The 55,465-nt window shown below is 75.3% G+C and carries 53 protein-coding genes and 1 pseudogene (2 of these 54 only partly in view); 27 read left to right on the top strand and 27 right to left on the bottom strand.

Annotated features, from left to right (window positions below):
* From ACZ6O2_RS02150 to ACZ6O2_RS02140, 3 genes are all read left to right on the top strand, one after another.
* Positions 1–103, top strand: partial view of a M36 family metallopeptidase gene (locus ACZ6O2_RS02150; protein WP_466021694.1) — the 3' portion only. The gene continues 2,825 nt to the left of window position 1, outside the view; 103 of the gene's 2,928 nt are visible here — the last part of the coding sequence; the start codon falls outside the window, past its left edge; its stop codon occupies positions 101–103.
* Between the two features lie 88 nt (positions 104–191).
* A complete protein-coding gene (locus ACZ6O2_RS02145) occupies positions 192–860 on the top strand; it encodes a class I SAM-dependent methyltransferase (RefSeq protein ID WP_350711686.1) in 669 nt (222 codons plus the stop codon).
* A 9-nt stretch (positions 861–869) separates the two neighbouring features.
* A complete protein-coding gene (locus ACZ6O2_RS02140; protein WP_466021693.1) occupies positions 870–2,033 on the top strand; it encodes a cytochrome P450 in 1,164 nt (387 codons plus the stop codon).
* Between the two features lie 84 nt (positions 2,034–2,117).
* Here ACZ6O2_RS02140 and ACZ6O2_RS02135 read toward each other — a convergent pair whose 3' ends face one another.
* From ACZ6O2_RS02135 to ACZ6O2_RS02120, 4 genes are all read right to left on the bottom strand, one after another.
* On the bottom strand, positions 2,118–2,795 hold the full coding sequence (locus ACZ6O2_RS02135; protein WP_350711683.1) for a response regulator transcription factor: 678 nt from the start codon (positions 2,793–2,795) through the stop codon (positions 2,118–2,120).
* The gene (locus ACZ6O2_RS02130; protein WP_466021692.1) at positions 2,792–4,399 is read right to left on the bottom strand and encodes a sensor histidine kinase; all 1,608 of its coding nucleotides are present in this window, start codon (positions 4,397–4,399) and stop codon (positions 2,792–2,794) included. Before ACZ6O2_RS02130 ends, ACZ6O2_RS02135 begins: the two co-directional genes overlap by 4 nt.
* 54 nt (positions 4,400–4,453) lie before the next feature.
* Complete coding sequence (bioD, locus tag ACZ6O2_RS02125; RefSeq protein WP_350711717.1) at positions 4,454–5,158, bottom strand: dethiobiotin synthase; 705 nt, start codon at positions 5,156–5,158, stop codon at positions 4,454–4,456.
* A 79-nt stretch (positions 5,159–5,237) separates the two neighbouring features.
* Complete coding sequence (locus tag ACZ6O2_RS02120; protein WP_350711679.1) at positions 5,238–6,374, bottom strand: 8-amino-7-oxononanoate synthase; 1,137 nt, start codon at positions 6,372–6,374, stop codon at positions 5,238–5,240.
* 155 nt (positions 6,375–6,529) lie between these two features.
* On the opposite strand from ACZ6O2_RS02120, the gene bioB reads away from it, so the two are divergent.
* From bioB to ACZ6O2_RS02105, 3 genes are read left to right on the top strand one after another with little or no spacing between them, the layout of a single operon-like run.
* Positions 6,530–7,525, top strand: coding sequence for a biotin synthase BioB (bioB, locus tag ACZ6O2_RS02115; RefSeq protein ID WP_350711677.1), 996 nt, complete (start codon positions 6,530–6,532; stop codon positions 7,523–7,525).
* Between the two features lie 55 nt (positions 7,526–7,580).
* On the top strand, positions 7,581–7,820 hold the full coding sequence (bsaP, locus tag ACZ6O2_RS02110) for a biotin synthase auxiliary protein BsaP (protein WP_466021713.1): 240 nt from the start codon (positions 7,581–7,583) through the stop codon (positions 7,818–7,820).
* A 5-nt stretch (positions 7,821–7,825) separates the two neighbouring features.
* Positions 7,826–8,332, top strand: a complete 507-nt coding sequence (locus tag ACZ6O2_RS02105; protein WP_350711675.1) for a GNAT family N-acetyltransferase — start codon at positions 7,826–7,828, stop codon at positions 8,330–8,332.
* On the opposite strand, the gene ACZ6O2_RS02100 is transcribed toward ACZ6O2_RS02105, so the two are convergent.
* The 3 genes from ACZ6O2_RS02100 to ACZ6O2_RS02090 all read right to left on the bottom strand — a co-directional run bounded on the left by ACZ6O2_RS02100 (position 8,322) and on the right by ACZ6O2_RS02090 (position 10,846).
* Positions 8,322–9,740, bottom strand: a complete 1,419-nt coding sequence (locus tag ACZ6O2_RS02100; RefSeq protein ID WP_350711674.1) for a WD40 repeat domain-containing protein — start codon at positions 9,738–9,740, stop codon at positions 8,322–8,324. The genes ACZ6O2_RS02105 and ACZ6O2_RS02100 overlap by 11 nt on opposite strands.
* Entirely contained in the window at positions 9,740–10,255 is a 516-nt protein-coding gene (locus ACZ6O2_RS02095; RefSeq protein WP_350711672.1) for a SigE family RNA polymerase sigma factor, read from the bottom strand. The genes ACZ6O2_RS02100 and ACZ6O2_RS02095 overlap by 1 nt, the downstream gene beginning before the upstream one ends.
* 66 nt (positions 10,256–10,321) lie before the next feature.
* Positions 10,322–10,846: a DUF488 domain-containing protein gene (locus ACZ6O2_RS02090; RefSeq protein WP_350711671.1), complete on the bottom strand. Its 525-nt coding sequence runs from the start codon at positions 10,844–10,846 to the stop codon at positions 10,322–10,324.
* 126 nt (positions 10,847–10,972) lie between these two features.
* On the opposite strand from ACZ6O2_RS02090, the gene ACZ6O2_RS02085 reads away from it, so the two are divergent.
* The 3 genes from ACZ6O2_RS02085 (at position 10,973) to ACZ6O2_RS02075 (ending at position 15,090) form a co-directional block, all read left to right on the top strand.
* Complete coding sequence (locus ACZ6O2_RS02085; protein ID WP_466021691.1) at positions 10,973–11,932, top strand: hypothetical protein; 960 nt, start codon at positions 10,973–10,975, stop codon at positions 11,930–11,932.
* Positions 11,933–12,304: 372 nt separating this feature from the next.
* On the top strand, positions 12,305–13,099 hold the full coding sequence (locus tag ACZ6O2_RS02080; RefSeq protein WP_466021690.1) for an LPXTG cell wall anchor domain-containing protein: 795 nt from the start codon (positions 12,305–12,307) through the stop codon (positions 13,097–13,099).
* A 425-nt stretch (positions 13,100–13,524) separates the two neighbouring features.
* On the top strand, positions 13,525–15,090 hold the full coding sequence (locus ACZ6O2_RS02075) for an aldehyde dehydrogenase family protein (protein ID WP_350711666.1): 1,566 nt from the start codon (positions 13,525–13,527) through the stop codon (positions 15,088–15,090).
* Between the two features lie 58 nt (positions 15,091–15,148).
* Here ACZ6O2_RS02075 and ACZ6O2_RS02070 read toward each other — a convergent pair whose 3' ends face one another.
* Positions 15,149–16,210 carry a GNAT family N-acetyltransferase gene (locus tag ACZ6O2_RS02070; RefSeq protein WP_466021689.1) on the bottom strand — a complete coding sequence of 354 codons (1,062 nt, stop codon included), beginning with the start codon at positions 16,208–16,210 and terminating at the stop codon, positions 15,149–15,151.
* 119 nt (positions 16,211–16,329) lie between these two features.
* Positions 16,330–17,034, bottom strand: coding sequence for an ACT domain-containing protein (locus ACZ6O2_RS02065; protein WP_466021688.1), 705 nt, complete (start codon positions 17,032–17,034; stop codon positions 16,330–16,332).
* Between the two features lie 150 nt (positions 17,035–17,184).
* Here ACZ6O2_RS02065 and ACZ6O2_RS02060 point away from each other — a divergent pair, with 150 nt between their 5' ends.
* Entirely contained in the window at positions 17,185–18,273 is a 1,089-nt protein-coding gene (locus ACZ6O2_RS02060) for a phosphotransferase family protein (RefSeq protein ID WP_466021687.1), read from the top strand.
* A complete protein-coding gene (locus tag ACZ6O2_RS02055) occupies positions 18,273–19,490 on the top strand; it encodes an acyl-CoA dehydrogenase family protein (RefSeq protein ID WP_466021686.1) in 1,218 nt (405 codons plus the stop codon). The genes ACZ6O2_RS02060 and ACZ6O2_RS02055 overlap by 1 nt, the downstream gene beginning before the upstream one ends.
* A gap of 131 nt (positions 19,491–19,621) precedes the next feature.
* Here ACZ6O2_RS02055 and ACZ6O2_RS02050 read toward each other — a convergent pair whose 3' ends face one another.
* The 6 genes from ACZ6O2_RS02050 to ACZ6O2_RS02025 all read right to left on the bottom strand — a co-directional run bounded on the left by ACZ6O2_RS02050 (position 19,622) and on the right by ACZ6O2_RS02025 (position 26,351).
* The gene (locus ACZ6O2_RS02050; protein ID WP_350711657.1) at positions 19,622–20,668 is read right to left on the bottom strand and encodes a LacI family DNA-binding transcriptional regulator; all 1,047 of its coding nucleotides are present in this window, start codon (positions 20,666–20,668) and stop codon (positions 19,622–19,624) included.
* 84 nt (positions 20,669–20,752) lie between these two features.
* Positions 20,753–22,186, bottom strand: a complete 1,434-nt coding sequence (locus tag ACZ6O2_RS02045) for a GH1 family beta-glucosidase (RefSeq protein ID WP_466021685.1) — start codon at positions 22,184–22,186, stop codon at positions 20,753–20,755.
* Complete coding sequence (locus tag ACZ6O2_RS02040; RefSeq protein ID WP_466021684.1) at positions 22,183–23,025, bottom strand: carbohydrate ABC transporter permease; 843 nt, start codon at positions 23,023–23,025, stop codon at positions 22,183–22,185. The genes ACZ6O2_RS02045 and ACZ6O2_RS02040 overlap by 4 nt, the downstream gene beginning before the upstream one ends.
* An 11-nt stretch (positions 23,026–23,036) precedes the next feature.
* On the bottom strand, positions 23,037–24,008 hold the full coding sequence (locus ACZ6O2_RS02035) for a carbohydrate ABC transporter permease (RefSeq protein WP_466021683.1): 972 nt from the start codon (positions 24,006–24,008) through the stop codon (positions 23,037–23,039).
* A 155-nt stretch (positions 24,009–24,163) separates the two neighbouring features.
* The gene (locus ACZ6O2_RS02030; protein WP_466021682.1) at positions 24,164–25,456 is read right to left on the bottom strand and encodes an ABC transporter substrate-binding protein; all 1,293 of its coding nucleotides are present in this window, start codon (positions 25,454–25,456) and stop codon (positions 24,164–24,166) included.
* 349 nt (positions 25,457–25,805) lie between these two features.
* Positions 25,806–26,351: a plasmid pRiA4b ORF-3 family protein gene (locus ACZ6O2_RS02025; protein ID WP_466021681.1), complete on the bottom strand. Its 546-nt coding sequence runs from the start codon at positions 26,349–26,351 to the stop codon at positions 25,806–25,808.
* A 150-nt stretch (positions 26,352–26,501) separates the two neighbouring features.
* Between ACZ6O2_RS02025 and ACZ6O2_RS02020 the strand changes: the two genes are divergently transcribed.
* From ACZ6O2_RS02020 to ACZ6O2_RS01985, 8 genes are all read left to right on the top strand, one after another.
* Entirely contained in the window at positions 26,502–27,248 is a 747-nt protein-coding gene (locus ACZ6O2_RS02020) for a pyrimidine reductase family protein (protein WP_466021680.1), read from the top strand.
* Positions 27,249–27,391: 143 nt separating this feature from the next.
* On the top strand, positions 27,392–29,146 hold the full coding sequence (locus tag ACZ6O2_RS02015) for an ATP-binding protein (RefSeq protein WP_350711645.1): 1,755 nt from the start codon (positions 27,392–27,394) through the stop codon (positions 29,144–29,146).
* Positions 29,147–29,156: 10 nt separating this feature from the next.
* Positions 29,157–30,338 (top strand): exonuclease SbcCD subunit D, encoded by a 1,182-nt coding sequence (locus tag ACZ6O2_RS02010; protein WP_466021679.1) that lies wholly within the window; start codon positions 29,157–29,159, stop codon positions 30,336–30,338.
* Positions 30,335–31,771: an RNA-guided endonuclease TnpB family protein gene (locus ACZ6O2_RS02005; protein ID WP_466021678.1), complete on the top strand. Its 1,437-nt coding sequence runs from the start codon at positions 30,335–30,337 to the stop codon at positions 31,769–31,771. The genes ACZ6O2_RS02010 and ACZ6O2_RS02005 overlap by 4 nt, the downstream gene beginning before the upstream one ends.
* Positions 31,771–34,245, top strand: a complete 2,475-nt coding sequence (locus ACZ6O2_RS02000) for an AAA family ATPase (protein ID WP_466021677.1) — start codon at positions 31,771–31,773, stop codon at positions 34,243–34,245. Before ACZ6O2_RS02005 ends, ACZ6O2_RS02000 begins: the two co-directional genes overlap by 1 nt.
* 49 nt (positions 34,246–34,294) lie before the next feature.
* Positions 34,295–35,254, top strand: a complete 960-nt coding sequence (locus tag ACZ6O2_RS01995; protein ID WP_350711640.1) for a hypothetical protein — start codon at positions 34,295–34,297, stop codon at positions 35,252–35,254.
* Positions 35,254–36,111 (top strand): spermidine synthase, encoded by an 858-nt coding sequence (locus tag ACZ6O2_RS01990; protein WP_466021676.1) that lies wholly within the window; start codon positions 35,254–35,256, stop codon positions 36,109–36,111. Before ACZ6O2_RS01995 ends, ACZ6O2_RS01990 begins: the two co-directional genes overlap by 1 nt.
* A 115-nt stretch (positions 36,112–36,226) precedes the next feature.
* Positions 36,227–37,147, top strand: a complete 921-nt coding sequence (locus tag ACZ6O2_RS01985; protein WP_466021675.1) for a DNA-3-methyladenine glycosylase family protein — start codon at positions 36,227–36,229, stop codon at positions 37,145–37,147.
* 122 nt (positions 37,148–37,269) lie between these two features.
* Here ACZ6O2_RS01985 and ACZ6O2_RS01980 read toward each other — a convergent pair whose 3' ends face one another.
* Positions 37,270–37,803, bottom strand: a complete 534-nt coding sequence (locus ACZ6O2_RS01980; RefSeq protein ID WP_350711635.1) for a DUF1990 family protein — start codon at positions 37,801–37,803, stop codon at positions 37,270–37,272.
* 47 nt (positions 37,804–37,850) lie between these two features.
* Between ACZ6O2_RS01980 and ACZ6O2_RS01975 the strand changes: the two genes are divergently transcribed.
* A complete protein-coding gene (locus ACZ6O2_RS01975) occupies positions 37,851–38,342 on the top strand; it encodes a GNAT family N-acetyltransferase (RefSeq protein WP_466021674.1) in 492 nt (163 codons plus the stop codon).
* Here the strand turns inward: ACZ6O2_RS01975 and ACZ6O2_RS01970 are convergent.
* Both ACZ6O2_RS01970 and ACZ6O2_RS01965 read right to left on the bottom strand, forming a co-directional pair.
* Positions 38,317–38,739, bottom strand: coding sequence for an SRPBCC family protein (locus tag ACZ6O2_RS01970; RefSeq protein WP_466021673.1), 423 nt, complete (start codon positions 38,737–38,739; stop codon positions 38,317–38,319). The genes ACZ6O2_RS01975 and ACZ6O2_RS01970 overlap by 26 nt on opposite strands.
* Before the next feature lie 105 nt (positions 38,740–38,844).
* Entirely contained in the window at positions 38,845–39,057 is a 213-nt protein-coding gene (locus ACZ6O2_RS01965; RefSeq protein ID WP_350711629.1) for a hypothetical protein, read from the bottom strand.
* Positions 39,058–39,193: 136 nt separating this feature from the next.
* Between ACZ6O2_RS01965 and ACZ6O2_RS01960 the strand changes: the two genes are divergently transcribed.
* Both ACZ6O2_RS01960 and ACZ6O2_RS01955 read left to right on the top strand, forming a co-directional pair.
* Complete coding sequence (locus tag ACZ6O2_RS01960; RefSeq protein WP_350711627.1) at positions 39,194–40,306, top strand: ATP-dependent DNA ligase; 1,113 nt, start codon at positions 39,194–39,196, stop codon at positions 40,304–40,306.
* A 34-nt stretch (positions 40,307–40,340) separates the two neighbouring features.
* Complete coding sequence (locus tag ACZ6O2_RS01955) at positions 40,341–41,924, top strand: alpha/beta hydrolase (protein WP_466021672.1); 1,584 nt, start codon at positions 40,341–40,343, stop codon at positions 41,922–41,924.
* Here the strand turns inward: ACZ6O2_RS01955 and ACZ6O2_RS01950 are convergent.
* Positions 41,851–42,363 carry a potassium channel family protein gene (locus ACZ6O2_RS01950; protein WP_466021671.1) on the bottom strand — a complete coding sequence of 171 codons (513 nt, stop codon included), beginning with the start codon at positions 42,361–42,363 and terminating at the stop codon, positions 41,851–41,853. The genes ACZ6O2_RS01955 and ACZ6O2_RS01950 overlap by 74 nt on opposite strands.
* 73 nt (positions 42,364–42,436) lie before the next feature.
* On the opposite strand from ACZ6O2_RS01950, the gene ACZ6O2_RS01945 reads away from it, so the two are divergent.
* Positions 42,437–42,889, top strand: a complete 453-nt coding sequence (locus ACZ6O2_RS01945) for a GNAT family N-acetyltransferase (protein WP_466021670.1) — start codon at positions 42,437–42,439, stop codon at positions 42,887–42,889.
* 163 nt (positions 42,890–43,052) lie between these two features.
* Positions 43,053–43,589, top strand: a complete 537-nt coding sequence (locus ACZ6O2_RS01940) for a hypothetical protein (RefSeq protein ID WP_466021669.1) — start codon at positions 43,053–43,055, stop codon at positions 43,587–43,589.
* A 102-nt stretch (positions 43,590–43,691) separates the two neighbouring features.
* Here the strand turns inward: ACZ6O2_RS01940 and ACZ6O2_RS01935 are convergent, their stop codons facing one another.
* The 4 genes from ACZ6O2_RS01935 to ACZ6O2_RS01920 form a co-directional block, all read right to left on the bottom strand.
* Complete coding sequence (locus ACZ6O2_RS01935) at positions 43,692–44,510, bottom strand: ABC transporter ATP-binding protein (protein ID WP_466021668.1); 819 nt, start codon at positions 44,508–44,510, stop codon at positions 43,692–43,694.
* Positions 44,511–44,580: 70 nt separating this feature from the next.
* On the bottom strand, positions 44,581–45,579 hold the full coding sequence (locus tag ACZ6O2_RS01930) for an ABC transporter ATP-binding protein (protein ID WP_350711066.1): 999 nt from the start codon (positions 45,577–45,579) through the stop codon (positions 44,581–44,583).
* A 1-nt stretch (position 45,580) separates the two neighbouring features.
* Positions 45,581–48,331, bottom strand: a complete 2,751-nt coding sequence (locus ACZ6O2_RS01925) for an ABC transporter permease (protein ID WP_466021667.1) — start codon at positions 48,329–48,331, stop codon at positions 45,581–45,583.
* Positions 48,332–48,335: 4 nt separating this feature from the next.
* Positions 48,336–51,530, bottom strand: coding sequence for an FtsX-like permease family protein (locus ACZ6O2_RS01920; RefSeq protein WP_466021666.1), 3,195 nt, complete (start codon positions 51,528–51,530; stop codon positions 48,336–48,338).
* Between the two features lie 160 nt (positions 51,531–51,690).
* On the opposite strand from ACZ6O2_RS01920, the gene ACZ6O2_RS01915 reads away from it, so the two are divergent.
* Positions 51,691–51,954 (top strand): hypothetical protein, encoded by a 264-nt coding sequence (locus ACZ6O2_RS01915; RefSeq protein ID WP_466021665.1) that lies wholly within the window; start codon positions 51,691–51,693, stop codon positions 51,952–51,954.
* A gap of 75 nt (positions 51,955–52,029) precedes the next feature.
* On the opposite strand, the gene ligD is transcribed toward ACZ6O2_RS01915, so the two are convergent.
* On the bottom strand, positions 52,030–53,055 hold the full coding sequence (ligD, locus tag ACZ6O2_RS01910; protein ID WP_466021664.1) for a non-homologous end-joining DNA ligase: 1,026 nt from the start codon (positions 53,053–53,055) through the stop codon (positions 52,030–52,032).
* A gap of 47 nt (positions 53,056–53,102) precedes the next feature.
* Here ligD and msrB point away from each other — a divergent pair, with 47 nt between their 5' ends.
* Positions 53,103–53,516 carry a peptide-methionine (R)-S-oxide reductase MsrB gene (msrB, locus tag ACZ6O2_RS01905; RefSeq protein WP_350711057.1) on the top strand — a complete coding sequence of 138 codons (414 nt, stop codon included), beginning with the start codon at positions 53,103–53,105 and terminating at the stop codon, positions 53,514–53,516.
* A 55-nt stretch (positions 53,517–53,571) separates the two neighbouring features.
* Here msrB and ACZ6O2_RS01900 read toward each other — a convergent pair whose 3' ends face one another.
* From ACZ6O2_RS01900 to ACZ6O2_RS01890, 3 genes and pseudogenes are all read right to left on the bottom strand, one after another.
* The gene (locus ACZ6O2_RS01900; RefSeq protein ID WP_466021663.1) at positions 53,572–54,135 is read right to left on the bottom strand and encodes a DUF305 domain-containing protein; all 564 of its coding nucleotides are present in this window, start codon (positions 54,133–54,135) and stop codon (positions 53,572–53,574) included.
* A 66-nt stretch (positions 54,136–54,201) separates the two neighbouring features.
* On the bottom strand, positions 54,202–54,948 hold the full coding sequence (locus ACZ6O2_RS01895; protein WP_357453882.1) for a lytic polysaccharide monooxygenase: 747 nt from the start codon (positions 54,946–54,948) through the stop codon (positions 54,202–54,204).
* Between the two features lie 117 nt (positions 54,949–55,065).
* A pseudogene (locus ACZ6O2_RS01890) lies at positions 55,066–55,209 on the bottom strand (early set domain-containing protein); the annotation flags it as partial.
* A gap of 127 nt (positions 55,210–55,336) precedes the next feature.
* Between ACZ6O2_RS01890 and ACZ6O2_RS01885 the strand changes: the two are divergent.
* Positions 55,337–55,465, top strand: partial view of a Prokaryotic metallothionein gene (locus tag ACZ6O2_RS01885; protein ID WP_466021662.1) — the 5' portion only. 132 nt of this gene lie beyond the right edge of the window; only the first 129 of its 261 coding nucleotides appear in the window; it begins with the start codon at positions 55,337–55,339; its stop codon lies off the right edge, out of view.

Here is a 55,465-nt window from a genome sequence, read left to right as displayed (position 1 = left end):
GGGCGAGCAGGACGACGACCCGGCGACCACCACCGACTGCGCGACCGCCAGCCCGGCGCGTACGCAGGTGCGGATCGCGGAGTTCCAGGCGTTCTCGAAGTGACCGTCCGTCGGGGCCGGTCGGCGCGCCGGCCGGCCCCGACGGAAGCCCCGCGGCCCGACGGGCGGGGCGGCGGGAGACAATCGGCGGCGTGTCCGACCTTTCCACCGCCTTCGTCCGGCTGCACGCCCGCCTCGCCCCGGTCGCCTTCGTCCCCGAGGTGCGGCTGCACCAGGCGGACGACGCCATCGGGCTGTGGGAGCTGACCGAGGGCGAGTTCCGCAGCGCGCAGCCGCCGCCGTTCTGGGCCTTCGCCTGGGCCGGCGGGCAGGCGCTGGCCCGGTACGTCAGCGACCATCCCGAGCTGGTCGCCGGCCGCCGGGTGCTCGACCTCGCCGCCGGCTCCGGCCTGGTCGCCATCGCCGCCGCGCGGGCCGGCGCCGCCGCCGTCCGCGCCGTGGAGATCGACGAGCTGGCCGTCGCGGCCGTGGCGGTCAACGCCGACGCCAACGGGGTACGCGTCGACGCGGAGCTCGGCGACATCCTCGACGGCGACGCCGGCGGGGCCGAGGTGGTGTTCGCCGGGGACGTGTTCTACAGCGAGGCGATGGCCAACCGGGTGCTGCGCTTCCTGCTCCGGGCCGCCCGCGCCGGGGCGGACGTGCTGGTCGGCGATCCCGGCCGGGCGTTCCTGCCCCGCGACCGCTTCGACGAGCTGGCCGCCTACGACGTGCCGGTGCCCGAGACGCTGGAGAGCGTACGGGTGAAGCGCACCACGGTGTGGCAGTTGCGGGCCGGGCTGCCGGGAGCCGCCCGATAGCGTGTCGACGTGCTGTTCCGGAGCTGGGCGCAGACCACCGACGCGCACTGGCCGGACGTGGCCCGGGTGGCCGACCACGTGGGTGTCGAACACCTGGTGGTGACCCGGCACGCGCTGGTGCGGGAGGTGCTGACCGACCCGGTCACGTACCGGCCGGACAACGCCCTGGACGCGGTGACCCCGATCCCGGTGGCCGCCCTGCGGGTGCTGGCCGGGCACCGGTTCCGGCTGCCGCCGACCCTGGCGAACAACGGCGGCGCCAGCCACCCGCAGATCCGGGCTATCGTCGCCGAGGCCCTGCACCCGACCCGGGTCGCCGCGCAGCGGCCCTGGCTGACCGGACTGGTCCGGGAGCGCCTCACCGCGATCGGCGCCGTCCTGGACGCGGGCACGCCGGTCGACCTCTACGCCGAACTCGCCGCCGACCTGCCGCTGCTGGTGCTGGCCCGGCTGGTCGAGCTGCCCGACGCGCCGGTCGGGGCCGTGAAGGAGTTCGCCCGCGCGGCGCTGGAGCTGTTCTGGGCGCCGCTGGACGCCGACCGCCAGGCGGCGCTCGCGGCCGAGGTGGGCCGGTTCCACCGGGTGCTGCGGGAGTTCGCCGAGACCGGGGGCGGGCTCGCGGGGTCGCTGCGGGCCGCCGGGCACCCGCCCGACGTGGTGGTCGGTGCGCTGTTCTTCCTGCTCGTCGCCGGTCAGGAGACCACGTCGCAGTTCCTCACCCTGCTGCTGCACCGGCTTGCCGGCGAGCCGGCCGTGCTGGCCGGCCTGCGGGCCGGCACCGTCGCGGTCGCCGACGTGGTCGAGGAGGGGCTCCGGCTGGAGCCGCCGATCGTCACCTGGCGACGGGTGGCCGCCGTGGACGCCACGCTGGGCGGGACGGCGGTGCCGGCGGGCACCAGCATCGTGCTGTGGTTGGCCCGCGCCGGCCGGGACCCGGCCACCGTGGAGGCGCCCGACGAGTTCCGGCCCGGGCAGCGCGGATCCCGCCGGCACCTGGCCTTCGGGGCAGGCGCGCACCGCTGCGTCGGTGACCAGCTCGCCCGGATGGAGGCGGCGGTGGTGGTCGGTGAGACGGCGCCGCTGCTGGACGGGGTCGCCGTCGTCCGCGCGCCGTGGTGCCCCGACAACCTCACGTTCCGGATGCCCGACGCCTTCGTCGTCCGACGCCGCTGAGCCGCCGGCGTGGCGGCCTGGCCGCGGATGGTCGGGTGCCGCGCCCGGTGGCGCCGCCCCGGGCGCGTGCGGGCCCGGGGCGGGTCAGCCGCTGGGCTCGACCAGCCCCGCCTCGTACGCGAGGATCGCCGCCTGCACCCGGTTGCGCACCTCCAGCCGGGTGAAGATGCTGGTCAGGTAGCTCTTCACGGTCCCCTCGACCAGGTACAGCCGGCGGGCGATCTCGGCGTTCGACAGTCCCGCCCCGACCAGCGCGAGCACCTCCCGCTCCCGCTCGGTCAGCCCGGCGAGCCGGTCCCGCGCCACCGGCCGGCGGGCCACCCGGTCCCCGCCCAGCTCGATCACCCGACGGGCCACCCGCGGCGACAGGTACGCGCCGCCGTCGGCGACGGCGTGCACCCCGGCGATCAGCTCGCGCGGGTCGCCGGCCTTGAGCAGGAACCCGCTCGCCCCGTGCCCGAGCGCCCGGGCCACGTGGTCGTCCTCGCCGAAGGTGGTCAGCATGACCGTCGCCGTCTCCGGCACGAGGCGGCGGATCTCGGCGGCCGCGCTGAGCCCGTCCAGCCTCGGCATCCGGATGTCCAGCAGCGCCACCCGGGGCCGGTGTGCCCGGACGAGGTCCACGGCGGCCCGGCCGTCGGCGGCCTCGCCGATCACCTCGATCCCGGGGTCGGTGGCCAGGATGGCCCGGACACCGGCCCGGATCATCGCCTCGTCGTCGGCGAGCACGACCCGCACCGGGCCGCCCGTGTCGGCGTTCATCCGTCGATCCGCTCCTTGCTGACCAGCCGGCCGTCGGTGAAGCAGAGCCGCCAGGTCGGCTCGGCCAGGGGGAAGTTCCCGTCGGTGTAGTACTCACAGCCGGGCCGCGCCGGCCCGGCGGGCGGGTCGAGCTGGCGCCGGGGCAGCCCGGTCAGCGCGGCGCGCTCCGCGCCGAGGGGCATCCGGGCGAAGGCCTCCGCGCGAAGCACCGTACCGGCGGTGGCCACCGGGTAGTAAACCAGCGACAGGACCAGGGCGAGGCCCACCGGGGCGCCGAGCGCCGTCAGCAGGCTACGCCGGACCCGCCGGCGGGCGACGCGCAGCCGCCGCTCGGCCTCGGCCGGCCGAGGGCCGCCGGCGAAGCCTGGGCCGCTGGCGGGACCTGGAGCGTCGCCGGGACCTGGGGCGTCGCCGGGCGAAAGGACGGCGTCGGCGCCGGGAATGCCGCCCAGCGGCAGCCGGGCGCGGACGGCGAAGCCGCCACCGCCCAGGGGACCGGCCGTCAGGGCACCGCCGGCGAGGCGGACCCGCTCGGCGAGGGCGAGCAGGCCGGAACCGCTGGACGGCGGGCCGGGCAGCGGCCCGGCCGGCGGCGGCGCGTTGACGACCGACACCTCGACCCGGTCGCCGTCGCCGACCAGGGCGACGGTGACCACCGCGCCGGGCGCGTACCGGGCGGCGTTGGTGAGCGCCTCCCGGACCACCCGGTGCAGGGTGCGCGCGATGGCCGCCGGCAGGTCCGGCAGCCCGCCCGGCGGGTCCACGTCGACCGCCATGCCGGCCTCCCGGGCCCCGTCGACCAGGTCCGCGACGGTCTCGTCGGCCGGCCGGGTGGTGGCCGTTGCGCCCTCGTCCCGGAGCACCCCGATGATCCCGTGCAGCCGCTCGGTGGCGGCCGCGACGCTGGCCCGCAGTTCGCCGGCGGCGGCCCGGTGCGCCGGGGCGAGGTCGTCGGTGACCTCCAGGGTGGCCGCGCGCAGGGCGATCAGGCTCAGGTCGTGCCCGAGCGAGTCGTGCATCTCCTGCGCGATGCGGGCCCGTTCCCGCAGCCGGATCCGCTCCGCGGCGCCCCGCTGCTCACGGTCCCGGGCCTCGGCGTGCCACCGGCCGGCGTCGGCCAGGGCGGCCTGCTGACGCCGGTACCGCCCGACGAGCCACGGAAACACCCCGGCGAAGAGCAGCACCGAGGCGAGCAGGAACCAGGTGGCCGCGCCGGTGCCGAGCAGCCCCAGGTTGAGCGCGGTGCCGCCGGCCGCGATCGCGGCGAAGGCGAGAGCAGCCGGCACGGCGGTGGCGCTGCGGCGGCCGGCCAGGTAACTGAACACCGGGATCGCGAAGAGGAAGTTGCCGTCCAGCAACGAACCGAGCACCGCCGCCACCAGGGCGGCCACCGGCCACCGCCGGCTCACCGCCACCGCCGCGGTGAGCAGCAGCAACGCGCCGACCGTCAAGGCGACGGCCCGCCCGGAGTGCGGCGGCGTGACGCCCGCGTACCCGATCGGGGCGGCGGTCACCAGCCACAGGAGCAGGTCAGCGGTCCACCGCCGGACGCCCGCCCGGGCCACCCGTCCGCCGCCCGCGAGCCCGGCCCACCAGCTCTCCACGGCGGCCAGGCTACCCACGCCCGACCTGGGCGGGCACCGACGAAAGTCAGGTTCTCAGCTGATCTCCTCGGCCCAGGCACGCCAGTCGTCGAGCACCCCGTAGAGGGCCGGGGTGAGCCAGCCGGGCGCGGACCGCCGGAACACCCCCGGGTCCATCGCGCCGGCCCCCGCCGGCAGGGCGCCCAGCAGATGCGGCACCAGCTCGGTGAGGTTGGCCCAGTGCACCAGCTCCGGGTCTGCCGGCCACGCGCCGATCACCACGCCGGCCGGCACCGCCCGGCGTTCCAGTGCCTCCAGGGTGAGCGCCGTGTGGTTCAGGGTGCCCAGCCCGGCCCGGGCCACCACCACGGCCGGGGAACCCAGCGAGACCGCCAGGTCGGCCACCGTCCAGGGCTCGCCCGACGGCCGCAGCCCCATCGGTACGAGCAGCCCACCGGCGCCCTCCACCAGCACCAGGTCGTGCTTCTCGGCCTCCTCGCGGACCGCGTCGACGGCGGTGTAGAGCTCCAGCGGCTCCAGCTCGGCGACCCGGGCCGCGGCCAGCGGGGCGAGCGGGTCCGGGAAGCTGGCCAGGGTCCGGCCGGTCAGCGGGGCGGCCAGCCGGGTGACGGAGTCGACGTCGCCGGGCTCGCCGGTGGCCGTACCCGTCTGGCCGGGCTTGACCACCGCGACGCGCAGGCCGGCGGCCTGCGCCGCGGCCGCGATCGCGGCGGTCACCACGGTCTTGCCGACCTCGGTGTCGGTGCCGGTCACCAGCACCGGCCCCCGCCACGGCACCGTCACCGTGTCACCTCGGTCCGCGACCGCGGGGCTCGCAACACCGGCTCACTCCTCGCGCTCACGGTGCACACTCCACGATGACCTCCAGGGCCCGCTCGAAGTCCCGCCGGGGCACCCCCGCGCTGATGGTGAGCCGCAGCCGGGACCGGCTGTCCGGGGTGGACGGGGGACGGAAGCAGCCGACAGCCACCCCCCGGTCACGGCAGTCGGCCGCCCACGCGCTCGCCGCCTCGGGCCCCGGTGCGGTGACCGAGACGACCGCGCCGTCGGGGTCGGAGACGGCCAGGCCGGCGGCGGCCAGCCGGCGTACCACGAGGGCGGCCCGCTCGGCCAGCTCCGCGCGCAGGTCGTCGCCGGCGCGGGCCAGCCCGACGGCGGCGTGGACGCCGGCGGCGACCGCCGGGGGCAGCGCGGTGTCGAAGATGAACGTCCGCCCGGTCTCGACCACGTGCCGGACGAGCGCGGCCGGCCCGGCGACCACGCCGCCCGCGCCGCCGAGCGCCTTGGACAGGGTCGCGGTGACCACCACGTCGGGCTGGCCGGCGAGACCGGCGGCGGCGACGCCCCCGGCGCCCGCCGGGCCGGTCACCCCGAGGGCGTGCGCGTCGTCGACGAGCAGTATCGCGCCGTGCTCCCGGGCGACGGCGTGCAGCCGGGCCAACGGGGCGAGGTCGCCGTCGACGGAGAAGACCGACTCGGTGACGACCACCGCCGGCCGGCCCGGCGCGGCGGCGAGCGCGGCGGCCACCGCCGCCACGTCGGCGTGCGGCGTCACCACGGTCTCCGCGCCGGAGATCCGGCAACCGTCGATCAGCGACGCGTGGTTGTGGGCATCGGAGACCAGGAGCGTACGCGACCGCACGAGCGCCCGGACCGCCCCGAGGTTGGCCAGGTAGCCGGACGAGAAGACCAGCGCCCGGTCGGTGCCGAGCCAGTCGGCGAGGGCGTCCTCGAGCGCGTGATGGGCGTCGGTGGAGCCACGCACCAGCCGCGACCCGGTGGCCCCCAGCCCGTACGCGGACAGCGCCCGCGCCGCCGCGGCGGCGACCTCGGGGTGGGTGGCCAGGCCGAGGTAGTCGTTGCCGGCCAGGTCGACCACGGCGTCGCCGGCGGCCCGGGGCAGCAGCGTGCGGGTCAGCCCCGCCTTCGCGCGCAGCTCGGCGCGGCGGTCGAGCGCCGCCAGCCAGTCCGCCACCGTCACCCCCACGCCGCCCGGGCCGCTCGTCGTCGGCCGCTTCCGCCGGGCGAAATTACCACCCGCCGGACCTGGCCCGGCGCGTCCACCCCGGCGCCGCCGGCCCGGCACGCTGGCCGTTTCTCCCGGCCGGGCGGCCTTGTAGGGTACGAGCCATGCCAGAGATCCTCGACCAGGCCCGAACCCAGGTGCTGGAGAACGGCGTCGGTCTCGACGAGGCCGGCGTCCTCGCCGTGCTGAACCTGCCCGACGAGCACCTGCCCGCCGCGCTCCAGCTCGCCCACGAGGTGCGGATGCGCTGGTGCGGCCCCGAGGTGGAGGTCGAGGGGATCGTCTCGCTGAAGACCGGCGGCTGCCCGGAGGACTGCCACTTCTGCTCGCAGTCCGGCCTGTTCACCTCGCCGGTGCGCTCGGTCTGGCTGGACATCCCGTCGCTGGTCGAGGCGGCCAGGCAGACGGCCGCGACCGGGGCGACGGAGTTCTGCATCGTGGCCGCCGTGCGCGGCCCGGACGCCCGGCTGATGAAGCAGATGCGCGAGGGCGTCGCCGCGATCAAGGCCGAGGTCGACATCCAGGTGGCCGCGTCCCTGGGCATGCTCAGCCAGGAGCAGGTCGACGAGCTGGTCGACATGGGCGTGCACCGCTACAACCACAACCTGGAGACGTGCCGCTCCTACTTCCCGAACGTGGTCACCACGCACTCCTGGGAGGAGCGCTGGGAGACGCTGCGGATGGTCCGCGAGTCCGGCATGGAGGTCTGCTGCGGCGGCATCCTCGGCCTCGGCGAGACGGTGGAGCAGCGGGCCGAGTTCGCCGCGCAGCTCGCCGAGCTGGACCCGCACGAGGTCCCACTGAACTTCCTCAACCCCCGGCCCGGCACCCCGCTCGGCGACCGGCCGGTGGTGGAGGGCAAGGACGCGCTGCGCGCCATCGCCGCCTTCCGGCTCGCGATGCCGCGCACCATCCTGCGGTACGCGGGCGGCCGCGAGATCACCCTCGGTGACCTGGGCACGCGCGACGGCCTGCTGGGCGGCATCAACGCGGTGATCGTCGGCAACTACCTGACCACCCTGGGCCGGCCGGCGACCGCGGATCTCGAGCTGCTCGACGACCTGAAGATGCCGGTCAAGGCGCTCTCCGCGACGCTGTGAGCGCCCGGTGACGACGAGCGACGCGGTGAGCGCCCCGGTGACGACGGGCGAGGCGGTGAGCGCCCCGGTGACCACGGGCGACGCCGTGCCGGCGGCGGGCGGCGGGGTGGCCGGCGACCCGTGGTGCGACCGGTGCGGCGAGCCGGCCGGCGCCGGTGCCCACACGGCCTGCCGGGCGGCGCGCGAGCTGGAGCCGCCGCGGTACTGCGCGCGCTGCCGCCGCCGGATGAAGGTGCAGGTGCTGCCGGTCGGCTGGGCGGCGTTCTGCGTCGAGCACGGCGAGATCCGGGGCTGAGGGGGATGCTGCGGGGCAAGGCGGTCACGCTGCGTCCGGCCACCGCGGCCGACGTGCCGGCGCTCGCCGCGATCCGCGCCACCCCGCAGGTCCGGCGCTGGTGGCGCGGCGGCGACGACCTCGCCGCGGCCGTGCGGGCCGACCTGGCCGACGACGACCTGTCGGTGTACGCGATCGAGCACGACGGCCGGGTGGTCGGCGCCATCCAGTGGTACGCCGAGGACGACCCGGACTACCGGCACGCCAGCCTGGACGTCTTCCTCGACCCGTCGGTGCACGGCCGGGGGCTCGGGCCGGACGCGATCCGCACCCTGGTCCGGCACCTGGTCGAGGCGCACGGGCACCACCGGTTCACCATCGACCCGGCGGCGGCGAACACCCCGGCCGTGCGCAGCTACGCCCGGGTCGGCTTCCGTCCCGTGGGCGTGCTGCGCCGCTACGAGCGCGGCGAGGACGGCCGCTGGCACGACGGGCTGCTGATGGACCTGCTCGCCGACGAGCTCACCGACTGACCGCCCGGCGCCGACGCCACCGCCACCACAGCACCGCCCCGGCGACCCCGCCGCCGACCACCAGCAGCACCGGCACGGCCGGCAGCAGAACGAGCGGCCGGGCCGGGAACGGACGCGGGTCGGGGGCGGTGGCGCCGAACCGGCCTGCCTCCATCAGGTGGCGCGCCACGTCCATCGCCCGCACGCCGTCGGGCGGGTCCAGCAGCACCTGGACGCGCCCGTCGGGGCGCAGCGACACCAGCTGGACGTGGCCGGTCTCCCAGTAGCCAGTGTCGTCCCAGTCGTCGGTCTCCCCCATGGTCACGCCGGGCTCCGGAACGTACCTGAGCGCGACCAGGGCGCGGCCGTTGCGCCAGCCCAGCGCGCGCAGGGCCTGCCCCTCGGCCGGGGGCAGGGCGGGGCCGCTGCCGTCCCGGCCGGTCGCCGCGTCGACGTAGCCGGTCCGCCACGTGCGGGCGGCCCGCTGGTCGGCGTCGCACCCGCTCCGGCAGCCGTCGAGACGGAAGACGGCCACCGCCGAGCCGTCGGGGGTGAACGCGCCGACCCCGGCGAGCCGCTCGTCCGGCCCCAGCTCGCGGGACCAGGCGACCGCGCCGGAGCGGTCCAGCATGGTCAGCTCGCCGCCGGCGTCGACGGCGATCCGGGTGCCGTCCGGGGAGAACGCGGCCAGCGACCCGGTACGCAGATCCCACCGGTCGCCGAGTTCGCCCCCCAGCCGGCGGGCGGCGCCGGTGGCCAGGTCCAGCAGGAGCAGCCGGCTGGGGTACACCCCGTCGCCGTCCGCGTCGGCGTCGGCGTGGTACAGCACGAGCAGGGCGTCGCCGCCCGGGGCCCAGGCGACCGGGGTGGTGCAGCAGGTGCTGTCCGCCCCGCCGGCGAAGTCCCGCCGCTCGCCGGTGGTGAGGTCGGTGACGTGGATCCACCCGTCGGCGGAACCGTCCGCGACGTACCGGCTGTCCGGAGAGAGCAGCACGTCGATCCCGGCGCTGCGCTCTGCGTCGCCGTAGAGCAGCATGCGGTACTTCCCGCCCATGCCGAGCACCGCCACCTTGCCCTCGTGGTCGATCGGGTCGATGCCACGCAGGCCGAGGTGGTCGCCGCCGCTGAACAGCAGCGACGCCCGGCCGGGCGGATCCTGCTCGACGGTCGCCTGCCACATGTACGGCAGCCCGATCCGGTGCGGCACGGCGGCGGGCACGGCGCCCGTCATCGACCGCTGCTCGACGGCGCCGAGCGTCACCGGCACGCCGAGGGCGCAGGCCAGCACCACCACCAGCGACACCAGGGCGGTACGCCGGCGCGCCCGCGACCGTAGCCGCCGTCCCGCCGTCCACGGGTCGTCGCCCAGCCGGACCGGTGGCATCCGCTCGCCCAGATCCCGCAGCACGTTCCGCAGCTCCTCGCCCATCACGCCTCCCCCGCCGTCGCGCCGACCAGCTCGGCCAGTTCGGGAGCGTGCGTACGCAGCCGCGCCAGCGCGTCCCGGGTCTGGCTCTTGACGGTGGAGACCGAGCAGCCGAGCGTCTGGGCCGTCTCCACCTCGGTGAGGTCCTCGTAGAAGCGCAGCACCAGCACGGCCCGCTGCCGGGGCGCCAGCCGGGCCAGCGCGGCCCGCACCACCAGGGCGCGGGCGACGTCGGCGCTGCCGTCCGGCAGGGCCCGCTCCGGCGGCTCGGCCCGCAGGTCCACGCCCCGCCACCGGCGCCGCCACAGCGACACGTGCTGGCTGTACATGGTGCGCCGCACGTACGGGTCGGGGTCGCCGGCCGCGCTGACACGCTCCCAGTGCCGGGCGACCCGCACCAGGGTGAGCTGGACGAGGTCCTCGGCCTGGTGGCGGTCGCCGGTCAGCAGCCACGCCGCGCGGGACAGCGCCGCGATGCGCCCCGACACGTACGCGCGGAACGACTCCTCAGGGTCCACACCCCACCTCCCGACCGGGACCACGCGCGGCGACGCCCCGACGGGTGGGTCCGGTGGGAGATTTTCTCAGCCGTCCCAGACAAGGTCCCCGCCGTCGAGCCGGCGGGCCCCGACGGCGGGCCGGTGCGGGGTGAGCCGTCCGTCGGGCATCAGGTGGACCGCCGGCACGCCGCGCCCCAGCGCGGCCACGTCGGCGATCAGCCGCCGGTGGCAGCGCCACCAGACGCTCTCGCTGCACATCACCGCCGTGGTCCGGGCCGCCGCGTCCGCGAGCACCGCGTCCAGCGCCGCCCGGAAGTCGGCGGTACGGGTGTACGCCGCGTACGCCCGGAAGGCGGCGACGGTCCACCAGCTGTCCGGCTCGGCGGTGCCGGCCGGGGTGTGCCGCCGCCCGCCGAGGCGCTGCTCCCAGCGGTAGTCGATCCCGGCCGCCGGCAGCCAGCGCGCCAGCTCCTCCCTGCGGACGTCGGGGTTGGTGCGGCTCGCGGGGAACCGCCGCACGTCCACGACGAGGGCGATCCCGGCGCCGGCGAGCAGCTCGCCCAGCCGCGTCCGGTCCGCCGCCCCGTGCCCCACCGTCACCAGCTCCACGTGGAGGGGATGCCCCGAATCCTGGACAGTTACCGTCCTCGGGAAACGGAAGCTGTCCAAGATCTGTGGGCCGGGCGGTCGGGGATCCGGCGGCGCGGGGCCGGGCGGGCGGCGATGGTGGGACGGATGTGGCCCATCCTTCCCGCCGACGAGGCCGACGCGTTCGACTGGCTGGCGTTCGACCAGGCCGGCGTCGTCACCACCGCCCAGGCGGCCCGGCTGCTGACCGAGGGCACCGTACGCGGACACGTCCGCTCCGGGCGCTGGCGCTCGATCTGCCGGGGCGTCCTGCTCACCGGCAACGGCCGGCTGACCCGGGACCAGCAGTTGTGGGTGGCCGTGCTCGCCACGGGTCCCGGGGCCGTGCTGGCCGGCGCGACGGCTGCCGCCGAGGCGGGCGTACGCGGGCTGCGGCGGGATCCTCTGCACGTGCTCGTGCCGGCACACCGGCGGGCGGGCCGCACCGTGCTGGGCCGGCTGCCGATCGACATGCCGGCGATCGTCGTGCACCGCACGTCGGTGCTGCCGGCGGCGCATCTCCAGCGCGCCCGTCCGCCGCGGACCTGCACCGCCCGGGCACTGGTGGACGCGGCCGGCTGGGCCCGTACGGTCGATCAGGCGCAGGCGACGCTGGCGGCGGGCTGTCAGCAGCGCCGGGTCACGCCGGAGGAATTGTCGGCCGTGGTGGAGGCGCTGCCCCGAGCCCGTCGGCGGGCTTTGATCCGGCAGACCGTGGCCGACATCTCCGGCGGCGCGGAGGCGCTCTCGGAACTCGACTTCGTCCGGCTCTGCCGCCGCCACGGCCTGCCCGCGCCCGGTCTCCAGCAGCGGCGCGCCGACGCCTCCGGGCGCACCCGGTGGCTCGACGCGTACTGGCGGGAGTGGGGGCTGCATGTGGAGATCGACGGGGCGCACCACATGGACGTCCGGCACTGGGCGGCCGACATGAAGCGTCAGAACGACGTCTGGACCTCCGGGGACCGCATCCTCCGCTTCCCGGCGTGGCTGGTCCGCGCCCGCCCCGACGAGGTCGCCGAGTCCGTCCGCCGTGCCCTCGTCGCCGCCGGCTGGCGACCCGCGAAGTAAATCTTGGACAGTTTCCGCACCTCGCGAACGGGTACTGTCCAAGATCCGCGTGACCGGCGAGTTCATGGGGACGGCGGGCCGGGGCCGCGGCCGGTGTGGGTGTCGTGTGGGTGTCGTGTGCGAGCCCCGGCGGGCCGGGGCTCGGGGCGGTGTGGGTGCCGTGACGGGCGGCCAGGAGGGACCGATCTCGGGGTGGAGCGTCCGCGGGGCCGATCGCGTTACATCGACACGCCTGCGAAGAGTGAGGAATTCGAACGCCGAGCCGCTCATCTTGCCGCGTCGCCGCTGCTCAGGCCGATCGACCGATGTCCACGACCGTCACGCATTGTGCGATCATGTGCTGTCCCCTCGATCAACTCCAGAGGAGTCCTCATGGCACACCGTCGGCGCGTGGTGCGCGCTGCCGTTTCCACCGTCGCCACCACGGCCTGTCTCGCGCTCGCCACCCCCGCCTGGGCGTCCAGCACCATCCCTCTGCACAAGCCCCATGAGGGCAAGACGGCGAAGTTTCAGGAGGAGTGCGACGACCCCAAGTTCAAGGACCGGCCGGCCGATCACGACGGCTGGCATTTCGTCCTCGACGGTGGCAGGAAGACCGCGGGTGACTTCGAGAACCTGACCCTCACCTTCAAGGACCTGACCGGCGCCACGGTGACGGTGAAGATCCCTGACCCCACCGACGCCTACCCCGACTTCCTCTCGGCCAACGGCAACGAGGGCCAGGTCAAGCACGCCTACGTGTTCACCCCGGCGGGGTGGACGCTGGCCGGCGGCAGCGCCACGATCACGGGCGTGGCCGACAGCTTCAAGCTGAGCCACACCTGCGCCGGCACCGCCCCGACGCAGTCGCCGTCCCCCAGCCCGTCGGTGCCGACCTCCCCGTCGCCGTCCACCTCGGTGTCGCCCTCGACGTCGGTGTCCCCGTCGGAGTCCACCTCCCCGAGCGGGTCCGTCTCGCCGTCGGAGTCGGTCTCCCCGTCGGGCTCCGTCACGCCGTCGGAGAGCACCGGCGGCAGCGGTGGCGGCAACGACGACGAGAACGAGGGCGGCCTGCCGCTGACCGGCGTGGCGACGACCAGCATCGCGCTGGGCGGCCTCGTCCTGATCGGCGGCGGCGCGCTGCTGATGCTGCGCCGCCGGCGCGACAACATCACCTTCACCAGCTGATCCCACCCAGCACCCGACCGGCCGCCGGACACCTCGTCCGGCGGCCGGTCGCCGTTTCGGTCCGGCCAGCCGCCGTTGCACCCGTCGGCCGGCGCCACTTCCGGCTCGACGGCCGGCGCGTCGAGCCGCCGGAACCGCTCGCGCCCGGCCTGGCGCCGGCCGGCTCCGAGCACTGACGGCAGGCCCGGTGGGCGCCGCCCGGACGTTCATCACATCATCTAAGCCTATGGATGCATAGTCCGCGTACACCCTGCTCAGGGGCGTGGTCGGCGGACGGGAAGTCGCGTTGCGGCCGGCCGGGCGCGGGCCGGGCGTTCCGGCATACGAACGTACGGTTGCCGCGCCGCTTTCCGGCGCGCGACAGTACGCGACACCAGCGGTGCCATCGACGCCGCCGCTCCCCCGGCCAACCCTGAGGAGATGCGATGGCTCTACGACTTGCCGACGGCACCGCCTGGCCCGACACCCTCGCCCGCGCGGTGGCCGCCGCGCCGGAGGCGTTCGGCGCCCCGGTCGACGGCGTCACCACGCTGCACAACCTCGTGCGCGGCGACTGGCACGCGGTGGGCACGCCCAGCCCGGTCCGCACCCCGGTCGACAACACCGTGCTGGTCAACCTGCCCCGCCTCGACGCGGAGACCGCCCGCGCGGCGGTGGCGCACGCCGCCGCCGCGCACCGCGCCTGGGCCGACACCCCGCTCGCCGAGCGCAAGGCCCGGGTCACCGACGCGTTGGACGCCCTCACCGCCCACCGCGACCTGCTCGCCCTGCTGCTGGTCTGGGAGATCGGCAAGCCGTGGCGGCTGGCCTGCGCCGATGTGGACCGGGCGCTGGACGGCGTCCGCTGGTACGTCGGCGAGATCGACCGGATGCTCGCCGACGGCCGGGAGCCGCTGCCCGGGCCGGTCAGCAACATCGCGTCGTGGAACTACCCGATGAGCGTGCTCGTGCACGCCGAGCTGGTGCAGCTCCTCGCCGGCAACGCGGTGATCGCCAAGACCCCGTCGCAGGGCGGCGCGGTCTGCCTCACCGTCGCGCACGCGCTGATGCGCCGGGCCGGGCTGCCCGCCACGCTGGTGTCCGGCGGCGGCGAGGAACTTTCCGAGGTGCTCGTCCGGGCCCCGGAGGTCGGCGCGGTGGCGTTCGTCGGCGGCCGTTCCAACGGCGGCAAGGTGGCCGCCGCGCTGCTCGACTCCGACAAGCGGCACTTCATCGAGCAGGAGGGCCTCAACGCCTGGGGCATCTGGGACTTCTCGCAGTGGGACCTGCTCGCCGGGCACCTCAAGAAGGGCTTCGAGTACGGCAAGCAGCGCTGCACCGCGTACCCGCGCTTCGTGGTCCAGCGGGACCTCGTCGACGAGTTCCTCGACATGTACCTGCCGGTGGTGCGCTCGGTCCGGTTCGGACACCCGCTCGCCGTCGGCGACGACTGGACCGCCGGGGACCCGCTGCCCGAGCTGGACTTCGGCCCGCTGATCAGCGCCGCCAAGGCCGACGAGCTGCGCCGCAAGGTCGACGAGGCGGTACGCGGCGGCGCGGTGCCGCTGCACCGGGGCAAGCTCGCCGGCGCGCCGTTCCTGGACGGGCAGGACACCTCCGCGTACGTGGCGCCGTCGGTGCTGCTGGCCCCGCCCGGCCGGTCCCGGCTGATGCACGCCGAGCCGTTCGGCCCGGTCGACACCATCGTGGTGGTGGACACCACCGACGAGCTGCTGGCCGCGATGAACGCCTCCAACGGCGCGCTGGTCGCCTCGCTGGCCTGCGACGACGAGGAGCTGGCCGGGAAACTGGCGGTCGACCTCCAGGCGTTCAAGGTGGGCATCAACAAGCCGCGTTCCCGGGGCGACCGGGACGAGCCGTTCGGCGGCCGGGGCGCGTCCTGGAAGGGTGCCTTCGTGGGCGGCGACCTGCTGGTGCAGGCGGTGACCGTGGGCGGCGGCGGTCGCCTCTACGGCAACTTCCCCGACTACAGCAGCTACCCGACCACCTGAGGTGCGGGGAAGGGCCCCCTGTCGACGCCTGGCAGGGGGCCTTCCTGCACCGAAGGGGTCAACACGGTGCCCTTCCCGCCACGGGGGCGCCGGCGGTGAGCGGGACGGTCACGGCCACCAGGCCGCCGTCCCGCTCGGTCGGGGTGGGCCGGCCGAGCCGCCGCACGGTGCGTAGCATCGGGGCGTTCTCCGCGTGGACGTGCAGCACCAGGGCCGCGTACCCGGCCTGCTCGGCGTGCCGGACCAGCCGGCGCAGCAGGGCCGAGCCGAGCCCCCGCCGCTGCCAGTCGTCGCGGACCAGCAGCGCCACCTCCGCCTCGTCGCCCTCGGCGAGCAGGTTCGCCATCGCCAGCACCGTCTCCGCCTCCCCGGCGTCGCCGCCGGCCGTGGCGAGCAGGGTCAGGCCCCGGGCCGGCTCCAGCAGCCGGCGCAGCCGGGCCGCCGAGGGCGCCGCCGCGCCGCCCAGGTAGCGGCGGTACCGGCTGCGCGCCGAGCACGCCTCGTGCAGCTCGACCACGCCCGCCAGGTCGTCGGCACCCGCCGGGCGTACGGCCGCCTCGGTCCCGTCGGGCAGGACCAGGGTGACCTGCTCGGCGGCCCGACGTGCGGCCGTGGCCGACAGCTCCAGCAGGGCCTGCGCCCGGGCGTACTCGGCCGGGGTGAAGTCCGGGGCGACGCGGCGCAGGGTGAACGCGCCGCCGCCCGGGTCGGCCAGCAGCATGGTGGTGCCGGTGATCCCGGCCCCGGCGCCGGCCGGCGTGGGCCGCCAGGTGACCGTGTCCGCGCCGAGCAGGGCACGCAGCGCCTCCCCGGCCGCGTCCGGGTCCCGCACGAGCCGGTTGGCCAGGCCGAGCACCCGGGTGGGCTGGTCGGCCAGCCCGCGCGCCTCGCTGCGCGCGACCCAGCAGTCCCGGCCCCGCCCCCGTTCCACGGCGGCGACGAGGTCGGCCTCGTCGAGCGCGTCCGGCGCGTCGACCAGGAAGTCGTCGACCGCGCCCCGCTCGGTGGTGTGCACCTGCACGGCGAGGATGTTGACCCCGCGCAACGCCAGGCTGGCCGTGAGCACCGACAGGTAGCCCGGCCGGTCGTCCACGGTCGCCCGGATCCGCCACAACGTCATGGTTGCCTCCCTTCCCCGTACGACCCTCGCCGCCGGCTGTTGCGGGCCGGTTGCCCCGGAGTGACGGCCCGGATCGGCCGCCGCGACCTGCGCCACCGTGACCGTCGGGCGGGCCGGGCTCAGGGGTTCGCCACCGCCGGCGGAGCCCCGACCAGGTCGAGCCGGTCGCCGAGGATCACCGCGCCGGCCCGGACGAGCTGCGCCAGCCGGTCCACCTCGGTGGCGTGGAACGCCGCCGCGGCCGGCGTCCCGGTGCGCTCGCGGGCCACCACCAGCACCAGGCCGGCCCGGCCGAACGGCGCGACCGCGAAGTGTCCACCGTCGGGCGCGGTCATCGCCCGGGCGCGCAGCGGGGTCACCTCGGGCAACCGCGCCGGTACGGGTGCGCGCCAGCTCGCGTAGCCGACGGTCGCCTCCCCCGTGGTGCCGGTCCGCGCGGCCCAGTCCACAGGCACCACCGCGGCCACGGCCCAGTCGGCGGCGAGCAGCCCGGGCACGGCGTCGACCAGGGTGGCCACCCCCTCGGCGGGGTTCGCCGCGACCTGGGCCAGCAGTTCGGCGTCCTGCCCGGTGGTGGTGGGCGCGCCGATCGCCCGCCACACCCCGTCCACCCGGACCCCGGGGATCGCGGCCAGGCCGGCCAGCAGCCGTTCCACCCGCGCCGCGCCCGGCCAGACCACGGTGAAGTCGTCCACCGCCCGACCGCCGAGCCGCTCCAGGACGACCACCTGGACGATGTCCGCGCCGGACACGCCCATCGTGCGCGCCACCTGGCCGAGCGTGCCCGGACGGTCCGGCAGGGTGACCCGAACTCGCAGCAACATGTCTGAACCCTCCGCTCGGCGGGCCGGCACCGCTGGCCGGCAGGCTGGGCACCAGCCTGACCCCTGGCCGTTTCGCCCCTGTTGCAGCGGCATGTCCCGAGGGTCAAATCCGACCTTGACAACCTGACGGAGCTGCCATCAACTAGTCGGATGACCGAGCCGGCCGTCGACGCGTACGGGCCGGGAAGCGGCCCCGCCCCCGCCACCTCGCCCCGAGGGCTAAATCTCGACCGGCTCGCCGGCCACCTGGCGCGGCACCGGCCCGAGCTGGCCGACGGTCCGCTGCGGGCCCGGCTGATCGCCGGCGGCAAGTCCAACCTGACCTACCTGCTGCACGCCGGCGGGCAGGAGGTCGTGCTGCGCCGCCCGCCGCTCGGGCACGTGCTGGCCACCGCGCACGACATGGCCCGCGAGCACCGGGTGATCTCCGCGCTGGCGCCGACCGACGTGCCGGTGCCGCGGGCGCTGCTGCTGTGCGAGGACCCCGAGGTGATCGGCGCGCCGTTCTACCTGATGGAGCGGGTGCGCGGCGAGGTGTTCCGCACCCGCGCCCAGACCGACCCGCTCACCGCCGGCCAGCGGCGGGAGCTGGCGATGGCGATGATGGACACCCTCGCCGCCCTGCACGCCGTCGAGCCGGCGTCGGTGGGGCTGGGCGACTTCGGCCGGCCGGAGGGCTACCTCGCCCGGCAGGTCCGCCGCTGGTCCGGCCAGCTCGACCGCTCCCGCAGCCGGCCGCTGCCCGGCATCGAGGAGCTGCGTGACCTGCTCGCCGCCACCGCGCCTGAGGGCGCCAACGCGGGCCGGATCGTGCACGGCGACTACCGGCTGGACAACCTCCTCGCCACCGTCGACCCGGTGGCCGTCCGGGCGGTGCTCGACTGGGAGATGGCCACCCTCGGCGACCCGCTGGCCGACCTCGGGCTGCTGCTGACCTACTGGGACGTGCTCGGCGGCAGCGACGCGGCGGCCGGCAACCCGGTCGCCGACGGGCTCGGCCCGCGCGCCGGCTTCCCCGCCGGGTCGGAGCTGATCGAGCGGTACGCCGGGCGCGGCGACGTCGACGTCGGGCCGCTGCACTGGCACGTCGCGCTCGGCTGCTTCAAGCTCGCGGTGATCTGCGAGGGCATCCACTACCGGCACACGCTCGGGCAGACGCTCGGCGAGGGCTTCGACCGGATCGGCGACATGGTGGCACCGCTGGTCGAGCACGGGCTGACCGCCGCCGGGGAGCGGTGATGGACTTCGCGTACGACGCCCGCACGGAAGCGCTGCGGGCCGAACTGACCGACTTCCTGGAGCAGCACGTCCATCCCGCCGAGCCGGTGCACGCCGCGCAGGTCGCCGCCGCCGGTGACCCGTGGGCGCGGCCGCCGGTGCTGGCGGAGCTGAAGGCCGAGGCGCGCAGGCGCGGCCTGTGGAACCTCTTCCTCCCCGACCCGCGCCACGGCGCCGGGCTGACCAACCTCCAGTACGCCCCGCTGGCCGAGCTGACCGGGCGCAGCCCGCACCTCGCGCCGGAGGCGGTCAACTGCGCCGCCCCGGACACGGGCAACATGGAGCTGCTCGCCGAGTTCGGCTCGCCGGAGCAGCAGGAGCGCTGGCTGTTGCCGCTGCTGGAGGGCGAGATCCGTTCGGCGTTCTGCATGACCGAGCCGGAGGTCGCCTCCTCGGACGCGACCAACATCGCCACCCGGATCACCCGGGACGGCGACCACTACGTGGTCAACGGGCGCAAGTGGTGGTCGTCGGGGGCGATGGACCCGGCCTGCGAGATCTTCGTCGTGATGGGCAAGACCGACCCGGGAGCCGACCGGCACCGCCAGCAGAGCATGATCCTGGTGCCGCGGGACACCCCCGGCGTCACGGTGCACCGGGGCATGACCGTGTTCGGCTACAGCGACGCCCCGCACGGCGGGCACGCCGAGATCGACTTCACCGACGTCCGGGTGCCGGCGGAGAACCTGGTCGGGGCGGAGGGCTCCGGCTTCGCGATCGCCCAGGCCCGGCTCGGCCCCGGCCGGATCCACCACTGCATGCGGCTGGTCGGCATGGCGGAGCGGGCCCTCGAGCTGCTCTGCCGGCGGGTCACCGAGCGGGTCGCGTTCGGCCGGCCCCTCGCCGAGCAGGGCGTCGTGCGCGAGTGGATCGCCGAGTCGCGGGTGCGCATCGAGCAGGCCCGCCTGCTGGTGCTCAAGACCGCCTGGCTGATGGACACCGTGGGCAACAAGGGCGCACACACCGAGATCCAAGCCATCAAGATCGCCACGCCGGCGATGGCCGAGTGGGTGATCGACAAGGCCATCCAGGCGTACGGCGGCGCCGGCGTCAGCCAGGACACCCCGCTGGCCGCCCTCTGGGCCCAGGCCCGCACCCTGCGCCTGGCCGACGGCCCGGACGAGGTCCACCGCGCGTCCCTCGCCAAGCGCGAACTCCGCCGCTACCCCCTCCCCTAACCTGACCCACCCCACCCCACCCCACCGCGCTCCCCACCCCTGCTCGCCTCGTTGATCATGAAGTTGCCGCGACACGCGATGCCATCGCCGACAGCTTCATGATCAACGGCACGGGCCGGGGGGGGTGGGGGTTAGGAGGTGGCGCGTTGGATGAGGGTGGTGTTCAGGAGGAGGTGGGGGGACGGGGGCTTCTCGTCGCGGATGCGGGAGATCAGCAGGCGGGCCATCTGCCGGCCCATCTCCTCCACCGGCTGGAAGACCGTGGTCAGCGGCGGGTCGGACTGCCGGGCGATCGGGGCGTCGTCGAAGCCGACCACCGCCACGTCCTCCGGCACCCGCCGGCCCGCCTCGCGCAGCGCCCGCAGCGCGCCGAACGCCATCAGGTCGGAGGCGACGAAGACGGCGTCGAGGTCGGGGCAGACCTCCAGCAGCCGGCGCATCCCGGCCGCCCCGCTGTCCTCGCTGAAGTCCCCGTACGCGATCAGGTCGGGGTCGACCCTGCCCCCGGCGGCCTGGACCGCCTCCTTGTAGCCGGTCAGGCGGCCCAGGCCGGCGCCCATGTCCTGCGGGCCGGCGATCGTGGCGATGCGCCGCCGCCCCCGGCCGGCCAGGTGTTCCACCGCCTGGCGGGCGCCGCCGACGTTGTCCACGTCGACGTAGTACGCGGGCTGCGCGCCGGGCTGGAGCATCCCGGCCGGCCGCCCGCCCAGCACGGTGGGCAGGCCGCGCTCCTCGAGCAGGGTGGGCAGCGGGTCGGAGTCGTGCAGCGACAGCAGCAGGACCCCGTCGACGTGCTGGTTGGTCAGGTGGTGCTCGACCCGCTCCCGCTCGATCGGCGACTGCACCATGGCGAGCCAGAGCTGCAACGGGGTCTCCAGCAGCCCCGAGCTGACGCCCCGGACGATGCCGGCGAAGAACGGCTCGGTGAAGACCCGGTCGCCGGACTCGGAGACGACCAGGGCGATGGAGTCGGTGCGCTGGGTGACCAGGGCGCGGGCGGCGCGGTTCGGCACGTACCCCAGCTCGGCGATGGCCTGCTGCACCGCGGCGCGCGCCTCGGGGCTCACCTGCGGTGAGCCGTTGACCACCCGGGAGACCGTCCCGCGACCGACGCCGGCACGGGCGGCGACGGCGTCGAGGGTCGGGCGCCCGAGCGACCGGGTGCGCTGCGTTGTCATCGTCTGCTCCTCCGACGGCGGGCCGGCCCCGGCCCAACCCGGGCGGGTGGTTGCCGGGGCCGCCCGTTGCTGGCTGGCCCTCGCCTATTGTGCGGCCAGACCGTTGCGTCGGATCACCTCGGCGTACCACCTGGCGCTGGACTTGGGGATCCGGGCCTGGCTGTCGTAGTCGACGTAGACCATCCCGAACCGCTTGGTGTAGCCCCAGGCCCACTCGAAATTATCCATCAGCGACCAGGCGAAGTAGCCGCGCAGGGGAACGCCGGCTTCGATCGCCTCGTGCGCGGCGCGCAGGTGGGCGTCGAAGTACGCCACCCGGTCGACGTCGTCGACCCGCCCGTCGACCACCGCGTCGACGAAGGCGGAACCGTTCTCGGTGACGTAGAGCGGCAGGTCCGTGTACTCCTCGTGGACCCGGCGCAGCGTCTCCACCAGGCCCGGGGCGTCGATCTCCCAGTCCATGTCGGTGACCGGGACGCCCCGGGTGACGAAGCGGACGTCCTCGCTGCCCGGCCAGCAGGACGGCGTCCGCCAGTACGGCTCCGGCTCGGCGCCCGCCACCGGGGCGGCGACGACGTGGCGGCTGTAGTAGTTGACGCCGACCAGGTCCAGCGGGGTGGCGATGGCCGCCAGGTCACCCTCGCGCACGTGCCCGAAGTCGGTGACCCGGGCGAGGTCGGCCATCAGGTCCGCCGGGTACGACCCGCGCAGCAGCGGGTCGAGGAAGAACCGGTTGGCCAACCCGTCGATGCGCCGCGCGGCGTCGACGTCGGCGGGCGCGTCGCTGGCCGGGGTGACCGGATAGAGGTTGACCGTCACCCCGACCTCGGCGGCCGGCCGGGCCGCGCGCAGCGCCTGCACGGCGAGGCCGTGGCCGAGCATCAGGTGGTGCCCGGCCCGGACGGCGTCCGCCCCGTCGGAGCGGCCCGGCGCGTGCGCCCCGGAGCCGTAGCCGAGGAACGCCGAGCACCACGGCTCGTTCAGCGTGGTCCAGTAGCGCACCCGGTCGCCGAGCGCGTCGGCGACGAGAGTGGCGTAGTCGGCGAACCGCGCGGCCGTGTCCCGGGCCGGCCAGCCGCCCGCGTCCTCCAGCGGCTGCGGCAGGTCCCAGTGGTAGAGGGTGAGCCAGGGCTCGATCCCGTGCGCCAGCAGCTCGTCGACGAGCCGCCGGTAGAAGTCCAGCCCCTCCGCGTTGGCCGGGCCGGAGCCGCCCGGCTGCACCCGGGGCCAGGAGACCGAGAACCGGTACGACCTCAGCCCCAGCTCGGCCATCAGCGCGACGTCCGGCCCCAGTCGGTGGTAGTGGTCGCAGGCCACGTCGCCGGTGTGCCCGGCAACCACCCGGCCGGGGGTGTGGCTGAAGGTGTCCCAGATCGACGGGGTCCTGCCGCCCTCGGCCGCCGCGCCCTCGATCTGGTACGCGGCGGTCGCCGCGCCCCAGAGGAAGCCGGGCGGGAAGGTCAGCGGCGGGCGGTCGGCGAGGACGCCGACGGCGGGCGGGGTGGCGGGGTTGCTCACGACTTGACGGCGCCTTCCATGATGCCGCCGACGATCTGGCGGCCGAACAGGACGAACACGATCACCAACGGTAGGGTGCCGACCGCCGTGGCGGCGAACACCTGCGAGTAGTCGGTGTAGTAGGCGTACGACAGGAAGGCCAGCGAGACCTGGAGGGTCGGGTTCTCCGAGGTGAGCACCGCGTACGGCCACAGGAACGAGTTCCAGGTCTCCATGAACGTCAGCAGGCCGAGCACGGCGGCGGCCGGGCGCAGCGCGGGCAGCACGATGCTCCAGTAGATCCGGAAGGTGCTCGCCCCGTCCACCCGGCCCGCCTCGATCAGCTCGTCGGAGATGGCCTGGGTGGCGTACTGCCGCATCATGAACACGCCGAACGCGCTGACCAGGAACGGCACGGTCACCGCGTAGAGGGTGTCGAACCAGTTCAGGTCCTGGATCATGCCCCAGAGCGGGATGAGCCCGAGCTGCGTCGGGATCATCATGGTGACGATGATCGTCAGCAGCAGGGCGTTGCGGCCCCGGAAGCGCAGCTTGGCGAAGGCGAAGCCGGCCAGCGAGCCGGTGATCACCACGGACACCGTCACGACGGCGGAGACGATCACCGAGTTGAGCAGGCCGGTGAGGAAGTTGGCCGCCTCGTTGTCGAGCACCCGACCGAAGTTGTCGCCGAACGACCCGCCCGGCGTGACCGGCGGCGGGACGTCGTTGATCGAGTCCAGGCTGCGGGTGGCGATGACCACCATGTAGTAGAACGGGTAGATCGAGAAGAGCGTCGCCAGGACGAGCGCGACGTAGGTCAGCGGGCTGGTGCGCCACAGGCGCCGGGAGGCCGAGTTCATCTGGGCGTTCCTCACTTCACCGTACGGCGGACGAGCAGGAAGTTGATCCCCGAGACGAGCGCGATCATCAGGAACATCGCCCAGGCGACCGCGGCACCGTAGCCGGCGGTGTTGAGGTTCTCGATGCCCAGCTCGTACATGTACATGGCCAGGGTCTGGAACTCGCGCTGGTCGCCGCCGATGATGTTGCCGTTGGCGAAGACCAGCGGCTCGGTGAAGAGCTGGAGCCCGCCGATCGTGGACAGGACCACCACGAAGACGAAGGTGGGCGTGAGCATCGGCAGGGTGATCCGCCAGAACTGCTTCCACTGGCTGGCCCCGTCGAGCGCCGCCGCCTCGTACAGGTCGCGCGGGATGGCCTGCATGCCGGCGAGCAGGATCAGGGTGTTGTAGCCGGTCCACCGCCAGTTGACCATGGAGGCGATGGCGGTCCACGAGCTCCAGCGCTCGGCGTCCCAGTCGACCGGGTCGATCCCGACGAAGCCGAGCAGCCAGTTGACCACGCCGAAGTCGCGCTGGAAGAGCATGCCGAAGACGATCGCCACGGCGGCCACCGAGACCACGTTCGGCATGAAGATCGCCATCCGGAACAGCGTGCGGGCGCGCAGGAACGTGCGGTTGAGCAGGTTCGCCAGGAACAGGGCGAGCAGCAGCTGCGGGACGGTCGACAGCAGGAAGATCCCGAAGGTGTTGAGCGTGGCGTTCCAGAAGTAGTCGTCCTTGGCGAGGGCGACGTAGTTGTCGAACCCGACGAAGCTGTGGTCGCCGATCAGGTTCCAGTCGTGCAGGGACATCCAGGCGGTCCGCAGCATCGGGTAGAGCCCGAAGACGCCGAAGACCACGAAGAACGGCGCGATGTACAGGTACGGCGAGTACTTCAGGTCCAGGCGGGTCAGCGAGTGCGACCGGGAGCGGCGCCGCGACGGCGGGCGGGGTGGCGGTGCGGCGGGCGACGGCGGCGCCGTCGTGGCCGAGAGGCTCATGCGGGGTCCTTTCCCGGCGTCGGCGCGGGGCGCGCGCCGACGCCCAGGCGGTGGTACGCGGAACGGGACGGCGCCGGTGGCGTCCGGAGGCGCAACGGGGACGGCGCCGGTGGCGTCCGGGTGTGGGCCCGGACGCCACCTGGCGACGAGGTGGGTCAGAAGGCGCCCTGCGTCCTGGCGTCCTTGGTGAACTGCTCCCAGGCCTTGTCCTTCGTGGCCTGCCCCTGTTCGTACGAGCGCAGTGCCGGCTCGAACGCGTTCTCCTTCACCGCCTGGTGCTTCGGGCCGAGGTGCAGCGGCTGGATCCTGGCGACGCTGTCACCGAAGATCTTGCCGGTCGGCGCGTTGTTGAAGTACTCGTTGGTGTAGCCGAGGAACTCCTGGTTCTTCAGCGCCTCCAGGTTGGTCGGCAGCGGGCCCTTGAGCCTGAAAGCCGCCACCTGGCTCTGCGCGTTGGTCAGGTACTCGGCGAGCTTCGCCGCCTCCTTCGGGTACCTGCTCTGGGTCGGCACGCCGAGCCAGGAGCCGCCCCAGTTGCCGGCCCCGCCGGGCACCGGGGCGACGTCCCACTTGCCCTTGTTGCCCGGGCCGGAGTTGTCCGCGACGATGCCGAGCATCCAGGACGGGCAGAAGGTCGCCGCGAAGGTGCCCTGCTTGAAGCCGGCCGACCACTCCGGCGACCAGGTGGCCGTCTCGGCGGTGATGTTCGCGTCGGCCATCGCGACCGCCGTGTCCCAGGAGGTCTTCACCGCCGCGCTCCGGTCGGCGACGACGTTGTCGTCCTTGTCGTAGAACAGGTCGCCGCCCTGCTGGAACATCACCGCGCTGGCGGCGGTGGTGACGGAGTCGAGCAGGCCCTTGCCGGTGGCGGCGCGGTACTTCTTGCCGGTCTCGATGAAGGCGTTCCAGTCCGGCCAGAGGGCGGCCACCTGGTCCCGCTCGACCGGCAGCCTGGCCGCCTGGAACAGGTCGCGGCGGTAGCAGACGGCGAGGCTGCCGACGTCGGTCGGCAGGCCGATCAGCCGGCCGTCCGGCGCCTTGCCCAACTCCCACTTCCAGGGCAGGTAGTCCTTGCTGTGGTCGGCGACCAGCGGAGCGAGGTCGGCCCAGTTGGCCGGGTTGGCCTTGAACTCGTTGAGGATGCCCTCTTCGAGGGCGACCACGTCGGCCGCGCCCTTGCCGGTGGCCAGCGCCCGGACGATCTTCGGCCGGTACTCGTTGAGCTGCGCTACCTTCCGCAGCTCGACCTTGATGCCGGTGTCCTTCTCGTACTGCTTGACGATCTCGTCGTAACCGAACTCGCCGAACGTGTCGACGACCAGCTTCGCGGGCTTCTCGCCGGCCGCGGGCGCGTCGTCGTCCTTGCCGCAGGCCGCGAGACCGCCGATGGCGGTGATCGCGGCCAGGGCGGCGGCCGCCATGCGGGTACGCCGCGTGGTGAGGCTCATCGGGAGACCCCTCTTTCGGTGGTGAGGCTGGATCGGGTGTGGTGGGGGATGCCGTGCGCACCGCCGCTGCCGGACGGTGCCGGCGGCCGGAGCGGGCGCGGTGAGCCGTGCCACGCCTCCGGGAGCGCTCCCATGAGATTGCCGACGGGCGTCAGGGGTGTCAATAGGCCCATGGGAGCGTTCCCAGATCGTTACCGCGAGGGCGGCTCCGGCGACGCCGGGACGCCGACAAGGTCAGCCGGCGGTGCGGCGACCCGGCCGGCCGTCGTCAGCGGAGCCGGCCGGAACGGGGTGCGGGAGCCGGCAGTGTCAGCGGGACCGGCCGCAGCAGGGTGCCGGGTCAGCAGCGTCAGCAGAAGCGGCGCAGCAGGGTGGCGACGCGGCCGGCGTCGAAGGCGGCCGGGTCGAAGCTCTCGCCCACCCAGTCCCGCATCGACCGGTGCTCGGGGTGGCCCGGGTCGGCCACCGCGGCCAGCAGGGCCTGGTAGCCGACCGGCCCGCCCACGTCCTCCGGCGGGCACGCCCGCTCCCCGTCCAGACAGGACGGGTAGCGCTCGTCGGGGTCGGCGGTGAAGGCGTCCTCCACCACCAGGTCGTGCTCCCACCAGTCGCCGAAGTCGTAGGTGTAGTGGAACCGGCTGCCCTTGCCGACCACCGCGTCGAGCCGGACGTCCAGCTCGTCGCGCAGGGCCAGCTCGCCGTCGGCGTCGGGCTCGCCGTACTGCCGGCCCTCGATCTCGAACGAGTGCAGGTGGCAGTCCCGCCAGCCCATGCCGTGCTGCACCACCCGGTGCACCCGGTCCAGCGTGTAGCCGCCCGGGACGAGCACCCGGCGCCAGACGGACGGCCGGACCCCGGCCAGGGAAATCTTCAGCTGGAAGATCTGACGCGGCATGCTGTCCCATCCTTCCTCGGCATAGGCTGCGAGCATGATCTGCCGAGCGTGCCGGGCGAGGCGGCACGACGACTGTCCGGGGCGGAACTGGTGCGACTGCCAGCACCGTACCCCCCGACCCACCCCTCCGGTCACCGGTCCGGCCGGCGAATGAGCGTCGGAATCCCGATTTCGGCGCTCTGGCCCGACCCGTCGGCGCAGCCGCTGGACGACGCCGCGCTCACGGCCCGCTACGGGCGCGCGGAGCGCCCGTACCTGCGGGTGAACTTCGTGACGAGCGTCGACGGCGCGGTCGCCGTCGACGGGTACTCCGCCGGGCTCTCCGGTGAGCCGGACAAGCGCGTCTTCGGCCTGCTGCGGATGCTCTGCGACGCCCTCGTCGTGGCCGCCGGCACCCTGCGGCACGAGGGCTACCGCGCGGTCCGGCTCGACGAGCGGCGCCGGGCGTGGCGCCGGGAGCACGGGCTGCCCGAGTACCCGACCCTGGTCGTCGTCTCCGGCTCGCTCGACCTCGATCCGGCGCAGGCGGCGTTCGCCGACGCGCCGACGCGGCCCGTCGTGCTCACCCGGTCCGACGCGGCGGCGCCGCCCGGCCTGACCGACGTCGCCGACGTGGTGCGCTGCGGCGACGACCGGGTGGACCTCGCCGCGGGCCTGGCCGAGCTGCGCCGCCGCGGCTTCGACCAGCTGCTCTGCGAGGGCGGGCCGCGGCTGTTCGGCGCGCTCACCGCCGCCGACCTGGTGGACGAGGTCTGCCTCACCGTCGCCCCGCTGCTCGCCGGGGCGGGCCCGGGGCGGATCACCGCCGGGGAGGCCAGCGACGTGCGCCACCTGCCGCTGCGGCACGTGCTGGCCGCCGCCGACGGCGTCCTCATGCTCCGCTACGCCCGCGACTGAGCGTGGTCGGGCGGGCACCCTGCGACGGGGTGGCGGGCCGGGTGCGTGGCGTCCGCCGCGTCGCGTGGCAACCTGTCGTACTCCTGCGGCAGGATGCACCACGTGTGCCCCGACCGCGACGACCAGCCGACCGGAGTTGCCCGATGACTGACGACGGGTTCGACGGCCCGGGCGAGGAGGTCGGCCGGGTGCTGGGCACGGCCGACGCCACCCCCCTGCAGTTCTGGACGGCGGTCTCCCCCGGCAGCTACCTCCAGCTCGACGACGTCGTGGTGACCCGCCGGGAGCTGCCCGACCGCGAGCCGGTGACGATCGCCGGGGTGGTCACCCAGGTGCGCGCCCGGCACGAGGGCGCCCAGTTCGACTCCGACGTCTTCGCCATCGCCGACGGCACGCTGCCGGCGCAGGTGCAGGAGGCCGCCGAGATCACCACCACCCGCGTCGACCCGGAGCTCTACGTGCCGCCGTCGCCCGGTGCGGTGGTGCACCGCGCCGAGGGCGACGCCCGGGCGCGGGCTCTGCACTTCGACCGGATGGAGCGGCGGATCCCGATGGGGATGGGCCGCGACGGGGTGCCGGTCTACCTCAACGCCGACTTCCTCGACGGCAGCCGGGGCGCGCACGTGTCGATCTCCGGCATCTCCGGCGTCGCCACGAAGACGAGCTTCGCCACCTTCCTGCTCTACTCGGTCTTCCGCTCCGGCGTGCTCGGCGGCGACGCCGTCAACGCCAAGGCGCTCATCTTCAACGTCAAGGGCGAGGACCTGCTCTTCCTCGACCATCCCAACACCCGGCTCGACGACGCCACCCGCGCCGCGTACGCGAAGCTCGGCCTGACCGCCGGCGCGTTCCCCGACGTGCGGGTCTACGCCCCGCCCAGGGTCGGCGACTCCTCTGGCACGCCCGACGTGAGCAGCCGGCTCACCGGGGTGGACAGCTTCTACTGGACGCTCGCCGAGTTCTGCGCCGACCGCCTGCTGCCCTACGTCTTCGCCGACGCCGACGACGAGCGCCAGCAGTACACGATGGTCGTCCACTCGGTCGCCGCCCACCTGGCCCGGCACGCCCAGCCCGCCGACGGCGGGGTGAGCATCGACGGGGTGCGGCTCGGCTCGTACGCCGACCTGGTCGACCACGTCGTCGAGCAGCTCAACGACGACGAGACCCGCTCCGACTGGGCCGGCAGCGCGGTCGGGCTGGGCACGGTCAACGCGTTCGCCCGCCGGCTGATCGGCAGCAAGAAGGACCTGTCCCGGCTGATCCGGGGCGACCTGGCCACCCGCCGCCCGCACTCGATCAACACCGCCGAGAGCGCCCAGGTCACCGTGGTCGACCTGCACAACCTGCCGGACCGCGCGCAGCGGTTCGTGGTCGGCGTGACGCTCAAGAGCGAGTTCGAGCGCAAGGAGAAGGCCGGCACCGCCAAGCCGCTGCTCTTCGTGGTGCTCGACGAGCTCAACAAGTACGCCCCCCGCGAGGGCTCCTCCCCCATCAAGGAGGTGCTGCTCGACATCGCCGAGCGAGGCCGCTCGCTCGGGGTGATCCTGGTCGGCGCCCAGCAGACGGCGAGCGAGGTGGAGCGGCGGATCGTCACCAACTCGGCGATCCGGGTGGTCGGCCGGCTCGACCCGGCCGAGGCGTCCCGCCCGGAGTACGGCTTCCTGCCGCCCGCCCAGCGGCAGCGCGCGCTGCTGGCCAAGCCCGGCACGATGTTCGTCAACCAGCCCGACATCCCGGTGCCGCTCTGCCTGGAGTTCCCGTTCCCGGCCTGGGCCACCCGGGTCTCCGAGGCCGGCCGGGCGCCGTCGGAGACGCTCCGGTCGATCACCCAGTCCGCCGACCCGTTCGCGGTGGTGGGCTCCGGCGGCGGCGCCAGCGACGACGACATCCCGTTCTAGGGGGAGACCCGTGAAGATCCTGCACACCTCCGACTGGCACGTCGGCAAGGTCCTCAAGGGCCAGTCGCGGGCCGAGGAGCACAAGCAGGTCCTCGCCGGGGTGATCGACGTCGCCCGGGCCGAGCGGCCCGACCTGGTCATCGTCGCCGGCGACCTCTACGACACCGCCGCGCCGACGCCCGAGGCCACCCGGCTGGTCACCCGGGCTCTGACCGCGCTGCGCCGCACCGGCGCCGACGTGGTGGCGATCGGCGGCAACCACGACAACGGCCAGGCCCTCGACGCGCTGCGCCCCTGGGCCGAGGCGGCCGGGATCACGCTGCGCGGCGGCGTCCGGGAGAACCCGGACGAGCACGTCGTCGACGGCACCACGGCCGGCGGCGAGCGCTGGCGGCTGGCCGCGCTGCCGTTCCTCTCCCAGCGCTACGCCATCCGGGCCGTGGAGATGTACGAGCTGACCGCCGCCGAGGCCACCCAGACGTACGCCGACCACCTGGGCCGGGTGCTGGGCCGGCTGACCGAGAGCTTCACCGAGCCGGACCGGGTGCACCTGGTCACCGCCCACCTGACCGTGGTCGGCGCGGCGACCGGCGGCGGCGAGCGGGACGCGCACACCGTGCTCGGCTACGCCGTGCCGGCGACCGTCTTCCCGGGCACCGCGCACTACGTGGCGCTGGGCCACCTGCACCGGTCGCAGCGGGTCCAGGGCCCCTGCCCGATCCGCTACAGCGGCAGCCCGCTCGCCGTCGACTTCGGCGAGCAGGAGAACGTGCCGTCGGTGACGGTCGTCGAGGTCACCGCGACGACGGCGGCGCAGGTCCGCGAGGTGCCGGTCGTCGCGGCGGCCACGCTGCGCACGGTCCGGGGCACCCTGGCCCAGCTCGCCGAGATGGACGTGCCGGACGCCTGGCTGCGGGTGTACGTGCGGGAGCAGCCCCGCGCCGGGCTGCGCGAGGAGGTGCAGGAGCTGCTGCCCCGCGCCCTGGAGATCCGCATCGACCCCGAGCTGGTGCCCGCCCCGGGCGGCGGCGCCCGGGTGGCGCAGCGGGCCGGCCGCTCGCCCCGGCAGCTCTTCGCCGACTACCTGGACAGCCGGGGGCACACCGACGACGGGGTGCGGGGGCTCTTCGACGAGCTCTTCGAGGAGGTCGAAACCGAAAGGGGCGGATTGACCGTAGGGGACGAGCGGTGAAGGTCACACGGATCGCTTATTCAACCGGCCTGAATGCCGGTAAATACGCGGCCTTGGCGGAGCAGGCCCGCCGGCTGGGCCGGGTCCGCAGCGAGGTGTGGCAGCGTTACGGCTCGATCAGCGGAGTCGGTTCCGGGCTGGGGGACCGGCAGGCGCGGGACCGTTGGCTGGTTGATGGCATACATCAGCGGTTCGGTGTGCTGGCGAATGCGTGGAAGGAAACCCTGCGCGACGCGATGGCCGATGTGGCGGCGAACATGGCGGCTGCCAAGACCGATGTGCGGCGGGCCGTTTTGCGGCGTACGAGTGATCCGGCCGAGCGCAAGCGGATGCTCAGCGCGCTGAAGAGCGACGGGTGGGCGGACGATCCGTTCCTGGCTCGGCAGATGCGTAAGCACTGGAAACGCGGCAAGAACCGTACCAACGATCAGATCGTTGTGCGTGCTGATCAGCACCAAACGGTCGCTGACGGGTACGGCCGGCTGTGGCTGGCGGTTCCTGGTCTGGAACGCCGCAGGATGGTCAGGATTCCGCTGTCGACGACGGTCGCTCCGACCGGCACGCTGCGGTTAGTCCTGCGAGGTGGCCGGGTCGAGGTGCATTACCAGATCGATGCGTCGCAGATGCGATCTTCGCAGCAGCCGTGCGGCGACCGGATGATCGGTGTCGACAAGGGCTACACCGAAGTCCTGACCGACTCCGAGGGCGAGCACCACGGTATCCGCCTCGGCGAGCTGCTGGCCGCGGAGTCGGACCGGGTGAAGGAGCGTAACCGCCGCCGGGCGAAGCTGCGCTCGATAGCCAACAACGCCGCGCGGCGAGGTGACCACGCGAAGGCGTACCGGATCACTGTCAACAATCTCGGGCATGTCAAGCGGGACCGGCGGGCCGCCCGTCACCGGGCGCAGGTCCGTACAGAGATCTTCACCGCCGTGCACCGGGTGGTCGACAGGGCCGCCACCGTGGTCGCCGAGGATCTCACCAAAGCCTTTGCCGGGCGCCGAACGCTCGGTAGGAATGCCAACCGGCGCCTCGCCGCGTGGACCAAAGGAGTCACCGCCGAGGCCTTGTCCAGCGTGTCGGAGCGCAGAGGTTCTGCGCTCGTTCACGTCAACGCCGCCTACACCTCACAAGCCTGTCACCGCTGCGGCCGGCTCGGCCGACGCAGCGGTGACAGGCTTCACTGCACCTCGTGCGGGGTGGTGTGGCAGGCCGACGTGAACGCCGCGATCAACATCCTGCACCGAGCCGGCGACCCCGACATCGCCCTGCACACCCCACACCACAAGGTGAAGCAGATCCTGCAGGACCGGACCGATCGCCACCGGACCAGACTGCCGGTCCAGGACTCCAGCCCGGCCACCACCGAGCGGAGAGCGAAACATCCGAACTGCTCACCCATGAGCAACAGTAGGAAGCAGGTCGACCACTGATGCGGCCGATGCGGCTGGACATGGCGGGCTTCACCGTCTTCCGGGACGAGACGACGATCGACTTCACCGACGCCGACTTCTTCGCCCTGGTGGGGCCGACGGGCTCGGGCAAGTCGACGGTGCTGGACGCGATCTGCTTCGCCCTCTACGGCACGGTGCCCCGCTGGGGCGGCACCCGGGGGCTGGCCAACGCCCTCGCGCCGTCGGCCACCGAGGCGCGGGTGCGGCTGGTCTTCGAGTCCGGCGGATCCCGCTACGTGGCGACCCGGGTGGTGCGCCGGGACGGGCGTGGCAACGTCAAGACGGCCAACGCCGGGTTGCAGCTCATGCCGGCCGGCTTCGACGTGACCAAGCTCGACACGGGGCTGAGCCCCGACGACCTCGGCGAGGTGGTCGCCGGCACCCCCGCCGAGATGGAGCAGGCGGTGCTGGAGGCGGTCGGGCTGCCGTACGAGCAGTTCACCAGCTGCGTGGTGCTGCCGCAGGGGCAGTTCGCGGACTTCCTGCACGCCAAGCCGGCCACCCGGCAGCAGATCCTGGTGAACCTGCTCGGTCTCGGGGTCTACGAGGAGGTGCAGAAGAAGGCGACCGCGCGGGCCGCGCAGGCCGAGGCGAAGCTGGAGGCGGTCGACCAGGCGCTGGCCGGGCTCGCCGACGTCGACGACGCCGCGCTGGCGGCGGCGACCGGGCAGGTCGACCGGATGCGGGAGCTGGTCGGGGCGGTGGCGGCGGCCGTACCGGAGCTGGCGGCGGCCCGGGAGGCGGCGCGCGAGGCGGGCGCGGCGCTGGCCGCGCTCGACGCCGACCTGGCGGTGCTGTCCGCCGTGCGCGCGCCGGACGGGGTGGCCGAGGTGGCCCGGTCGGTGGCGTCGGCGCGGGCGGGCGCGGACGAGGCGGCGACGGCGGTGTCGCTGGCCGAGGAGCGGGAGGAGAAGCTCCGCGGCGAGTTGGCCGCGGCCGGCGACGAGAGCGCGCTGCGGCTGCTGCTGCGGGCGTACACCGACCGGGAGAAGCTGGCCGGCGAGGCGGAGACGGTCCGCGCGGCGGTCGGCACGGCGCGGGGCGAGCACGCGGCGGCGGTGACCGCGCTGACGCAGGCGCGAACGGCGGCCGAGCGGGCCGAGGCCGAGTTGGAGGCCGCCTTCCGGGCCCACGAGGAGGCCAAGGCGACCGACCAGGCGGTGGCGCTGCGGGCGCACCTGCGCGACGGGGCGACCTGCCCGGTCTGCGAGCAGACGGTGGCGACGGTGCCGGCGGTGCCGGCGGACTCGGCGGTCGCCGCCGCCACGGCGGCGGGCCGGGCGGCGCGGGCCGCCACGAAGGCCGCGCAGGCGGTGGTGGCGGAGCGCGACGCCGCGGCCCGCGAGCTGGAGCGGGTGCTGGTGCGGGCGCGGGCCCGGCAGGACCAGTTGGACGCCCGGCTGGCCGAGCTGGACGGGCAGTTGGCCGGGGCGGCGGAGCCGGCGGTGCTGCGCCGCGAGCTGGACGACCACGCGCGGCTGCGCCGGGCGCTGGAGGAGTCGGCGGCGGCGGTGCGGGCCGGCCGGGAGGCGGCCCGGCGGGCCCGGGCGGCCGTGGACGCCGCCGAGGAGCGGCTGCGCGCGACCTGGCGGGCGTTCGACGCCGCCCGCGACGGGCTGGCCCGGTTCGGGCCGCCGGCGGCCGACCGCGACGACCTCGGCGCGGCGTGGGCGGCCCTCACCGGGTGGGCCGGCACGGAGGCGGAGCGCCGCCGCGCCGAGCGGGCGGGGCGGGCCGCCGCGGTGGCGGAGGCCGAGGCGGTGGCGGCCGGCGTCGGCGAGCGCATCGCGGGCATCTTCGCCGCCGCCGGGCTGCCGGCCACCGACGATCCGGTACGCGCCGCCGACCGCGCCTTGGAGCGGGCCGAGGGCGACCTGCGCGAGCTGGAGCGCCGCCGCGAGCAGGCCGGCGGGCTGCGCGAGCAGCGGGCCGGGTACGAGCACGAGGCGCAGGTGGCCCGGGCCCTCGCGGGGCACCTGCGGGCCAACAACTTCGAGCGGTGGCTGCTGGCCGAGGCGTTGGACCTGCTGGTCGACGGCGCGTCGGGCATCCTGCGGGAGCTGTCCGGCGGGCAGTACGACCTGGTGCACGACAAGGGCGAGTTCTTCGTCGTCGACCACCACGACGCCGGGCTGCGCCGGGGCGTGCGCACCCTGTCCGGCGGCGAGACCTTCCAGGCGTCGCTGGCGCTGGCGCTGGCGTTGTCCGAGCAGCTCGCCGGCATGTCCACCACCGCGGCGAGCCTGGAGTCGATCGTGCTCGACGAGGGCTTCGGCACGCTCGACGCGGCCACCCTGGACACGGTGGCCGCCACCCTGGAGAGCCTGGCCGCCCGGGGCGACCGGATGGTCGGGGTGGTCACCCACGTGCCGGCGCTGGCCGAGCGCATCCCGGTCCGCTACGAGGTCAGCAAGGACGCCCGGTCGGCCCGCGTCGAGCGGACCGGCCGGTGAGCGGGGGCCGCCGCGGCGTCCCCCGGGCCACGACGGGAGGCTCGCCCCGGTGACCGATCCCCGGTTCTTCGTCGACGCCTGGGACCCGGCGTACGGGGCCTCGTTCGAGGCGTCCGGCGGCGGTCCCGCCGCGCCGAGCAGCGCCCAGGTCGACGCGGACGCCGAGCTGCCCGCGGTGGACTGGCGGGCCATCGGGCCCCGCCCCGGGGTGCGCGCCCCCGACGTGGTGCTGCTGGTCGACGGGGTGCGCCGGATCGACGCGAGCGTGTGGACGGCGGAGGACGACGGCGCGTCCTTTCCCGGCCTGGCCGCCTCGTACGCCGCCGGGGTGGTCCGGTGCGACCTGGAGCGCGGCGCGGCGCGGCTCGCCGGCGCGAAGGTCGGCCGGGGCCTGTTCACCGCCAGCCCGTCGGCGGTGGACGTGGTCGCCGGCAGTGTCCGCTACCCGGTGCACCGGGTCAGCGGCACGGGCGAGCTGAACAAGCTCCCCGCCGCCGTGCAGGGGCCGCTGACCGCGCTGGAGGTGGAGGTCTCCGGGGCGGCCCGCACCGACGGCGACCTGCTGGTGGTGGACGGCCCGCTGCGCAACCGGCGACAGCTGCCGCGCACGCTGGGCTACATCAAGACGCAGCACAGCCAATACCTGGACGCCCGGCTGACGGCGGTGGTCACCGGGCTGGCGGCCGGCGAGCGGTCCCCGGTGTTCCGGCTCGGCACGGCGTGGGGCGGCTGGTCGTGGTATTTGCGGCTGCCGGTGGCCCTCGGGGCGCCGTGGGCGGGCATCGTCCGGATGGAGTGCTCCGCCGAGCTGGGCATCGACGAGGCGGTGGAGCTGGCCGACCTGTCGCTGGTGACGCTGCCCCGCTTCGCCTCCACCCCGTACAAGGACCCGCGGGCACCGCAGAACCTCATCCCGATCGCGGGCCTGGAGCGCCGGCTGCGGGCGCTGCTCGGCGACGCGCGGCTGCTGCACCGGGTGCTCACCGCCGCCGCCCGGGCCCGCCGCTGATGGGGCGCAGGCGGGGCGCCGAGACGGTGGCCGCGGGGGTGGACACCGGGCTGGCCGAGCTGGTGCCGGATCCGGACCGGCCGGGGTCGTGGACCCTGCTGCTGGACGGCGCGCCGCAGTCGCACGTGGACCTGGCCGACCCCACGCACCTGGAGTTCGAGTACGTCCGGCGGCTGGCCGCCGCGATCGACCTGCTGGCCCCGGCCGGTGCGCCGCTGCGGGTGCTCCACCTCGGGGGCGGGGCGCTGACCCTGCCCCGCTACGTGGCCGCCACCCGGCCCGGCTCCGCCCAGCGGGTGGTCGAGGTGGACGGTGCGCTGGTGGAGCTGGTCCGCCGCGCCCTGCCGTGGCCGGCGGACTTCCGGCTCAAGGTGCGGGTGGCCGACGCCCGCGCGGTGCTCGCCGCCAGCCGGGACGCCGGCTACGACGTGGTGGTCGCCGACGTCTTCGCCGGCGCGCGCACCCCGGCCCACCTCACCTCGGTGGAGTACGCCGCCGAGGTGGCCCGGGTGCTGCGCCCCGACGGCTGCTACCTGGCCAACGTCGCGGACGGCCCACCGCTGCGTCACGCGCGGGCGCAGGTCGCCACGGTCCGATCGGTGCTGCCCCGGGCGTGCCTGGTCGGGGACGCGGCGGTGCTGCGCGGGCGGCGCTACGGCAACCTGGTGCTCGTGGCGAGCCGGGTCGAGCCGCCGGTGCCGGAGCTGACCCGGCGCGCCGCCGGGGACTGGTTCCCCGGCCGGGTGCTGGCCGGCGGGGAGCTGGACCGGTTCGCCGGCGGGGCCCCGGTGGTCCGCGACGCCGACGCCACCGACTCGACCCCGCCGCCGCCCGGAATCTTCTCCGTGCGTCGTTGATCCGTTCGCGGGGCCCTGCGAACGGCCGTGCCGAGCGGGGACGACCGGCGTACCGGCGCCGCCGCGCCCCGCCGGTGCCGCCGGTCACGGGACCGGGGCGTGGCAGCATGGGCGGGTGACCGGGACCGAACCCTCCGCCCGCCGGGAGCTGCGCCCGCCGGCCGGCTACCGGCTGGCCGCGTCGGTCCGGGCGTTGACCTTCAGCGCGTACGACCCCTGCGCGCGCGTCGCGGCGGGCACCTTCTGGTGGGCCACCCGCACCCCCGACGGGCCGGCGACCCTCGCCCTGCGGCCGGCCGGCGGCGACCTGCTCGCCGAGGGCTACGGCCCGGGCGCCGACTGGGTGGTGGAGCGGGCGGACGCGGTCGCGGGGCTGCGCGACGACCTCAGCGGGTTCGCGGAACTCGCCGCCGGTCACCCCGTGGTGGCGCGGCTGGCGGTCCAGCACCGGGGGCTTCGGATGCCGGCCACCGGTCAGGTCTTCCCCCGGCTGCTCCGGGCGGTCCTCGAGCAGAAGGTGACCGGCAAGGAGGCGTACCGCGCGTACGCCGCGACGGTGCGGCACTTCCGCGAGGCGGCGCCCGGGCCGATGCAGCCGCTGCTGCTGCCGCCGGAGCCGGCGGCGGTGGCCGCCACCCCGTACTGGGTGTTCCACCCGTTCGGGGTGGAGCAGCGCCGGGCCGACACGCTGCGCCGCGCCGCCGCCGTCGCGGAGCGGCTGGAGCGCTGCGCGGACTCCGCCGAAGCCACCCGCCGGCTCACCGCCATCGCCGGCATCGGGCCGTGGACGGCCGCCGAGGTGGTGCGGATCGCGTACGGGGACCCGGACGCGGTCAGCGTCGGCGACTTCCACGTGCCGAACACGGTGGCCTGGGCGCTCGCGGGCGAGCCACGCGGCGACGACACCCGGATGCTGGCGCTGCTGGAGCCGTTCCGGGGGCACCGGGGCCGGGTCTGCGTGCTGCTGGAGGCCGGGGGCGTCCAGGCCCCGAGGTACGGCCCCCGGATGCCGATCCGCTCCTTCGCCCGGTTCTGACCGGCCGCCGCCGCGCGGCGCCGTTCCGTCCGGCGGGGCGGTGCCGCCCGCCGCGCCGCCTCTGGCCGGCGAATGCCGTCTGTCGGCCACGGCGCCCGCGACGGGGCGGACGAGGCGCGCGGTCAGGAGCGGGCGCAGAGGCGGCGCAGGGTGCGGCCGAGCCACCAGGCGTACGCGTGCTGGAAGGCCCGGCCGGCCGGGCCGGCCACCCGCATGACCCAGCGGTCCGGGCGGCTGAACGCGACCACCTCGAACCAGACGCGACCGGCGGCGTCGCGGCTGACCACGAACGCCTCCTCGCCGCTGGCCGGATGCCCGGGCAGGGTGCCGTACCCGAAGCCGGCCCGCCGGTCGTCGTCGACGGCCCAGACCACCTCGCAGGGCGCGGCCAGCCGCAGCGGGCCGACGCCCAGCCGGGAGACCACCCGCACTCCGGGCGCGGCGCGGTCGGCCACCGCGTCCATCCGGATGCCGGCCGCCCGGTGCAGGCGCCAGCCGAGCACCGCCGCGCCGGCGGCGGCGAAGCAGGAGTCGGGCAGCCGCACCCGGTGCCGCACGTGCCGCCAGCCGGGCGGCAGGTCCCCGACGCGGGTGGCGCCGACGTGCGGATAGGTCAGTGCCGGCACGGCGCGCACCCCCGGGGCTCGACGGATCACCGTCAGCGTACGGGCGGCGCGGCGGGGCCGTGTGGTTGGCTGTCGGCGTGATCGAGCCGCGCATCGCCCCCGCCGACGTCCCGGACGCGGGCGAGATCCTCACGGTGCAGCGCGCCGCGTACCTCGTCGAGGCCCAGCGCTACGCCGACCCGTTCCTGCCGCCGCTGACCGAGACCCTGGAGGAGGTGCGGGCCGCGCTGGCGGGGCCGGCGACGGTGCTCACCGCCCGGCTGGGCCACCGGCTGGTCGGCTCGGTGCGGGCGCACGTCGACGGCGACACCGCGCACGTCGGCCGCCTCGCCGTCGCCCCCGACCAGCAGGGCCGGGGCGTCGGCGGGCGGCTGCTGCGGGCGGTCGAGGCGGCCTGCGCGGCCCGCGTGCGCCGCTTCGCGCTCTTCACCGGGGCCGACAGCGAGCAGAACCTGCGGCTGTACCACCGGCACGGCTACCGCGTGGTCGGGCACCGGCCGGACCCGAACGGCCACCGGCTGGCCCTGCTGGAGAAGTCCGTGGTCAGTCCCGCTCGCAGCGACGCCTGAGCCCGTCGGCCTCCATCCGCAGGTAGCGGCGCGTCAGGTCGCCGTAGAGCCAGCCGACCGGACCGGCCAGCGGCCCGGACTGCGCGAGCACCAGCTCGACCCGGCTGCGCCCGTCGGCCAGCGGCAGCACCCGGTGTTCGGCCAGGGTGCGCACGCCGGGGCTGCGCGACACCCAGGCGAAGGAGTGCCCCTCGGCCAGCTCGGTGACCCGCCAGACGGCCGGCCGCAGCTTCGGCTGCTCCAGCCTGACGGTGGCGCCCACCGCGAGCGGCCCCGGCTCCCCCCGCCGGGCCCGGCGCACCGAGGGCGTCCACTCCGGCCACCGCTCGACGTCGACCAGCACCGCCCAGACCCGTCCGGGCTCGGCGGCCACCTCCGTACCGGCCTCGAACCGCATCGCGCCCCCCTCCCGGGCGGCGCCCCGCGCGCCGCGCCCACCGGTGACGACGCTGCCCGGCGGATCGTGACCGCGGCATCCGCCGACCGGTCGGTCGCCGCCGGGTCAGGCGGCCTCGTGCAGGTCGGCCAGCCCCAGGGGGGTACGCCGACGCAGCAGTTCCTCCAGCTCCGCCACCGAGCCGACCTCGCCGAGCACGTCCTTGCCCCCGCCGAAGCGGGCCGGGTAGCGGCGCACGAGCCGGTAGCGGTGGCGGCCCCGGATCAGCTCGATGCTCACCCGCCACCGACCGCAGCACCCGCAGACCCACTCCGACACCCCGCGAAACTAGCTCTGACCTGCGGTTTTCCGATTCGCCCGGGCAGGGACGAGGGACGCGCGGGGAGACACGCCGCCCGCCGACCGGCCGTGATCTGCCTCACGACTGTCGGTGCCGTCTGGTTGACTGGTCGCCGTGAAGCTGCCGATCAGTCCACCGGTCGAGCCGATGCTGGCCAAGAGCGTCCCGCGGATCCCCACCGCGTCCGGGATGACGTACGAGCCGAAGTGGGACGGCTTCCGGTGCATCGTGTTCCGCGACGGCGACGAGGTCGAGCTGTCCAGCCGGGGCGGCAAGTCGATGACCCGCTACTTCCCCGAGGTGGTCGAGCAGGCCCGCCGCCAGCTGCCCGAGCGGTGCGCGGTCGACGGCGAGCTGATCGTGATCCGGCGGGACGGCCCGGGCGGGCAGCCCCGGCTCGACTTCGAGCTACTGGCCCAGCGCGTCCACCCGGCCGCCTCCCGGGTGAGGCTGCTGGCCGAGACCACGCCGGCCGACTTCGTCGCCTTCGACCTGCTCCTCCTCGACGACGAGACCCTGCTCGACCAGCCCTATCCGCAGCGGCGGGCCCGGCTGGAGGCGGCCTTGGCCGGGGTCCGCCCGCCGGTGCACGTCACCCAGGTCACCACCGACGTCGACACCGCCCACCGCTGGTTCGACGTCTTCGAGGGCGCCGGCCTGGACGGCCTGATCGCCAAGCCGGCCGACCTGCCCTACGAGCCGGGCAAGCGGCTCATGTTCAAGGTCAAGCACGCCCGCACCGCCGACGTGGTGGTGGCCGGGTTCCGGTGGCACAAGTCGGGCCCGGTGGTCGGCTCGCTCCTGCTCGGGCTCTACGACGACGCGGGCGTCCTGCACCACGTCGGGGTGAGCGCCTCGTTCACCATGGCCCGCCGCGCCGAGCTGCTGGAGGAGCTGGAGCCCTACCGGGACGCCGGCGCCGACCACCCGTGGGTGCACGGCGACCACGAGCGCGGCCAGCGCCTGCCCGGCGGGGTCAGCCGCTGGACCGGCACCCGCAACCTCGAGTGGGAGCCGCTCCGCCCCGAGCTGGTGGTCGAGGTCGGCTACGACGCGATGGAGGGCGACCGGTTCCGGCACACCGCCCGGTTCGTCCGGTGGCGGCCCGACCGCGAGCCCGGCTCCTGCCGCTACGACCAGCTCGACCGGCCGGTCCGGTTCGATGTGGACCAGGTGCTCCGCGGCGACCCGACGGTGACCGTGGGCTCCGCCGCGGGCCCGGCGTAGCCTGGCCGTCGAAATCGATCACGGAGGCCCGCTCGTGACCCGCACTTCCGCCCGTATCCGCCGGTTCCGGCTCACCGTGGCCGGCCTGGCCGCCGCCGCGCTGCTCGCCGCCGGCTGCACCCTCCCGGCGTTCGCCCCCCGGACGGACGTCGAGGGCGAGGCCGCCGCGCCGGGTGCCGCGCCGACCTGGCGGCCCTGCCCGGAGGTGGCCGAGGAGCTGGTCGGGCGGAGCGCGCCGAACATGCGCTACGAGTGCACGCGGATCAAGGTGCCGCGTAACTGGGGCATGGGCGGCGCGGCCGGCACCGGCCCGGGCGCCAGGCAGACCTTCGAGATCGCGCTGCTGCGCGCCCGGTCGACGAAGCAGCGCGAGCGGATCGGCTCGCTGGTCGTCAACCCGGGCGGGCCGGGCGGCTCCGGGGTGGACACGGCGGTCTACCTCTCCTACGGGCCGGCGTTCGGCGGCCTGCCCGCCTCGATCACCGACCGGTTCGACATCGTCGGCTTCGACCCTCGCGGGGTGTCCCGCTCCAGCCCGGTGAAGTGCATTCCGGACGCCGACCTGGACGCGAGCTTCGGCTACGACCCCGACCCGCGCAGCCAGGAGTCCTTCGACGGGTTCGTGGCGCTCAACCAGCGGATCGGGCGCGGCTGCGGCGACCGCTACGGCGACCAGTTGCCGCTCTACGGCACCGAGCAGGCCGCCCGCGACATGGACATGGTCCGCGCGGCCGTCGGCGACGACAAGCTGACCTACCTCGGCTACTCCTACGGCACCCTGCTCGGCGCCACCTACGCGCAGCTCTACCCGCAGCACGTCCGGGCGATGGTGCTCGACGGCGCGATCGACCCGAAGCAGGGTCTGGTCGCCGGCTCGGAGAGCCAGGCCAAGGGCTTCGAGCGGGCCTTCGACAACTTCACCCGGTGGTGCGCCGCCAACGCCGGCCGCTGCCCGATCGCCCCGGACGCCCGCGCCGCGGTCACCTCGGCGATCGACAAGGCCCGGGTGTCCCCGGTGCGCGGCGACGACGGCCGGGAGGCCACCCCGGGCTGGGTCTTCTACGCGATCATCTCCTCGCTCTACACCGAGCAGGGGTGGCAGGAGTTGGCCCGCGCCATCGACGAGCTGGAGGGCGGCGACCCGACGGACGTGTTCCGCCTCGCCGACGCGTACGCCGACCGGGACTCCGACGGGCACTACTCGAACCTGTTCGACGCCAACCTGGCCGTCAACTGCGCCGACGAGGAGGAGAAGCCGACCCGGGAGCGGATCCGCCAGCTCCAGTCGCAGTGGCGGGCGAAGTACCCGCTGTTCGGCCCGTCGCTGGCCGTCGGCATGCTCTCCTGCGCCGAGTGGCCGGGCGGCCGCGACCCGTACCCGACCGGTCGGGCCGACGGGGCGCCGCCGATCCTGGTGGTGGGCACCACCGGTGACCCGGCGACGCCCTACGAGCAGACCGGCGAGCTGGCCGAGATGCTCGGTGTCGGCCGGGTGCTCACCTGGGAGGGTGAGGGGCACACCGCCTACCCGCAGACCTCCTGCATCACTGAGGCGGTCGACGCCTACTTGATCGACCTGACCGTGCCCAGAGAGGGGCTGCGCTGCCCGGCCCGTTGACCGGCCGCTCCGGCGGCAGGTCGGGCAGCTCGATGCCCTGCCGCGCGGCGATCTCCTCCAGCAGCGCCCGCATCCGCCGGACGTCGGCCTTGAGTTCCTCCTGCTCGTCGTGCTCGAAGGCGTCGTCGTCGACGATCAACTGGCTGGCGAAGTGCGCGGTGATCAACGGGATGACCAGCAGCACCATGGTCGAGATGAGCAGCGCGGCGAGGGCCCGGCCCTGCCAGCTGACCGGTGAGATGTCGCCGTACCCGACGGTGGACGCGGTCACCACCGCCCACCAGACCGCGTCCGCCGCCGTTCGGTTCTCCACCTGGCCGTAGATGACGCCGGCCACCACGATCATCAGCAGGTAGGAGATGATCAACGTCCGGGGCGAGTTGGCGAACCAGACCAGCGCCCGGTAGATCCACCGGAACGGCAGCAGCAGGACGTCCATGAGCCATCATGCTGCCCGGTGCCGGCAAGCGCCGCCCCCGCATCGCCCCACATCGTTGTGTCACGCTGGCGGCATGAGCGACGTGATCTTCCGGGAGGCGGTCCGGGCCGACCTGCCCGCCGTGCTGGCCCTGCTCGCCGACGACGTGCTCGGGAAGTCCCGGGACTTCACGGAGGTCGACGACGCGTACGAGAGGGCGTTCGCCGACATCGCCGCCGATCCGCGCAACCAGCTCATCGTGGCCGACGCGGACGGTGCGGTGGTCGGCTGCATGCAGCTCACCTACATCCCCGGGCTCGGCCGGCACGGCGCGGAGCGGCAGCTCGTCGAGGCCGTCCGCGTCCGCTCGGACCGGCGCGGGCAGGGCCTCGGCCGGCAGATGATGACCTGGGCCGTCGACCAGGCGAAGCAGCGCGGCTGCGCCCTGGTGCAGCTCACCACCGACAAGACCCGCCACGACGCCCACCGCTTCTACCTCAGCCTCGGCTTCGTGGCCAGCCACGAGGGCATGAAGCTTCCGCTCTGACCTCGGGCCCGACCCGCCGGCCCCGCCTTCCGCGAGCCGCGCGGTGGCCCGGGACCGGGGGACGCTCCCCCGCGTCGGGGAGCCGGTTCACCCACCGGCGGGGTGGCGGGCCGTCCTCGGCCGGCGAGGCTGGAGCAGCAGCCGCCGAGGAACGGAGTCCGTCATGAGCACCGCAACCGCCATCGCCCCGTCGAGTCACGCCCGGGACGGACGATCGGCACCGCGGTGGGCGGTGCGGACCGCCCACCTGATTCCCCTGATCACCCTCCCGTCGGGGCTGTGGCGCATCGCACTGGTGGCCGGCGTCCCGATCGGCGCGTTCGTGAACGGCGAGCCGGTCCGGGTCGGCGGTTGGGAGGCCGTCTACATCCTGGCGCTGAGCGTGGTCCAGGAGGCGCTGGCGCTGCTCTCGATCGGACTCGTCCGGCAGTGGGGCGAGATCTTCCCACGCTGGCTGCCGCTGGTCGGCGGCCGGCGGGTGCCGCCGCCGTTCGCCGAGACCGCGGCCACCGCGGGCGGCATCGCGCTCATCCTGATCTGGGGGTACGCCGCGATTGGCGGGCTCCCGCGCGGCGACGGGTTCGGCTTCTCCCCTGGCGGGATGGCGTTGCTGTTGGCCTGCTACACCCCGCTGCTGCTCTGGGGTCCGCTGCTGCTCGCGCTCACCGTGGCCTACCACCGGCGTCGCTGCCGGGACTGAGTGCGCGACGCGCTCGACGCCCGGGCCCGGGCGCCTCGGTCGCCCCGGTCGCCGGCACCCGGGGGGGGGTCCGCACCGCACGTCGGTGCGGACCCGCCCCGGTCAGCCGTCGACCAGGCGGCCGTCGCGGAGGGTGAGGACGCGGTCGGCGAGGTCGATCAGGGCCGGGTCGTGGGTGGCGACCAGCGCGGTCATGCCCCGCGCGTGCACGACCGCCCGGATCAGGTCCATGATCGCGCGGCCGGTCTCCGAGTCGAGCTGGCCGGTGGGCTCGTCGGCGATCAGCAGGTCGGGCTCGTTGGCCAGTGCCCGGGCCACCGCCACCCGCTGCTGCTGCCCGCCCGACAGCTCGTACGGCCGCTGCGCGGCGTGCCCGCCCAGGCCGACCAGCTCCAGCAGCACCGCCACCCGCTCCTCCCGCTCGGCCGCCGGCACCCGCGCCAGCCGCAGCGGCACGCCGACGTTCTCGGCGGCGGAGAGGATCGGCACCAGCCCGAAGGTCTGGAACACGAAGCCGACGGTGCCCCGGCGCAGCTCCAGCAGCTCCCGCTCGCCGACCCCGGTCACGTCGTGCCCCGCCACCACCACCCGGCCCGAGTCGGGCCGGTCCAGCCCGCCGACCAGGTTCAGCAGGGTGGTCTTGCCCGCCCCGGAGCGGCCCCGTACGGCGACCAGCTCGCCCCGCCCGGCGCAGAAGGACACCTCCCGCACGGCGTGCACCGCGTGCTCGCCGCGGCCGAACGTGCGGCTGACCTCCGTCACCCGGACCACCTCGTCGGTGACCGCGACGCCCGCCACGCTTGCGCCGGGCCGCCCGTCCGCGACGTCCCCGGAGCGCCCGTCCGTCACCGTCCCGCCGGGGCGCCCGTCGACCGTCGCCCCGTCGTACCGGCCGTCCGCCATCACGTCCCGCTCGCTCATGATCCCGCCCCGCTGCGCTCGGCGCGGCCGACCGGCCCGGCCACGCGGTACCGACTGATTCCTGGCCCGCTCACTGCGTCGCCTCCCGCTCGTCCCGCGCCCGGTCGCCCGGCCGCACCTCCACGTGGTCCGGCTCCAGGTTGAGCCGCACCCGGTCCCGCAGCGACAGGGCGTCGACGAAGGACGCCGGCAGCTGCATCCGGCCGGTGCGGTCGAGCACGGCGTACTCCTCGCTGACCAGCTCGGTGCTGCCGTCCGCGCCGATCCGCGCCGTCCGGCGTACCTCGGAGGCGGTCCGGCCGTCGCGGATCGCGACGGTCCGGCGGACCTGGGTGGCCACGGCGTGGTCATGGGTGACCACCACGATGGTGACGCCGAGTTCGGCGTTGATGGTGCGCAGCGCCCCGAACACCTCGGCGCCGGTCGCCTCGTCCAGCTCACCGGTCGGCTCGTCGGCGAAGAGCACCTCGGGGTCGTTGGCGACCGCCACCGCCACCGCGCAGCGCTGCTGCTCGCCGCCGCTGAGCTGCCCCGGCCGCCGGTCGGCGCAGTGGCCGACGCCGACCAGGTCGAGCAGTTCCCGCGCCCGCTCGCGGTTGGCCCGCCGGCCGCCCCGCCGACCGGCCAGCCGCATCGGCAGCTCGACGTTCTCCAGCGCGGTCAGGTACGGCAGCAGGTTGCGGCCGGTCTGCTGCCAGACGAACCCCACCATGTCACGCCGGTAGCTCAGTCTCCGCCGTGCGGAGAGGTTGAGCAGGTCGTAGTCGCCCACGCGGGCGATGCCGGCGGTGGGGGTGTCCAGCCCGGAGAGGATGTTCAGCAGGGTCGACTTGCCGGAACCGGAGGCGCCCACGATCGCCACCAGCTCGCCCCGGTCGATGACCAGGTCGAGCCCCTGCAGCGCGACCACCTCCACCCCCTCGGTCTTGAAGATCCGGACCAGCCCGTCGCAGACGATGTGCCCGCGCAACAGGTCCCGGCCACCGGCCCGCTCCGCCGCACGCTCGGCGGCCCGCTGTTGCAGGGCGGCCAGGTCCGGCACGGCGGTGGTCTCCGCGGTAGCGGTCATGTCAGCTCTCCTCTCCGAGCCGGAGCACCTCGCCGAGGCGCATCCGGCGGTTGTTCAGGGCCTCGACGGCGACCGCGAAGCCGAGGGCGACCGCCCCCAACGCGACGACCCCCGCCGCCAGGCCGGGCTCGAACGCCACCCGGACCTCCACGCCGTCGGTGAAGGCGGACAGGCCGAGCACCGGCGTGAGCAGCAGCGGCAACACCGTGCCGACCAGCGCGCCGGTCACCACCGAGACGCCCACCAGCGGGGCCAGTTCCACCACCAGCAGCCCGCGCCACTGGCGCCGGGACAGGCCGAGGGTGCGCAGCCGGGACAGCACCTGGCCGCGCTCCCGGGCGCCGGCGAGCACCGTGAAGGCGATCGCGAGCAGGCCGAGCGCCGTCCCGCCGGCCGCGCCGGCGACGAAGCCGAAGGCGAGCACCCCGTTCGCACCGCCCTCGCCCACCTGCCGGCGGGTGTCCGCGAAGGTGAGCACCTCGACGCCGCGCAGGCGCTCCCGGCCGACGACCGTCCCGCCCGTCTGGAAGCGGGACTGCCCGGCGTCGCCGACCCGGCGCAGCGCCTCGACGTCCAGCCCGTCGCCGACGACCAGGAAGCCGGTCGGCACGGCGGCGTAGTCCCGGCGGGGCAACGACTGCCAGGGCAGGATGACGAACCGGCTGCTGCCCGCGCGCAGCAGCGGGAAGCTCTCCGTCCGCTCGGCGACCCGGAACTCGTACCGTTGGCCCTGGGCGCTGACGAAGGCGGAGCCGTCCAGGCCGGCGTCGGCCAGCTCGGCGGCGACCGCCGGGGAGACCACCGCGGGCAGCGGCCCGGCTCCCCCGGCGGGGGTGCGCAGCGCCGCGGGCACCGTCACGTCGACGCCGGCCTGGCTGACCATCCGGGCCAGGGCGGGGCCGTCGACCATCAGCACGGTGACGCTGCCGAGCCTGGTGTCGGTGCCGACCGCGTCCTTCGTCAGGTGCTGGCCCGCCTCGTGCAGCACGGGGCTCGCGGCGCGCACCCCCGGCAGCCGCTCCAACTCGGCGCCCGTGTCCGGGGCGATCCGCTCCCCCAGGATCAGGGCGTCGGCGGGGACCGTCCGGCTGGCGGCCCGGTCCCGGCTCGCCTCGATCCCGGCGGCCGTCACCGCGCAGAACGCCGCCGTCGCGATGGCCAGCACGACGACCACCAGTGGTACGGCGACGACCGACCGGCCGGCCCGGGCGGTACCGAGGAAGGCGACGCTGCCCCGGGCGCGGGCCGCGAGCCGGCTGACCAGCCGCAGCGGCCACGGGTACAACCGCATCGCGACCACCGCCGCGGCGACGGCCAGCAGCACCGGGACCGAGACCAGCAGCGGATCGACCTCGCCGGGAGTGAGGCCACGGCGGCGCAGCAGCACGACCGCGAGACCCGCGAGGACCAGCAGCGCCGCCTCCACCGTGAGCCGACGCACGGAGGGGCGCGCCCGGACCAGGTCACGCCGCCCGGTGCCGCCGGTGGAGACGGCGAGGGTGGCCACCGGCAGCGCCGACGCCACCAGGACGGTCGCGACGACGGCGAGCCACCAGGTCTCCCCGGGCGCCCCGGGAGCGAGGCCGCCGAGCAGCCAGCCGAGCGCGGCGGCGGGCGGCACCACCAGCAGCGCCTCGGCCAGGCTGCGGCCCGCGTTCGTGGTGGCCGCCCCGCCCCGGGCACGCAGCAGGACGAACTCCGCCCGGCGTCGGCGCACCAGCAGCCCGGCGGCCAGCGCGACGAGGCCGGCCAGCGTGGCCAGCACTCCCGCGGCGATCACCCCGAGCACCGTCCGGGCGCTGTCCACCTCGGCGGCGAACTCCCGCAGCGGGATGTCCAGCCCCTGGATGATGTCCCGGCCGGCGGCCTCCCGGGTCGTCTGCTGGAGGCCGTCGATCACCTGGTCCAGCTCGCGGACGTCAATGCCGTCGGCACCCAACCGGTAGCGCCAGCTGAACGACATCGGCCAGCCGGCGACGGCCTGGCGGTCCAACGCCGCGCCGTCGACGACGCCGACGATGATGAAGGGTTCGCCGTCCCCCTCCGGCTCGACGATCCGCAACAGCGGCGGCAGGCCGTCCCAGAACCCGTCGGTGCCGGCGCGGGGCTGGAAGAGACCGACCACGGCGACCTGGACGGGGGGCATGGATTCGAAGGGTGATCCGGCAGTCGGCGCGGCGAGGGTGAGCCGGCTGCCGAGCCGCAGGTTCAGCTTGTGGGCGACGTCCTCGGCCAGCGCCACCTGCACCGGCTGGCCCTTCGGCGCGTCGGCCGGCCAGCGCCCCTCGACCAGGGTGCCGGCCTCCTCGACCCCGGGCACCGCCCGCAGGCCGAGGTCGACCAGGAGGTTCTTCGCCGCCAGGTCCGGGCCTCGCACCCGGCTGGCCGCGATCTCCGCGGTGAACCACCGCTGTTCGACCATCTGGCGTACGACCGGCGGCAGTCCGGCCTCCAGCTTCGCCAGGTCGCCCTGGTGCGCGGCCACCAGAGAGGTGTCGGTGTCCGTGTAGACGAGCGGCCCGGTCGAGTACGTCACGTCGCGCTGCTGCGGCGGCACGGCGCCCAGGTGGGACCGCAGGCCCTGCTGGGCGTGATCGTTGACGATCCTCGGCACGCCGCTGATCACCAGCATGGCGACCAGCGTCAGCGCCGCGAGCAGCAGGAACTGTCCGCCGTACGCCCGTACCCGGCGGGTGACCGCCCCGATGCTCACCACGCCCCGTCTCCGCTCCTGGTCGTCCCTACGCTCCACCCGGTCACCGGTCTCCCCCGATCCGCAGCTGCGCCACGGCCACCCGCTGCCGGATGCCGAGGGCGATGAACGCGCTGAAGGCGAGTGCCGCCAGCAGCAGGCCGAGCGCGGTCAGGCCGATGGGCAGCCAGGGCACCACGAAGGCGGCCTCCGGCACCGGCCGACCGGCGGACGGCGTGAGGATGACCAGCGGGGCCATGGTCGCGCCGACCGCGGCGCCCAGTAGCAGGCCGACGCCGACGCCGATGCCGGCCAGGAAGGTCTGCTCGGCCAGCAGCGCCCGGGCCAGCAGCCGGGGGCTGGCGCCGAGCGTGTGCAGCACGGCGAACTCCCCCAGCCGGTGCCGGGCGGTCGCCCAGACGTCGACGACCAGGCCGACCAGCGCCAGCAGCACCGAGCCGAGCGCGGCGGCGAGCAGCCCGGTGCGGGCCCCCTGCCAGTACGGGTCGCCGGCGGCCCGCTCGGCCACCTCCCGCCGGTCGAGCAGCGTGGTGCCGGCCAGTTCGGCCGCCCCGCGGGCCGCCTCGGCGTGGCCGTCGCCGTCGGTGCCCAGCCACCACTCCGCGACCGGCCGGACGGCGCCCCGGTCCCGGATCAGCCAGTCCGTCGCCGCCGGCAGGTCCAGCAGCACGCCCGCGCCGGCCGTGGACGGCACCTGGTCCAGTTCGCCCACCAGCGTGACCGGCAGCGTCGCGCCGGACAGCACGAGGTTGACCGTGTCACCGGTACGCAGACTCAGCGCGTCGCGCACCGCCGGGGTCATCAGCGCGGGTACCGGCCGGTTCTCGGCGGCCGGCACCAGGGCGAAGCGGCTCGGCGGCTGGAACGCGAACCGGCCCCCCGCCAGGTACTCGATCTTCCGCTCGGCGCTCAGGCCGGTGGCCGTGACGTTCGCGCTGACCGGTTTCCCCTGGCCGTCGGCGGCCACCCACCCGCCGGCCAGCGACGCCGGCTGGGCCGCGCCGTCCGCGCCGACCAGCCGCAGGTCCGACACCTCCAGGCGGTACGCCCGCCCGCGCGCGTCCCCGCCGTCGATCTCGAAGCCGGACAGCCGCACGGCGCCCGCCCCGTCGGGGACGGCGACGGTGAACGGCACCGGCCGGCCGTCGCTGCCACTGCTGCCCGCCGGAATCCGGAAGGCCAGCCCGTCCGCCCGGGTCAGCAGCACCCAGAGACCGATCTGGTGCGGCGTGACGGCGTCCCGCACGGGCGTACGCACGGTGCCGGTGAGGGAGCGGGTGCCCGCGGGCAGGTCCATGCCGGCCGGCGCGCCGCGCGCCCGGGTCAGCCGGTCCAGCAGCGCCGGCACCGGCTCGTCGGCCAGTCGCTCGTTGAGCCGCAGCACGCCGGCCGCGCCCGCGGCGTCCAGGCTCACCACCGTCGTCGGCAGGTCGTCGCGGCCGAGGCGAATCTCGTCCCGCCAGGCGGGCAGCAACCCGTCGACGCCGGGCAGCACGCCGAACTGACCGGCCCGGTCGTCGGGCGCCGCGCCGGTGCGCTCGACGACCCGCAGGTCGGCGCCGACGGTGTGCTCGGCCTGGTCGCCCTGCGACCGCTCCCCCGTCGTCACCAGCGACCAGGCCAGGGTGCTGCCGCCGACGGCGAGGGCGAGCAGCAGCACCGGGCCGGCGTGCGGGCGCCGGCCGGCCTGCCACATGCCGAACATCGTCGCCGTCCACGGCCGGCGGTCGACGAACCGCTCGGCGAACCGGGTCGCGGGCGGCAGCAGCCGCAGCGCCACGACCGCGCCGGCGAGCACGCCCAGCGTCGGCGCGGCGACCAGCAGCGGGTCGACCCCGAGCCGCCCGCCGGCCCCGGTGACCGGCGAGGAGTACTGGCGCAGCTGCGTCCAGGCCAGCACCGCGAAGCCGACCAGCACCAGGTCGAGGCTGGCCCGCTGGACGGTCGCGGCACGGGTGGGACGGGACCGGGCCGCCATGTCGGCGACGTACGTGCCGGCCCCCCGCAGCGTCGGGACGACCATCGCGACCAGGCAGCCGGCGGCGGTGGCGGCCGCGGCGGCCCAGACCAGCGTGGTGTTCCCCGAGGAGAGCGCCAGCGGGGCGGCACCGTCGGTGCCCACGTGCCGCAGCGCCTCGCCGGCGATCAGGGGCCCCAGCACGCCGGCGGGCAGGACGACCAGCGCCGCCTCCCGGGCCGCCAGGCCGGCCAGTTGCCGCCGGGCGGCGCCGCGGGCCCGGAGCAGGGCGGTCTGGCCCCGCCGGTCCTCGTGCAGCAGTGCGGCGACCAGCACCAGCGCGTACCCGCCGAGGACCACGATCAGCAGCAGCGGGGTGGCCAGCGAGGAGCGCCCGACCAGGTCGGCCCGGGCGACGCGGTCGAGCAGCCGGTCGATCGCCGTGACGGTCTGGGCCGAGGAGCCCAGCCCGGCCGCCTCGGGCACCTCGGCGACGGCGGCGCTCAGCGCCGCCCGCACGTCGAGCAGCCGGCCGGCGCGGGCCACGGCCGCGAGGTCCGGCTCGACCACCCAGGACGCCGACACCGCGCCCGGGTAGGTCGCGACGAAGTCGGCCCGGTCCAGCACGAAGGGCCCGTACGAGGTGCCGGAGTCCGCCGCGCTGCCGGCGCCCACCCCGGGGGCCAGCAGCCAGTACGGGTCGGCCGCGTCGCGCGGGCGCCACGTCCCGACGAGCACCACCTCGCTGGTCTTCTCGGACCTGCGGTCCAGCATCGGCACCCGGTCGCCGGTGGCCATCCCGAGCGCGCCGGCGACCTTCTCCGGCAACGTCACCTGCATGGGGGACGCCCCGGGGGTGGGCCACGCGCCGCTGCTCAGCTCCGCGTGGCGGGGCAGGTCGTCGAGGGTCGCGAGGCTGGCGAAGACCGGGTCGTCGTCCTCCCGGACCACCGGGCCGAGGTCGCCGGTCAGCTCGCGGCCACCGCCGTAGCGGGCGACGTCGACGGTGATCGGCGCACCGCCGAGACCGGCGGCGAAGCCGTCGCGGACCGCCCGGTCCCGGGTGGCGAACTCGGTCGCGTCCCGGCCGGCCGCACCGCTGACCAGGACGCTGCGCTCCTCGAAGGACGCCCCGGTGAGCAGGGCGCGCTGGCCGGCCTCGACGGCCCGGCGGTTGTAGTCGGAGAGGCCGGTGACCAACGCGACCGCCACCAGGGCCGCGACCACCGCGGCGAGCAACAGCCCGCGCGCCTCGTGGGCCCGCCTCCACACCAGCTTCATCCGATGCCCTCCCCTGGCCCGCTGTCGGGCCGACGATCAGGGAGAGGGGCGACGGTCCGGGAAAGGTTCGCGCCCGTTACTTGATCGTTACCAGATCGGCGGCGGTCCATCGTCGGGGCGCGGGGCGGACGGGATGGCGGCGCCGTGCTTCGATCGCCGGATGGAGATCGTCCTCACCGTGCTCGTGGTCGCCGTCGTCGCGCTGCTCGCCGCCCAGGTGCCCGGCAGGGCCGAGCAGGCGCGGACCGCGTACCGGCTCGCCGAGATCGAGCGCCGGCTCACGCTGGTGATGGACCACCTGGGCGTGGTGGACGCCGCGCCCGTGCCGCCGGGGGTCCGGGAACACCTGGCCCGGGGCGACAAGATCAAGGCGATCGCCGCGTACCGGAAGGCGACCGGCGCGGACCTGCGCTCGGCCAAGTAGGCCGTGGAGGCGTACGCCGACCGGCGGTGACGGCCACGCCGCCGGGCGGCAGCACGAGAGCCCGGCGCGGGCCGGTCAGCGGGGGCGGTCGCGGTCCTTGGAGGGCTGCACCCGCTTCGGCTCGCCGGGCATCTTGGGGTGGTCCGGCGGGTACGGCATGTCGCCCTGGCCGGCGGCGGCGTCCCGGTCGGCCCACTCCAGCAGCGGGGTGATGTCCCACGCCGCGTCGTCGATGCCGGCGTGCGGGTCGCCGCGTTCGGCCAGCCGGGCCGGGACGCTGCGCAGGTCGAAGTCGTCCGGGTCGACGTCGGGCAGCTCGTCCCAGGTGACCGGGGTGGAGACGGTGGCCCGGGCGTTGGCCCGCAGCGAGTACGCGCAGGCGATCGTGCGGTCCCGGGCCATCTGGTTGTAGTCGACGAAGACGCGGGTGCCCCGCTGCTCCTTCCACCAGGCGGTGGTGACCAGCTCCGGCCGGCGCCGTTCCAGCTCGCGGGCGAGCGCTATGGTGGCCCGGCGCACCTCGGTGAACGTCCAACGTGGCGCGATCCGCAGGTAGACGTGCACGCCGCGACCCCCCGAGGTCTTCGGCCAGCCGGGGATGCCCAGCTCGTCGAGGAGCCCGCGCAGCTCGCCGGCGGCGGCGACCGCGTCGGCGAAGTCGGTGCCCGGCTGCGGGTCGAGGTCGATGCGCAGCTCGTCGGGGCGGTCGACGTCGGCGGCGCGCACCGGCCACGGGTGGAACACGATGGTGCCCATCTGGGCGGCCCACGCCACGTGGGCCAGGTCGGCCGGGCAGAGCTCGGCGGCGCTGCGGCCGCTCGGGAAGCTGATGGTGGCCGTCTCCACCCACGGCGGCACGCCCCGCGCGGGCACCCGCTTCTGGAAGAACGCCTCCCCCTCGACGCCCTCGGGGAAGCGCTGCAACGTGGTGGGACGCCCGCGCAGCGCGCGCATGATGCCGTCGCCCACGGCGAGGTAGTAGTGGAAGACGTCGGCCTTGGTGAAGCCGCGCTGCGGGAAGATGACCCGCTCCGGACTGGTCAGCCGTACGGTGTGCCCGGCCACCTCGATCTCTTCGGCCGCGGCCTTCGTGCCACCCATTGCGCGACCATATGCCACACCCCCGACGTCCGACGTACCGTTGGCGGGTGAGTCTTGACGAGAGCGAACTGCCCCGCACCGAGGAAGAGTGGCGGGTCCGGCTCAGCCCCGAGGAGTTCCGGGTGCTGCGGGAGGCCGGCACCGAGCGCCCGTGGACCGGCGAGTACGTCGACACGAAGACGCCGGGGATCTACCGCTGCCGGGCCTGCGGCGCGGAGCTCTTTCCGAGCGACACGAAGTTCGACTCGCACTGCGGGTGGCCCAGCTTCGACGACGCCATCCCGGGCGCGGTCAAGGAGATCGAGGACCGCAGCCTGGGGATGAGCCGCACCGAGATCCGCTGTGCCCGGTGCGACAGCCACCTCGGTCACGTGTTCCGGGGCGAGGGCTTCACCCCCAGGGACACCCGGCACTGCGTCAACTCGGTCTCCATCCGACTGGAGCCGCGCGCCGACGCCTGACGCGGGGGCGCCGCTGGGTCGGGCGGCCGGGCGACCCCGACCACGGGCCGCCGGGTCAGCGCCGGGCCGCCGCCAGCCCGGCCAGGAGCGAGACCTCGGCCGTACGCGAGCGCTCGACGCGTCCGGCGAGGTCACGCACCCTCGGGTCGCTACCGACCGCCAGGTGCGCCCGGGCCAGGTCGGCCGCCGCGCCCTGGTGGGCGCCGAGCACGTCGAGCAGGACGCGGTCGACCTCGCCGTCCGGGGCGGCCCGCAGGCGGGCCAGGTCCCCGGCGGCGGTCCCGTGGTCGTGGTCGTGCCGCTGGGCTGCCCCGGCGGGCCCGGCGTCCCGCAGCCAGCCGCGCATCGTGGCAAGCTCGTCGGACTCGGTGACCTCGATGGCGGCGACCAGGGTACGCAGCTTCCGGTCGGTCACCCGGTCCCGGCCGAGCCGCACCATCTCCAGCGTCTGCTCGGTGTGCGCCGCCATGGTGGTCAGGAAGACCACGTCCAGCCCGCTCAGCGCGCCCCCGGTGGCCGTGGCGGGCGCGGGCGCGGGGGGCGCCGGGGGTGTCCCCGCGCCGCAGCCGGACGCCAGCAGCAGGGCGGCGAGCAGGGCGACCGTGCGCAGCCGTCGCATGGCGTACTCCGATCCGGGGGTGGTGACGGGTGCGGCGGGCGCCGGGGGCGGGCCGCACCCGTACGGTCAGACCTGGGTCCAGAGCGCCGGCACGTAGGGCGGTTCCCAGCCGGGGATCGCGGTGTGCGCCTGCCGGCAGCGGTACGTCAGCCCGCCGTAGGTGACCTGGTCGCCGGCCTGGTACGCCCGGCCCGCCGTCCAGCTGCCGCCCGGGGCGGGAGGGGTGGTCGGGGAGGCGGTGGGGGTCGGGGTGGGCGACGGGGCCGGCGGCGTCGGGCTCGGCGTGGGCGACGGGCCGCCGCCCCCGCCGACCTCGAGGTCGACGCAGGAGTAGAAGGCGTTGGCGGTGTCCGCGATGTTCCACACGGCGAGCACCTTCTGCCGTCCGGGCCAGCCGCTCAGGTTGACGGTGTGCGAGACGGTGGCTCCGGGCTGCCGCCCACCGCCGTCGAAGACCGCCACCCGGGTGCCACCGACGAAGTACTCCCAGTTGCTGGTGGCGTGCCGGGCGGTGTTGGTCCAGGTGAAGGTCACCGAGGAGCCGACCGCGGTGGCGGGCCAGCCCCGGCTGTCGTCGTTCAGGACGGCGAAGTGGGCGATCCCGGCGTGGCAGCTGCGCAGCCCCTTCGGGCCCTCCACGCTCTGCGGCTCGTACTTGATCTGCCCGCAGTCCGGGACCCGGCCCTGGGCGCAGAGCGCCTGGCGGCTCGGCGGCCCCGACACGTAGCCGTGGGCCTGGGCGGGCGCCGCGACGGCCAGGGTGGAGACGACGGCGCCCGTCGCCACGAGCGGGATGGTGATTCTTCGGCGCATGGTGGCAGCTCCTTCGGAACTTCGGGCTGGTGAGGTGCCACCCAACATAAATTAAACCTTCTTAACAGTAAAGACTCCTGTCGATAAAAACATCGACGACCCTCAGCGCACCGCCCCTCAGAGCAACAGCAGGCCGCCCCGCTCGTCGATCCGGTCGGCGGAGTCGTCGTCCAGCCACACGCCACCGCTGGCGAGGTAGCGGAAGCGGTACTCACCAGGGCCGAGCCGCACGGTGACCGTACGGGTGCCGTCGCGGCGCGGGAACGCAACGGCCGACACGCCGGGGGCGACACGCCGCCGAATCCGACCGGCTCGACCGTTTCGACCGCCAGAGCCGCGCGCGTACCGCAGGCTTGGGAAAACGTGTCCTGTTTCGGGGGGTTATGTCGTGGCAATCTGCGAGGTCTGCGGTAACGACTACTGGATGGCGTTCGAGGTGCGAACCGTCAGCGGCGACGTGCACACCTTCGACTGCTTCGAGTGCGCCGTGCACAAGATGGCACCGATCTGCGAGCAC

Source organism: Micromonospora sp. NPDC048040, from assembly GCF_055587185.1.
This window is presented reverse-complemented; position numbering and strand designations above follow the sequence as displayed.

What these genes read in the sequence shown, in the direction of transcription:
- ACZ6O2_RS02135 (WP_350711683.1), bottom strand. Translation starts at nt 2,795, where the DNA reads ATGAACGCCGACACGGGCGGCCCGGTGCGGGTCGTGCTCGCCGACGAC.
- bioB (WP_350711677.1), top strand. Translation starts at nt 6,530, where the DNA reads ATGCCAGAGATCCTCGACCAGGCCCGAACCCAGGTGCTGGAGAACGGC.
- ACZ6O2_RS02105 (WP_350711675.1), top strand. Translation starts at nt 7,826, where the DNA reads ATGCTGCGGGGCAAGGCGGTCACGCTGCGTCCGGCCACCGCGGCCGAC.
- ACZ6O2_RS02100 (WP_350711674.1), bottom strand. Translation starts at nt 9,740, where the DNA reads ATGGGCGAGGAGCTGCGGAACGTGCTGCGGGATCTGGGCGAGCGGATG.
- ACZ6O2_RS02085 (WP_466021691.1), top strand. Translation starts at nt 10,973, where the DNA reads ATGTGGCCCATCCTTCCCGCCGACGAGGCCGACGCGTTCGACTGGCTG.
- ACZ6O2_RS02080 (WP_466021690.1), top strand. Translation starts at nt 12,305, where the DNA reads ATGGCACACCGTCGGCGCGTGGTGCGCGCTGCCGTTTCCACCGTCGCC.
- ACZ6O2_RS02075 (WP_350711666.1), top strand. Translation starts at nt 13,525, where the DNA reads ATGGCTCTACGACTTGCCGACGGCACCGCCTGGCCCGACACCCTCGCC.
- ACZ6O2_RS02070 (WP_466021689.1), bottom strand. Translation starts at nt 16,210, where the DNA reads ATGACGTTGTGGCGGATCCGGGCGACCGTGGACGACCGGCCGGGCTAC.
- ACZ6O2_RS02065 (WP_466021688.1), bottom strand. Translation starts at nt 17,034, where the DNA reads ATGTTGCTGCGAGTTCGGGTCACCCTGCCGGACCGTCCGGGCACGCTC.
- ACZ6O2_RS02060 (WP_466021687.1), top strand. Translation starts at nt 17,185, where the DNA reads ATGACCGAGCCGGCCGTCGACGCGTACGGGCCGGGAAGCGGCCCCGCC.
- ACZ6O2_RS02055 (WP_466021686.1), top strand. Translation starts at nt 18,273, where the DNA reads ATGGACTTCGCGTACGACGCCCGCACGGAAGCGCTGCGGGCCGAACTG.
- ACZ6O2_RS02050 (WP_350711657.1), bottom strand. Translation starts at nt 20,668, where the DNA reads ATGACAACGCAGCGCACCCGGTCGCTCGGGCGCCCGACCCTCGACGCC.
- ACZ6O2_RS02040 (WP_466021684.1), bottom strand. Translation starts at nt 23,025, where the DNA reads ATGAACTCGGCCTCCCGGCGCCTGTGGCGCACCAGCCCGCTGACCTAC.
- ACZ6O2_RS02035 (WP_466021683.1), bottom strand. Translation starts at nt 24,008, where the DNA reads ATGAGCCTCTCGGCCACGACGGCGCCGCCGTCGCCCGCCGCACCGCCA.
- ACZ6O2_RS02030 (WP_466021682.1), bottom strand. Translation starts at nt 25,456, where the DNA reads ATGAGCCTCACCACGCGGCGTACCCGCATGGCGGCCGCCGCCCTGGCC.
- ACZ6O2_RS02025 (WP_466021681.1), bottom strand. Translation starts at nt 26,351, where the DNA reads ATGCCGCGTCAGATCTTCCAGCTGAAGATTTCCCTGGCCGGGGTCCGG.
- ACZ6O2_RS02020 (WP_466021680.1), top strand. Translation starts at nt 26,502, where the DNA reads ATGAGCGTCGGAATCCCGATTTCGGCGCTCTGGCCCGACCCGTCGGCG.
- ACZ6O2_RS02015 (WP_350711645.1), top strand. Translation starts at nt 27,392, where the DNA reads ATGACTGACGACGGGTTCGACGGCCCGGGCGAGGAGGTCGGCCGGGTG.
- ACZ6O2_RS02000 (WP_466021677.1), top strand. Translation starts at nt 31,771, where the DNA reads ATGCGGCCGATGCGGCTGGACATGGCGGGCTTCACCGTCTTCCGGGAC.
- ACZ6O2_RS01990 (WP_466021676.1), top strand. Translation starts at nt 35,254, where the DNA reads ATGGGGCGCAGGCGGGGCGCCGAGACGGTGGCCGCGGGGGTGGACACC.
- ACZ6O2_RS01970 (WP_466021673.1), bottom strand. Translation starts at nt 38,739, where the DNA reads ATGCGGTTCGAGGCCGGTACGGAGGTGGCCGCCGAGCCCGGACGGGTC.
- ACZ6O2_RS01950 (WP_466021671.1), bottom strand. Translation starts at nt 42,363, where the DNA reads ATGGACGTCCTGCTGCTGCCGTTCCGGTGGATCTACCGGGCGCTGGTC.
- ACZ6O2_RS01945 (WP_466021670.1), top strand. Translation starts at nt 42,437, where the DNA reads ATGAGCGACGTGATCTTCCGGGAGGCGGTCCGGGCCGACCTGCCCGCC.
- ACZ6O2_RS01940 (WP_466021669.1), top strand. Translation starts at nt 43,053, where the DNA reads ATGAGCACCGCAACCGCCATCGCCCCGTCGAGTCACGCCCGGGACGGA.
- ACZ6O2_RS01935 (WP_466021668.1), bottom strand. Translation starts at nt 44,510, where the DNA reads ATGAGCGAGCGGGACGTGATGGCGGACGGCCGGTACGACGGGGCGACG.
- ACZ6O2_RS01930 (WP_350711066.1), bottom strand. Translation starts at nt 45,579, where the DNA reads ATGACCGCTACCGCGGAGACCACCGCCGTGCCGGACCTGGCCGCCCTG.
- ACZ6O2_RS01920 (WP_466021666.1), bottom strand. Translation starts at nt 51,530, where the DNA reads ATGAAGCTGGTGTGGAGGCGGGCCCACGAGGCGCGCGGGCTGTTGCTC.
- ACZ6O2_RS01915 (WP_466021665.1), top strand. Translation starts at nt 51,691, where the DNA reads ATGGAGATCGTCCTCACCGTGCTCGTGGTCGCCGTCGTCGCGCTGCTC.
- ligD (WP_466021664.1), bottom strand. Translation starts at nt 53,055, where the DNA reads ATGGGTGGCACGAAGGCCGCGGCCGAAGAGATCGAGGTGGCCGGGCAC.
- ACZ6O2_RS01900 (WP_466021663.1), bottom strand. Translation starts at nt 54,135, where the DNA reads ATGCGACGGCTGCGCACGGTCGCCCTGCTCGCCGCCCTGCTGCTGGCG.
- ACZ6O2_RS01895 (WP_357453882.1), bottom strand. Translation starts at nt 54,948, where the DNA reads ATGCGCCGAAGAATCACCATCCCGCTCGTGGCGACGGGCGCCGTCGTC.